Origin of the sequence: Desulfatiglans sp. (genome assembly GCA_012513605.1) — a bacterium.
GTDB lineage: Bacteria > Desulfobacterota > DSM-4660 > Desulfatiglandales > HGW-15 > JAAZBV01.
Genome location: JAAZBV010000116.1, coordinates 1 through 48,555 on the forward strand (window position 1 = coordinate 1; position 48,555 = coordinate 48,555).

General features: G+C 43.4%; 45 protein-coding genes and 1 tRNA gene. 20 read left to right on the forward strand and 26 right to left on the reverse strand.

Translation table 11 applies throughout. The features are described from left to right. Window positions 1-280 precede the first annotated feature (280 nt). From GX654_15575 to GX654_15590, 4 genes are all read left to right on the forward strand, one after another. A complete protein-coding gene (locus tag GX654_15575) occupies window positions 281-487 on the forward strand; it encodes a hypothetical protein (GenBank protein NLD38282.1) in 207 nt (68 codons plus the stop codon). A gap of 88 nt (window positions 488-575) precedes the next feature. Then, window positions 576-1,172: an AAA family ATPase gene (locus tag GX654_15580; protein ID NLD38283.1), complete on the forward strand. Its 597-nt coding sequence runs from the start codon at window positions 576-578 to the stop codon at window positions 1,170-1,172. A 117-nt stretch (window positions 1,173-1,289) separates the two neighbouring features. Next, complete coding sequence (locus GX654_15585; protein NLD38284.1) at window positions 1,290-2,132, forward strand: MoxR family ATPase; 843 nt, start codon at window positions 1,290-1,292, stop codon at window positions 2,130-2,132. Between the two features lie 141 nt (window positions 2,133-2,273). Next, window positions 2,274-3,467, forward strand: a complete 1,194-nt coding sequence (locus GX654_15590) for a hypothetical protein (protein NLD38285.1) — start codon at window positions 2,274-2,276, stop codon at window positions 3,465-3,467. Window positions 3,468-3,474: 7 nt separating this feature from the next. Here GX654_15590 and GX654_15595 read toward each other — a convergent pair whose 3' ends face one another. Then, on the reverse strand, window positions 3,475-3,894 hold the full coding sequence (locus GX654_15595) for an HIT family protein (GenBank protein ID NLD38286.1): 420 nt from the start codon (window positions 3,892-3,894) through the stop codon (window positions 3,475-3,477). 93 nt (window positions 3,895-3,987) lie between these two features. Here GX654_15595 and GX654_15600 point away from each other — a divergent pair, with 93 nt between their 5' ends. The 3 genes from GX654_15600 (at window position 3,988) to GX654_15610 (ending at window position 5,333) form a co-directional block, all read left to right on the forward strand. Beyond that, window positions 3,988-4,167, forward strand: coding sequence for a hypothetical protein (locus GX654_15600; protein NLD38287.1), 180 nt, complete (start codon window positions 3,988-3,990; stop codon window positions 4,165-4,167). A gap of 203 nt (window positions 4,168-4,370) precedes the next feature. Then, complete coding sequence (locus GX654_15605) at window positions 4,371-4,658, forward strand: hypothetical protein (GenBank protein NLD38288.1); 288 nt, start codon at window positions 4,371-4,373, stop codon at window positions 4,656-4,658. Between the two features lie 99 nt (window positions 4,659-4,757). Then, window positions 4,758-5,333: a hypothetical protein gene (locus GX654_15610; protein ID NLD38289.1), complete on the forward strand. Its 576-nt coding sequence runs from the start codon at window positions 4,758-4,760 to the stop codon at window positions 5,331-5,333. Between the two features lie 28 nt (window positions 5,334-5,361). On the opposite strand, the gene GX654_15615 is transcribed toward GX654_15610, so the two are convergent. Further along, the gene (locus tag GX654_15615) at window positions 5,362-6,393 is read right to left on the reverse strand and encodes a phosphotransferase (GenBank protein NLD38290.1); all 1,032 of its coding nucleotides are present in this window, start codon (window positions 6,391-6,393) and stop codon (window positions 5,362-5,364) included. A gap of 300 nt (window positions 6,394-6,693) precedes the next feature. Here GX654_15615 and GX654_15620 point away from each other — a divergent pair, with 300 nt between their 5' ends. Continuing rightward, window positions 6,694-7,905, forward strand: coding sequence for an HDOD domain-containing protein (locus tag GX654_15620; GenBank protein NLD38291.1), 1,212 nt, complete (start codon window positions 6,694-6,696; stop codon window positions 7,903-7,905). Window positions 7,906-7,911: 6 nt separating this feature from the next. On the opposite strand, the gene GX654_15625 is transcribed toward GX654_15620, so the two are convergent. The 4 genes from GX654_15625 to tadA form a co-directional block, all read right to left on the reverse strand. Further along, the gene (locus GX654_15625; protein NLD38292.1) at window positions 7,912-9,387 is read right to left on the reverse strand and encodes a hypothetical protein; all 1,476 of its coding nucleotides are present in this window, start codon (window positions 9,385-9,387) and stop codon (window positions 7,912-7,914) included. A 191-nt stretch (window positions 9,388-9,578) separates the two neighbouring features. Next, the gene (locus GX654_15630) at window positions 9,579-10,427 is read right to left on the reverse strand and encodes an outer membrane lipoprotein-sorting protein (protein ID NLD38293.1); all 849 of its coding nucleotides are present in this window, start codon (window positions 10,425-10,427) and stop codon (window positions 9,579-9,581) included. After that, window positions 10,420-13,293 carry an MMPL family transporter gene (locus GX654_15635; GenBank protein NLD38294.1) on the reverse strand — a complete coding sequence of 958 codons (2,874 nt, stop codon included), beginning with the start codon at window positions 13,291-13,293 and terminating at the stop codon, window positions 10,420-10,422. The genes GX654_15630 and GX654_15635 overlap by 8 nt, the downstream gene beginning before the upstream one ends. A 115-nt stretch (window positions 13,294-13,408) precedes the next feature. Next, window positions 13,409-15,706: a Flp pilus assembly complex ATPase component TadA gene (gene tadA, locus GX654_15640; protein NLD38295.1), complete on the reverse strand. Its 2,298-nt coding sequence runs from the start codon at window positions 15,704-15,706 to the stop codon at window positions 13,409-13,411. A 355-nt stretch (window positions 15,707-16,061) separates the two neighbouring features. On the opposite strand from tadA, the gene GX654_15645 reads away from it, so the two are divergent. Together GX654_15645 and GX654_15650 are read left to right on the forward strand one after the other, a co-directional pair. After that, entirely contained in the window at window positions 16,062-16,700 is a 639-nt protein-coding gene (locus tag GX654_15645; protein ID NLD38296.1) for a four helix bundle protein, read from the forward strand. Between the two features lie 17 nt (window positions 16,701-16,717). Beyond that, window positions 16,718-17,260: a hypothetical protein gene (locus tag GX654_15650; GenBank protein ID NLD38297.1), complete on the forward strand. Its 543-nt coding sequence runs from the start codon at window positions 16,718-16,720 to the stop codon at window positions 17,258-17,260. A 70-nt stretch (window positions 17,261-17,330) separates the two neighbouring features. Here the strand turns inward: GX654_15650 and GX654_15655 are convergent, their stop codons facing one another. After that, window positions 17,331-17,546 (reverse strand): hypothetical protein, encoded by a 216-nt coding sequence (locus GX654_15655; GenBank protein ID NLD38298.1) that lies wholly within the window; start codon window positions 17,544-17,546, stop codon window positions 17,331-17,333. A 198-nt stretch (window positions 17,547-17,744) separates the two neighbouring features. Between GX654_15655 and GX654_15660 the strand changes: the two genes are divergently transcribed. Continuing rightward, window positions 17,745-18,596, forward strand: a complete 852-nt coding sequence (locus GX654_15660) for an OmpA family protein (protein NLD38299.1) — start codon at window positions 17,745-17,747, stop codon at window positions 18,594-18,596. A 56-nt stretch (window positions 18,597-18,652) separates the two neighbouring features. On the opposite strand, the gene GX654_15665 is transcribed toward GX654_15660, so the two are convergent. The 6 genes from GX654_15665 to GX654_15690 all read right to left on the reverse strand — a co-directional run bounded on the left by GX654_15665 (window position 18,653) and on the right by GX654_15690 (window position 23,863). Then, complete coding sequence (locus GX654_15665; protein ID NLD38300.1) at window positions 18,653-20,749, reverse strand: tetratricopeptide repeat protein; 2,097 nt, start codon at window positions 20,747-20,749, stop codon at window positions 18,653-18,655. Between the two features lie 35 nt (window positions 20,750-20,784). Continuing rightward, the gene (locus tag GX654_15670) at window positions 20,785-21,033 is read right to left on the reverse strand and encodes a hypothetical protein (GenBank protein NLD38301.1); all 249 of its coding nucleotides are present in this window, start codon (window positions 21,031-21,033) and stop codon (window positions 20,785-20,787) included. Between the two features lie 15 nt (window positions 21,034-21,048). Continuing rightward, window positions 21,049-21,567 (reverse strand): hypothetical protein, encoded by a 519-nt coding sequence (locus GX654_15675; protein NLD38302.1) that lies wholly within the window; start codon window positions 21,565-21,567, stop codon window positions 21,049-21,051. A gap of 12 nt (window positions 21,568-21,579) precedes the next feature. Further along, window positions 21,580-21,768, reverse strand: coding sequence for a hypothetical protein (locus GX654_15680; GenBank protein NLD38303.1), 189 nt, complete (start codon window positions 21,766-21,768; stop codon window positions 21,580-21,582). A gap of 3 nt (window positions 21,769-21,771) precedes the next feature. Next, window positions 21,772-22,470 (reverse strand): 7-cyano-7-deazaguanine synthase QueC, encoded by a 699-nt coding sequence (gene queC / locus GX654_15685; GenBank protein ID NLD38304.1) that lies wholly within the window; start codon window positions 22,468-22,470, stop codon window positions 21,772-21,774. A 79-nt stretch (window positions 22,471-22,549) separates the two neighbouring features. Continuing rightward, a complete protein-coding gene (locus tag GX654_15690) occupies window positions 22,550-23,863 on the reverse strand; it encodes an MFS transporter (GenBank protein NLD38305.1) in 1,314 nt (437 codons plus the stop codon). Between the two features lie 743 nt (window positions 23,864-24,606). Here GX654_15690 and GX654_15695 point away from each other — a divergent pair. Both GX654_15695 and GX654_15700 read left to right on the forward strand, forming a co-directional pair. Further along, window positions 24,607-26,112: a pyruvate carboxylase subunit B gene (locus GX654_15695; GenBank protein ID NLD38306.1), complete on the forward strand. Its 1,506-nt coding sequence runs from the start codon at window positions 24,607-24,609 to the stop codon at window positions 26,110-26,112. A 15-nt stretch (window positions 26,113-26,127) separates the two neighbouring features. Next, window positions 26,128-27,738, forward strand: a complete 1,611-nt coding sequence (locus GX654_15700) for a fumarate hydratase (protein ID NLD38307.1) — start codon at window positions 26,128-26,130, stop codon at window positions 27,736-27,738. On the opposite strand, the gene GX654_15705 is transcribed toward GX654_15700, so the two are convergent. Continuing rightward, window positions 27,739-27,813: transfer RNA gene (locus GX654_15705), tRNA-Val, on the reverse strand. It abuts the gene before it with no gap. 168 nt (window positions 27,814-27,981) lie between these two features. Further along, on the reverse strand, window positions 27,982-29,829 hold the full coding sequence (locus tag GX654_15710; GenBank protein NLD38308.1) for an acyl-CoA dehydrogenase: 1,848 nt from the start codon (window positions 29,827-29,829) through the stop codon (window positions 27,982-27,984). A 155-nt stretch (window positions 29,830-29,984) separates the two neighbouring features. Between GX654_15710 and GX654_15715 the strand changes: the two genes are divergently transcribed. After that, a complete protein-coding gene (locus tag GX654_15715; protein ID NLD38309.1) occupies window positions 29,985-30,794 on the forward strand; it encodes an SAM-dependent chlorinase/fluorinase in 810 nt (269 codons plus the stop codon). Here GX654_15715 and GX654_15720 read toward each other — a convergent pair. After that, the gene (locus GX654_15720; protein NLD38310.1) at window positions 30,791-31,096 is read right to left on the reverse strand and encodes an HNH endonuclease; all 306 of its coding nucleotides are present in this window, start codon (window positions 31,094-31,096) and stop codon (window positions 30,791-30,793) included. The genes GX654_15715 and GX654_15720 overlap by 4 nt on opposite strands. 571 nt (window positions 31,097-31,667) lie before the next feature. On the opposite strand from GX654_15720, the gene GX654_15725 reads away from it, so the two are divergent. The 3 genes from GX654_15725 to dksA all read left to right on the forward strand — a co-directional run bounded on the left by GX654_15725 (window position 31,668) and on the right by dksA (window position 34,195). Continuing rightward, window positions 31,668-31,958, forward strand: coding sequence for a co-chaperone GroES (locus GX654_15725; protein ID NLD38311.1), 291 nt, complete (start codon window positions 31,668-31,670; stop codon window positions 31,956-31,958). Window positions 31,959-31,975: 17 nt separating this feature from the next. Continuing rightward, window positions 31,976-33,595 (forward strand): chaperonin GroEL, encoded by a 1,620-nt coding sequence (gene groL / locus GX654_15730; GenBank protein NLD38312.1) that lies wholly within the window; start codon window positions 31,976-31,978, stop codon window positions 33,593-33,595. 237 nt (window positions 33,596-33,832) lie between these two features. Next, complete coding sequence (gene dksA / locus GX654_15735; GenBank protein NLD38313.1) at window positions 33,833-34,195, forward strand: RNA polymerase-binding protein DksA; 363 nt, start codon at window positions 33,833-33,835, stop codon at window positions 34,193-34,195. 367 nt (window positions 34,196-34,562) lie between these two features. Here the strand turns inward: dksA and GX654_15740 are convergent, their stop codons facing one another. Continuing rightward, window positions 34,563-35,201 (reverse strand): C_GCAxxG_C_C family protein, encoded by a 639-nt coding sequence (locus tag GX654_15740; protein NLD38314.1) that lies wholly within the window; start codon window positions 35,199-35,201, stop codon window positions 34,563-34,565. Between the two features lie 393 nt (window positions 35,202-35,594). On the opposite strand from GX654_15740, the gene GX654_15745 reads away from it, so the two are divergent. Beyond that, window positions 35,595-37,490 carry a hypothetical protein gene (locus tag GX654_15745; protein ID NLD38315.1) on the forward strand — a complete coding sequence of 632 codons (1,896 nt, stop codon included), beginning with the start codon at window positions 35,595-35,597 and terminating at the stop codon, window positions 37,488-37,490. 76 nt (window positions 37,491-37,566) lie between these two features. Here the strand turns inward: GX654_15745 and GX654_15750 are convergent, their stop codons facing one another. The 6 genes from GX654_15750 to GX654_15775 all read right to left on the reverse strand — a co-directional run bounded on the left by GX654_15750 (window position 37,567) and on the right by GX654_15775 (window position 42,738). Then, window positions 37,567-38,814: a tetratricopeptide repeat protein gene (locus tag GX654_15750; GenBank protein ID NLD38316.1), complete on the reverse strand. Its 1,248-nt coding sequence runs from the start codon at window positions 38,812-38,814 to the stop codon at window positions 37,567-37,569. Window positions 38,815-38,841: 27 nt separating this feature from the next. After that, on the reverse strand, window positions 38,842-39,507 hold the full coding sequence (locus GX654_15755) for a TonB family protein (GenBank protein ID NLD38317.1): 666 nt from the start codon (window positions 39,505-39,507) through the stop codon (window positions 38,842-38,844). Between the two features lie 5 nt (window positions 39,508-39,512). Beyond that, the gene (locus tag GX654_15760) at window positions 39,513-39,923 is read right to left on the reverse strand and encodes a biopolymer transporter ExbD (GenBank protein NLD38318.1); all 411 of its coding nucleotides are present in this window, start codon (window positions 39,921-39,923) and stop codon (window positions 39,513-39,515) included. 21 nt (window positions 39,924-39,944) lie between these two features. Beyond that, on the reverse strand, window positions 39,945-40,490 hold the full coding sequence (locus GX654_15765) for a MotA/TolQ/ExbB proton channel family protein (protein ID NLD38319.1): 546 nt from the start codon (window positions 40,488-40,490) through the stop codon (window positions 39,945-39,947). A gap of 69 nt (window positions 40,491-40,559) precedes the next feature. Next, window positions 40,560-41,975, reverse strand: a complete 1,416-nt coding sequence (locus GX654_15770) for a flagellar motor protein MotA (protein ID NLD38320.1) — start codon at window positions 41,973-41,975, stop codon at window positions 40,560-40,562. Between the two features lies 1 nt (window position 41,976). After that, on the reverse strand, window positions 41,977-42,738 hold the full coding sequence (locus tag GX654_15775) for a DUF3450 domain-containing protein (protein NLD38321.1): 762 nt from the start codon (window positions 42,736-42,738) through the stop codon (window positions 41,977-41,979). Between the two features lie 755 nt (window positions 42,739-43,493). On the opposite strand from GX654_15775, the gene GX654_15780 reads away from it, so the two are divergent. Both GX654_15780 and GX654_15785 read left to right on the forward strand, forming a co-directional pair. Continuing rightward, on the forward strand, window positions 43,494-43,997 hold the full coding sequence (locus GX654_15780) for a hypothetical protein (GenBank protein NLD38322.1): 504 nt from the start codon (window positions 43,494-43,496) through the stop codon (window positions 43,995-43,997). Between the two features lie 78 nt (window positions 43,998-44,075). Continuing rightward, window positions 44,076-44,654 (forward strand): sel1 repeat family protein, encoded by a 579-nt coding sequence (locus GX654_15785; protein ID NLD38323.1) that lies wholly within the window; start codon window positions 44,076-44,078, stop codon window positions 44,652-44,654. A 130-nt stretch (window positions 44,655-44,784) separates the two neighbouring features. Here the strand turns inward: GX654_15785 and GX654_15790 are convergent, their stop codons facing one another. The 3 genes from GX654_15790 to GX654_15800 all read right to left on the reverse strand — a co-directional run. After that, complete coding sequence (locus tag GX654_15790; GenBank protein ID NLD38324.1) at window positions 44,785-45,270, reverse strand: hypothetical protein; 486 nt, start codon at window positions 45,268-45,270, stop codon at window positions 44,785-44,787. 119 nt (window positions 45,271-45,389) lie between these two features. Continuing rightward, complete coding sequence (locus GX654_15795; protein NLD38325.1) at window positions 45,390-48,239, reverse strand: TonB-dependent receptor; 2,850 nt, start codon at window positions 48,237-48,239, stop codon at window positions 45,390-45,392. A 99-nt stretch (window positions 48,240-48,338) separates the two neighbouring features. Then, window positions 48,339-48,555: hypothetical protein (locus GX654_15800; protein ID NLD38326.1), on the reverse strand; the 217-nt coding region annotated here is incomplete at its 5' end.

Sequence of the window (48,555 nt, forward strand, 5' to 3'; positions counted from 1 at the left end):
CAAGTAGTTACAAATTTGCGACCCCCTAACCATTTGATTTGTCAAGCAAATTCTACATCAACCTCTTTTTTTTATTTTATTTTTATTACCTTTTCTACCTGCAATTCCCTAACCGGAATTTATTGATCTGAAATTATTTTTTATATCAAGACTTTCTCCTCAAGTCAGTTTCTTCTATTAATTTCATATAGTTATAGATTTTTTATTTTTCAATCAGCCAATTATACTTCTGGCCCTGTTTTTGCTTTATAAATCACTAAAAACAAAACAGGGGGGAAATATGACAGGAATGAACTCTGAACATATATACAGGAAAGAAGATGTAGAAAAGGCCTATGACATGGGTCTTGAAAATGCCATTATGGTTCTTGAAAAATCCATCGGGCTATCGGTAAAGGGCCAGAGGGAGATGCTGAACTTGCTTAAAAGGATGCGCAATGAGAACAGGCTCAAACCATTTTTCCAAAAGGATTTTGTAACAGGATAATTGCCCATAATTTTTATCAGTTGAAAAATGGCCATAAAGTGAATAATAAGACCTCTAATTCCTATTAAAAATGAGGTCAGGGATTCAGGTGCGGAAGAGCAGAAAATTTATAATCACAGGCGGCCCCCATTCAGGAAAATCAAGCGTCATATCCTTGATTGAATCAAGAGGCATACAGGTGTTGCATGAAACAGCAAGGCTTATCATCATGGAGGATCAGATGGAAAGGGATGCTGACCCCTTATTCAAACAGCTATACCCCTGGGAAGACCAGCAGATATTCTGCCGCCGCTGCCATGAAAGACAAAAGGAGAGGGAAAAGGGGTTAAAAGAGGGGCTTGCTGTGCTGGATCGATCAATCATAGATAACCTCGCTTATGCAGTTGTAGCAGGGATAGAGCTTGATAAAATCATATACGCTGATATTGCTGCTGCCCATTATGAGAGGAAGGTATTCTATTTTGAGCTTCTCGATCAATATACTATGGATGACCAGAGAAAGGATACCCCCGAACAGGTTAATTCGGTTCACAGGGAGATATACAAGGCATACAGTGGCCTGGGTTTTGAGATGATAACCGTGCCCATCTTTTCCACGGATATGGATATAAATATCCAAAAACGCTCAGACATGGTGCTTGACCATATCATAAAAACACCTCAATCAAGTCCAGTCGCCATTTGACATTTTTAAAACCGATCTATATAAATACGCCCTGCCATTTTGCTGGCATTAGAAAAATATTAATTAGATCCGCTACTCTTCATAAAAAGGAAGGGGTGGAGGAATAAGGAGTAAGAAATGTCCTGTGAAAAGAGCCCGAACCAATTTTCGGGGGCTGAAAGATATGTGCTGGATGATGAACTTGCAGAGATCATAAATATCACAATGGCCCTAGAGATGCCACTCCTGTTAAAGGGTGAACCGGGCACAGGCAAGACAATGCTTGCCCATGCCATTTCTGAATCACTCAATATGAGGCTTATTGTCCTCAATGTGAAGTCAAGCATGAAGCTGGTTGATGCACTGTACCAGTATGACACACTCACCCGCCTTAATGACAGCAGGTTTGGCGATTCAAAGAGGGATGTGAGTAACATCGAGGAGTATATCAGGATGGGCAGGATCGGCCAGGCGTTTACAGCGGGTGAAAAGGTCGTTCTCCTGATAGACGAGATAGACAAGGCCGATACAGATTTTCAGGATGACATGCTGGATGTGCTTGACCAGATGGAATTTGATATCATGGAGATAGATAAAACCATTAAGGCAAAACACCGCCCTGTTATTATAATTACATCGAACGCTAAAAAGGACCTCTCTGACCCGTTCCTTGGACGCTGCAATTTTCATCATATCGCCTTTCCTGAACCGGATATGATGGAGAAAATAGTAAGGGTGCATTTCCCTGACATAGATAAGGAGCTGCTCCAGAACGCGGTAGAATCATTCTACAGGCTAAGGGAGATTAATGGCATAGAAAAGAGGCCTGCCACAAGGGAGCTTATCAACTGGATAAGGGCCCTGCGCTCTGACCCTGATTTCAGGGCAAAAGACCTTGTGAAGGGCAAGGCCCCATACCTGGGAATTCTTTTTAAAAAGAGCCCGGATTATGCAGTGGCAAGGAATGTGAGGATGAGATAAGGCACAAGGTACAAGGCGCAAGGCACAAGGAAAGACATTCCCTGCGCCCTGCACCCTGAGCCTTGAGCCGGTTGATCGAAGCTACAAGGTTATAAATTTTGACATAGCCAATTAATAAGAATTTAAATCGGAGTACCACCCTTGTTCACCACCTTCTTCTATACCCTTAAAAATGCCGGCATACCGGTTTCGCCCACATCCTTTCTCAGGCTGCAAAAGGCGTTAACTATGGGTCTTGTCAGTTCTCTTAATGACTTTTATACGGCAGCACGCACAATACTGGTAAAGAGCGAGAGATACTTTGATCTTTATGATCAGGTCTTTGCCCACCACTTTGAAGGTGCGGAACTGAAAGACCCGGATGAGGCCATAATATCTGATATGGCAAGGGCGTTACTTAATGAATGGTTAAAAAACCCGAAAGAGGTGGCAAATGCCCTTGGCATTGATGAATCAAAACTCAAAAACATGACACCTGAAGAGCTTATAAAATATTTTATGGAGAGGTTGAAGGATCAGACAGAGGAACATCACGGCGGGAATAAATGGATAGGCACTGGCGGTACATCCCCTGTTGGCCATTCAGGTTATCATCCGGGTGGCATGAGGGTGGGTGGCATATCAAAGAACCGGTCTGCTGTAAAGGTTGCAATGGACAGGCGCTATCGTGATTATTCTCAGGAGGGCCCCATTACTCAAGCCCAGATGGGTGAGGCCCTTAAACGACTCAGGAACATGGTACCTGAAGGGCCAAAAGACCAGATAAATATTGATGAAAGCATATACCGCACCATGAAAAATGCAGGGGAGATCGAGATCGTATTTGATAAAAGCCTGAGGGACAGACTCAAGATCATACTTGCAATAGATAATGGCGGCTGGTCAATGGAGCCCTACATTGATATTGTGCGAACCCTTTTCTATTATTCAAGGGCGCAGTTCAAGGATATAAAGACCTTCTTTTTTCACAATACGATCTATGACCGTCTGTGGGAAGACCCTTCAAGGATGAGAAAACCCTTTCCGGTTAATGACCTTGTAAAGCTTGACCCGGAAACAAGGTTTATCATTGTTGGTGATGCCAGCATGGCCCCATATGAACTCATGGCCCAGGACGGCTCCATATACTTTGAAGAATATTCCGGCATGCCGAGTTACAGGAGATTAGAGTTTATAGCAGACACATTCCCCCACAGTGTATGGCTCAACCCCAGACTTGAAGCCCACTGGTCATATACCCATACCATAGGCATGATAAGGGAGATATTTCCAATGTTTGAACTCACCCTTGACGGCCTTGAAAAGGCTGTGACCTACATGATGCATAAGAGCTGATCCCTTTTTAACGCAGCGCAGCCTTGATCTTTTCAGTGGTCTCCTTGATCTTATCCATATTTCCTGGCGTTATCTCCCAGCGTGCAACAGGTAGCGGAGGGGTATTCTCATATCTGGGCATAAGATGAAGATGGTAATGGAATACAGCCTGCCCCACGCTTTTGCCATTAAGCTGCATTGCCACAACACCTGTGGGTTTGAGCGCCTTTTTAATGGCATCCATTATCTTTTTTGATGCAAGATGAACAGCGACGAGGGATTCAGCATCTATCTCCCACAGATCCTGTGCATGCCTTTTGGGGATAACAAGGGTATGCCCTTCTGAAATAGGGTTTATATCCTCAAAGGCATATACATTCTCATCCTCATATACCTTGAAGCTCGGTATTTCACCTTTTATTATTTTACAGAAAATACAATTTTCCATTTTTATCCTCCTTTTACAAAGGGTGTTACAGGGTCACATCCCCTGTATTTTTATGATACCGAGGATATAAAAAGTTTATGATAATTACAAGAGGTGAATAGTATTGTTGAGATGTGGTATGACGATCTTGATTCATTCAAAAGGGCAATGGATTTTATACATTCGGATGCAGGTAAAGAGCTTGTAATAGATGGTGAAAAATTTATCGAAATGAGGCACGGGGGATTCTGGATCGTAAAAGAGCATGTTATCCTTGATAAGATAAAGAAATGAGAGATAAGCATGTAACTTCGTCTCAAAAATAACGACTATCCCATAGAAAGGGCGCAAGGCTTCAGGCGCAGGGCGCAAGGAAAACATAATTATTTTGTATGGGCACCTGCCTGGCTCGCCGTAGCTTTAGCGAAGGAGGCTGCATGCAGTGAAAGGTTCCAGAGGGCATTAATCCGGTATTCAACTTTTCACAGAGGATCAATATGGCTCAAAACAATAAAGTAAAGGTTATCTCATTTTTATTTATGATTATCCTTGTTGTGCTTTTAAATGGCTGCAAAGAACCTGTGGAGTTACAGAGCAAATGGCTTGATAGAAGGATTGTAATTGATGGGGATGATATAGACTGGGCCAACTATCCATATTTTTACGACAAAAAGACTCAAAGCTGTCTGGGTCTTTATAATGACAGCGAAAATATCTATATCCATTTCCAGACAATGGACAGGGACATACAGAAGCAGATTGAACGCATGGGGCTGACTATCTGATTTAATAAAGAGGGCAACAAGGAAAAGGAGGTCGGGCTCTGCTTTCCTGCAGGTGGCGGCCCTGGCAGATTCGGTGCGTCTCCCAAAAGAGATAACAATATGCCCGGGCCATCTCCAGAGATGCCTGAAGAGATCTCGGCTCATCCGGCCGAAGAAATGGAAGTTAAGGAAATGTCCGCTTCAAAGATAACGCCCCGTGGCCCCATAATGGATGCTATGTTAAAGATCATGACAGGCGAAGAGGATGAAGGTTATGCATGTAATCTTGAAAAGGCAGCAAAAATGGGTATAGAGGTAAAGAGCAAAATAGATGATAAGAACAGGTTTATCTATGAACTTAAAATGCCTTTTGTTGAAAAAGAGAACACCGCCTTTTTTATCACACCCTCTGCCTTAAACCAGATAGGCATGGGTATAATGACCGAAGGGATGAAACGGGGTGGCCCGCCTCAGGGAATGGGTGGAGGAGGTATGGATAGAGGCGGAAGAGGAGGCGGTGATATGCCTGGTGGCGGTGATATGGGTGGTCGAGGGCCTATGGGAGGTGGCATGGGCGGAATGGGTGGCGGTAAAGGCGGAGGGCTTGGTGGCCCGATGGGCGGTTCAGATAAGGGTTCTCTGGAGATATGGTTCAAGATTACCCTTGCGCCAAAACCAATAGGCGATATGAATTAGCTGACCGCTGATCGCTGACTGCTGAAAGCTATACCTCCAGGTCATTAACAATATCTAACAGTGGCGTAATATGTTTGTGGGATATCTCTCCAAGTAGTGTCCTAAGAGACTTTAATGCAACCGGGATATATTTTTCAAAATAGGTTTTTCCCTGCCTTATGGATAAGAAGGAGTAGGCTCCCAGTGCCTGAAGGAGCCGCATGACTGCAATATATAAAAAATACCTTTCAAATGTTTCATAGGCGCTGGGGTTTGTTTTCTTCAGCAATGATGAGTATACGCTCTTGAGATAGCTTCTTTCATCTGTGGCTAGATCAACATAGGGGTCATAAAGAAGGGATGCAAGGTCATAGACAAGTGGGCCAAGCCTTGCACCCTGCCAGTCAAGTAGGGCAATCCCCTCATCCCGGCACATGATATTACGCGACTGAAAATCCCTGTAAAGCAGGAAGCCTTTATCCGCTTTGTCCGCCTCCGCTATTATATATTCAAATGATTCATCCAGCACGGAAAGATCAATATTCGTTTTAATATAATCTCTTAAAAATGCATCCCTGAAATACCATGCCTCCTTTTCTCTCATGAGCGCTGCATCATAACAGGGGGTCTGACAGCACCATGATGTATCAAAACCTTCTCTCCCTTTTACCTGTAGTTTCAGGAGGGTTTCAATTACATCCTCATATAAAGCTATCCTGTTATGGCTGCTGCCTTTAAGTGCCTCCTCCTGAAGGGTAATATCTCCCATGTCTTCCAGAATAAAAAACCCCTTATCAAGGTCATGCCTTATGATCTGAGGGAGAGGCAGGCCCTTTGAGCGTATGTGGTTTCCTATCTTAAGATATGCATAGTTCTCTTTTTTGAGAAACTCATCATTGGGCGTGTTCTGCATAAGGATAAAGGTTTGTTTTGCCTCCGCAGGTTTAAGCCTATGGAAGAGCCTTTTTGAACCGTCACCTGCAATGGGTGATATTATATAGTTTTCTACCGGGAGACCGGATTCCTTTAAAAAGGATTTTATAAAATTTGTTCTTTCAGTAATATTTTTCATATCTACCATAATTATCTTTTTTTACCCTGAGCCCTGAGCCTTGTACCTTTAATAATATACCGGTTTTAAAATCAACATAAATTTGACGCCCCATATTCAAAAAAAATGACGTTTCCTGCCAAATATTTCTCCTTTGCTGTCAGCTCTTTTCCTCTGCATGGTCTTAAAGTTAATATTTCTATTAATAATCAATGAGATACAGTAATTTCCCTTTGCTTCAAAACTGGCCATAAAATTTAGCCTTCAAGGGTATGCTTTTTGCAGAATCATAGCCGGGCAAACCATGTTTTAACCTTTTATGAGATTAGTATGGATATATATGTAGCCAGGCAACCCATATTTGATCAGAAGAAAAAGATATTCGGTTATGAGCTGCTCTTTAGAGACAGCATGGAAAACCTGTTTTCAGGTATTGATGGAAATGCTGCAACATCAAAGGTGCTTTCAAACAGCTTCTTTAATATAGGTATGGATAAACTTATTGGCAAAGGGGTGGCCTTTATCAACTTTACAGAAGAACTTCTCGTTAACCAGGTACCGAAACTCTTTTCCAGCAAGCAGCTTGTTATTGAGGTTCTTGAGGATGTAAAGGCGGAGAAAGCAGTGGTTGAATCATGCATTGAGCTGTCAAAGCTGGGTTACACAATCGCCCTTGATGATTTTTCCTATAGCGAAGCCCTCATACCCCTTATTGAGGTTGCAGATATCATCAAGTTTGATTTCAGGGCAACACCTCCTGATGAAATTTCGAAATCCATGGATAAACTGAGCAAATATGACCTCATGCTTCTTGCTGAAAAGGTTGAGACGCATGAAGAGTTTAATCAGGCGCTTGAAATGGGTTTTAAATACTTCCAGGGCTATTTTTTCAGCAAGCCCGAGGTGATTGAGGGGAGGGATATCTCACCTGCAAAGATAAACCTGCTCCAGATCATGGCAGAGGTAAACCAGCCTGATTTTGAATTTTCAAAGGTGGAGGAGATCATATCAAAGGATGTCTCCCTTTCATATAAACTGATGCGATATATCAACTCGGCATATTACAGGCGGGTTAATGAGATATCATCTATTAAACAGGCCATATTAATGCTCGGTGAAAGAGGGATAAGAAGCTTTCTATCCCTTATTGCAATGGCAAAACTCTCAGACAACAAGCCTGATGAGCTGATACGCACATCGGTAATAAGGGCTAAATTCTGTGAATTGATGGCAAGATATTTAGAGTCATACAAGAATGCATCAGAGCTTTTTACCCTTGGGATATTTTCATCCATTGATGCCATCCTTGATGACACAATGGAAAATGTCATGGCAAAACTGCCCCTCTCTGAAAACATCAAGGATGCCCTTATAAAGAATACTGGTGAATTATCCTACTGCCTTGAAATGGCAAAGAGCTATGAAAGGGGCGACTGGGAACAGCTTAACGAACTTGCAAAGGATCATAAGGTTAATCAGGAAAAACTCCCCCAGTCTTTTCTTGAGGCAATAACCTGGGCCGATGCTATAACCGAAACTTGATTTTTATCAATAATTGTACCTTACAGCAATGAAAACATTTGTATTTTCTTGAAACTGTCCAAAAAAGGTATGCGGATTTTCTCCCCCAAATATATTTGCCCCCACTTCGCCTTTCAGGTCGTCTGTAAATTTATAGCTGATATTGGGCCTTATGTAAAAATCCTGATCAGATGGAGAGTAGTATGTGAACAGTGAGCATGTAAGATTCTGATTCAACAATAATCTGGTAATTCTTAATGTAAAAAGATGGCGATCCTCATCAGCCACTGGAGCGCCTGGAGCAAGTGTATTCAGATATGCATCATGATCCATCATATGCTCAAGATAATACTGAAGCCCCGCAGTAAGGTCTGATGCAACCATTGGGAGATCCTGCTCATAGCCCAGTAAAAAGCGAAACTGGCTGTTGTTGATAAATGGATTATTTCCATTGCTGTCATCCCGCGAATCATAATAGCCTGCCTCAATGTTTCCTATGCCTTTGCCTGCCTGCCCTCTTATGCTTGCGCCATATACATTAAGCCCAGGGAATATGTGTCTTAATGTGGATGGGTCCATTCCACCAGGGCTTTTCCAGTAACCATGATAGCCATAGAGTGCGACCTCATTGCCATTTATATTTTTTGAAAACCTCACTGCCACTTCATAATCATTAAGCCAGTTATCAGGTCTTTCTGGATTAATTATGCTGTCTCTCCCTGCTGTGCGGTAACCGTTCCAGTATGAGAGTCTTTCGCCAGTGATATACCTGTCAGGATCAAACCTTGGTGAAAATACAATATCCATATTGATTATTCCGGTATAGATACCGGCCTTGACTGCATCTGACGGCGCCTTGAGGTACTCAGTGTCCCTGCCCAGAAGAAATGACTGCCAGTCCTTTGGAAACATGTCATTTATAAAAAGCAGATCACCGGTTCCCCATGTGAGTATCTGGCGGCCTGCCTTTATGTCCATAATATCAAAAAGAGAAAATGAGGCGGACAGCTCCCTCAGATCAATGAACCCTTTGCCCTTTTCAAGGTGAACTGAATGATCCTCAGCCACAGCATCATAGTAAAAATCAGTGCTGTTCCTGATCAAGAACCTGCCAAGCTGCTTTTCTGTCTTGATCTGGAGCCGCATTTCACCAAGTGATGTATCCTTTTGATAGGGATCATTGTAAAGCCTGATGCCGCCCCGCACCTCAATAAATCCTGTCACTGAAGGGAGCAGGCCTTTGCTTGCATCTTTTCGGGGAGCGGTTATGTCAGATGAGGCACCGGACAACAATCCCCTTGGAAGGGCAGGGGCTGAGTTATTGCTTTCAGATGAGCTTTTTGATCCAAGCCCTGCGGGGAGGCCCGGCTGCGCTTTATTATCCGACTGTTGAGATGCTCTTCCCAGCCCCATTGGCAGAAGAGGGGCTTCGTCTGCGTATAGATGCTGAACCAATAGCATCAATATTAAAATTGAAAGAATAAAAGGCAATTTAATTTTCATTTTTCCATACCTGATAAAGATGATAAACTCATCGTGCCTGTACAAACGGGAGCCCATGGTGCTTTACAAAAAATAGATTCCCGCCTCCGAGGGGATGATGTGCTATGAATCTTAATTCAATAACATTAGGCACCCCTCCCCCTAAAGAAAAGACTGAATATTTAAAACCTGTTCACATATTTCATATTTAATCATTTTAAAAATTCCCTTGGCGGCCTTTTCAGATATCTCTCTGTGAAGATATCCTCAGTAAGCCCGATGTTATATCTGACATCCGAATATTCAAGTATTGTATATCCATTTGATTTAAGGTCTGTCATCTTTGACTTTGTAACAGTGGGGTATCCCTGAATATTGTCCACTGCAAGCACTTCATAAACACGATATTTATTATTCTCCCTGTCATAGTAATCAATCTTGACAACAGTGAAGCTCTCTTTGTGTATCCACATCTCAAAATAGGCAAATTCAACCATATCAGGATTTTTTGGAGTATTCTTCAACACATAGTAATCATTTGTGGTATTTGTGAGTTCATGCGTATCATCATTGATATTTCTGCCCGACACATCCTCATAGTAAAAGTGTGAACCCACAAAACTTGTCCTCTTGTCGGTCGAGGATATCCTTTTAACAAGGTCAAGCGCAGGGAGATACATCCACCGGTCATCATCCTTATCAAGATTTTTCCAGACCAGAAATACCGTCTTGTTAACGTCGGCAGGCCTGTCAAAATATGCATATATCTTCTGCCCGCCGCAATATTCATCTCCTTCTGTGCCTTTAGGATCAGGCTGATCCCATCTTAAGATGGTGAGCCTTCTTTCACGGGTCCTGCCCTGGCTGTCATATATGGTCATATTTACTTTGGCCTTCCCGTCTGTGCCCTGGTAATAGGCCACCCTGTTTGTATTATCAACAATCTTTGCAACATCTTTAAGATCAGCCCCTGCCCCGTAAAGCACGGTACCGGAAACAAGAAATAGGAGCGTGGACAATAGTATGATAGTTAGTGGAAATTTAGTTTTGTTATCAGCCATTTTTAATATCCTCCTGTGTATTAATCATTTTGCATTTTTCACGTCTTGACATTAAACCGCATCCAAGGGCCATAATCGGAATGATTATAAGACCCAGCCATGTGTATAAGGACCATGATTCAGGGGCAAAGGAATAAAGCGTAAGGGTTATAAGCGCCACGAGTGCTATTGATGACACAAGACAGGCGGCAAGGTTACAGCATTGTCCTGCAACCGGTTTTGCTTTAAAAAGCCTCTTTTCAAACACCTTCATAAGGGCAGGTAAAAGCAGAAGTGTGCCAACCCCTGATACAAGAAGTATTGATGCCAGCAATACCCCAACGGTTTTATAGGGTGTAAGAGGGGCAAGGAGCAGCGGCAGGAAGCCCACAGCTATAACTACTATGTTTTTAGTTATTGCCCTTGCAGGCTCAGAAAACACTGCAGAGACTGTCTGTGCCCATGACATAAATGATGTATACATCTGTCTGCTTCTTTCAAGAAAATGTATTGCAAAGTCTACTGCAAGCCCCAGTGTCATGGAACTTAACACAGCCACAGGCATGTCATAGTCTTTTCCGATTATGCCGATTGCGCCGTAGATTGCGCCTATTGTAATGGTAAGGGGTATCATGGAGAGCAGGCCCCACAGCGCTGACCTGAAGAGCACGGTCATCATCAGGAATACAACCAGGAAGCTTCCTGCAAAGGCCTCAAGCATACCCTTAACCATCTTCTGCTGCCACACCACATTTATATATGTGAGTCCGAACCACTCTATATTCATTGGAACAGGAGGCGGATTATTCTCCAGAAAACCATTTATCTCCTCCACAACCGCTGTCATGTCTTTGTTGTCACCGCTCTTAAGCTGTATCCATATGCTGCTTTTTCTGTAGTCAGGGGTGACAAAGTGCCACAGGTCATCGGGCCTGTGGCTTGACTGATAACTCATCATGCACTGTGCTACTGAATTTGAACTGTCCGGAATACGGTAGTAATCATGGCTACCCTCAAAGAGTTCCCTGTGCACCGTCTTTACTATATCGCTGAGAGAATTGGACTTCCCGACAATATTTGTTTTGAGCAGGGCACCCTGAATATTTGAGATATAATCCAGCACCTTTGGGTCTTTAAATATCTCACCCCTCTGTTTTTCCTCCTCTATAAAAAGGGCTGCATCCTCCCATGTATATACCTCTTCATCACCCGCGCCGCCGAGCTTATCATCAATGAACTCGGCTAACCTATCATACACAGTATCGGGATTATCTGCCCTCTTTACCGCCTCAGCAGCAGTGTTTATAAGCTGCGCAAAAATATTGTCTGCATCAGCGTGGCCCAGTTCCTGAACCCTTTTTTCGGCCCTCGCCTTGAAACCATTAATGAAATCTGCTGCATCATATTCTTCATCTCCAGCAGTCAGGGCAAGGTAGGCCATGTATGTGCCGCCAAAATGTTTGTTCAATACCCTGTCTGCCACACGTATGGGGTGAGAGCTGGAGAACCATTTTACCGGGTTGTCATTTATATTAATCAGGCTCATTCCATATATGGAGATGATGATCAGCAGGACAATAATGGTAAGTATGGTTTTTGCCCGCCTGTAGGTAAATTTGCTCAGACTGATCAGGAACCTGCCGGTTAATGTTGATGCCTCGTGTTCGTCGGGTGCGTGGATTGCACCGAACTTTTCAAGTGTTTCAGGTTTAAGGAACATTACATATGCAGGAATAAAAATAATGGTCAGGACCCAGGCGACCATGATACCAAGGGCAACATATATACCGAATATCTGCACAGGAGGTATTGGCGTAAGAGCAAGCGATAAAAAGCCTGCGGCAGATGTGAGCGAAGTGTATAGCATGGGTGTGAACAGATCATCCATGACCCTTATCATGGTCTGTCTCCGGCTCTTTGTCTGCTGGTAGAGTTCAAAGAACTCACTTATAATGTGTATTGAGTCAAGCACTGCAATGGGCATAATAAAGATAGGGATCATGCTGCTCATTATGTGTACCGGAAACCCGGATATGATGAGGGCACCCATGGTAATTATTACCGACACCATGGCGACGATCATAGGAGATATTATAAGGACAAGTTTGCGGAAAAAGAGCAGCATGAGTATGAAAATGACAATCATGGCAGCGGGCGCAGAAACCGCCATCTGTATAAACATCTCCACTCCAAAAGTATCTTCTGCTACAGGAAGGCCTGTTATGTGGTACTGGTCATCACCATGAAATTCCGCCACCTTTTTCTGGATGGCTGAAGAGACCCTGTAGCTCAGCTCTTTATGTGTAAGAGGTATATAAATGGCCAGTGCTTTGCCATCCTCCGATACCAGGGTGCCGTTTAAAAAAGGTATGTTCTGGGCCTTTTCACGGACAGCTATGGCCTCTTCCCTTGTTTGAGGGGGTTTGGGCATGAGCCATTCAAACTTTACTACGCCAGGCCCTCCCTGTTCGATATTGTCCACTGTTGAAGGGGCAATAAGGTCTACCTCAACCACTCCCCTTTCTTCGCCATCTTCTGTCCAGGTAAGTGTCTTAATAAAATTTGTAAGTTCATAGATATTGGATAGTGTTTCAAGATTAAATACGCCATCAGGGTGCTTATCATTGACAACGCCTACAACAACCATGTCATAGAGCTGCAGATCCTTTTTCATACTGTCATTGAGCACCCTTACCGGCTCATCCGAAGGAAGCATGTTCTGGGGATCAGTGTCAACCCTTAATGGATTCAGGAAGGGGAATGTCTTCGGAAAAACAGATGGAAGGGCCGCCAGCAGGATAACAATTAGCGTTATGAGCACCATGATTGTTGTTATCAACCTATATTTTCTTATGGAATAACCTGTTATTTTGTCCTTTATTTCCATTTTGGTCCCCCTCCTCCGGTATTTAAGATTTGAAATTTCAGATTTCAAATCTTAAATGATAATTTTTGAATCTTGAATTTTGAATCTTACATCCCTTAACCTTGTGCCTTGCACCCTATTTTACACACACCTTTCTAACCTGCTGAATATCTGTGAGGCCAAGGAACACCTTTCTTATACCATCCTGCATAAGGGTTGTCATACCATCCTTGATGGCCTGCTCCCTTAATGCCTCCATCTTTGCCTTCTCCTGAATGAGATTACGCATGCGATCTGTACCATCGAGGAGCTCAATAATACCTGTCCTGCCCTTATAACCTGTATTATTGCATTTTTCGCATCCCTTTGCCCTGTATAGTTTAAGGTCATCTGTATAGGCAGTGCCGAGCGCATCAAAATCACCCGCATATGCCCTTACAAGGTCATCGTATTCCTTTTTATCAGGGTGATAGGGCTCCTTGCACGCCTTGCAGAGTGTCCTTACAAGCCTCTGTGCAAGTATTCCCAGGATGGCATCGGCGAAATTAAAGGAGTCCATCCCCATATCGAGGAGCCTTGTGATGGTCTCGGGCGCACTGTTTGTGTGGAGTGTGCTGAAGACCAGGTGGCCTGTAAGAGATGCCTCTATACCGGTCGAAACAGTCTCATGATCACGCATCTCACCAACCATGATCACATCAGGGTCTGCCCTCAAAAATGAACGCATGGCAGCAGCAAAATCAAACCCGATTTTTGGCAGCACCTGCACCTGTCTTAACCCCTTCTGGGTGATCTCAACAGGATCTTCTGCTGTCCATATCTTTGTATCCGGTTTGTTTATATAATGTAATGCAGCATGGAGAGTTGTGGTTTTACCGCTCCCGGTAGGTCCAACAACAAGGACTATCCCGTATGGTTGTGAAATAAGATGGGTGAACAGCTTATAATTTCTTTCACTAAAACCCATTGCATCAAGCGGGATAGGTTCGCCCGCAGCGAGGATACGCATTACAACATCCTCTTCACCGCCAACAGTTGGGATTGTTGCAACCCTGAGTTCTATATCAAGCGAGGCGAATTTTTTGAATTTGATCTTGCCGTCCTGGGGTTTTCTTCTTTCAGAAATATCAAGCTCAGACATGATCTTTATCCTGGATACGATCGCCCTTTTATAATGATACGGTATGGTCTGATATTTAGCGCAAGACCCGTCTACCCTGAATCGTATCTCAGCCCCTGACTTTCCAGGGTATGGCTCAACATGGATATCCGATGCATTCTTTTTGTATCCGTCTGTTATGATCTTATTTACAAGCTGGACAATAGCGCTGTCATCCTCTGTCATCATCTCGGTTGAGTCATCATCAGCATCAACTGCATCAGTATCAAGTTTTGCCATGATATCATGTATAGAGTCGCTCTCCACAACCTGGGGGGTGCCGTAAAAGTAATCAAGAAACCGGATTATATCATCCCTTAAACCCACACAGAACTCATAGGTCGCTGCCTGTATAAGGCTCTTTATGCTGTCAACCTTGTCAAGGCGCTGTGGGTTATCTATGAGTATCTTCACCCTGCCCCCTTCCCTTGATAGCGGCACCCATAAATTGTTTTTAAGGTAAACATGTTTGAGCCTTGCAAGAAGATCACCGGGGATCGGAAAATTGCTGTCATAGGGCACATAGTCACAGCCATAGAATTCACCCAGGGATTTCCCAATATCATTTTTCTTCACCTTGAAGTCATTAATAAACACGGTTTCAATTGAAACCTTCTGTTCCCTTGCCATTATAATGGCCTGTTCAAGCTCCTTTTCTGTTATCAGGCTGTTATTTATCAAATAGTCAAACCGCGTCTTTTTCCGGGTTTTCTGGACGAGTTTTATCTGGTTATAAAAGGCAATACCCAGCACCTTGGCCATTTCAATCGCAGAATTCTGGTCTTCAAGGGTAAACCTGTCGCCATTGTTTTTGTTTATAAGCTGGAGCACACCGATAATTGTATTCTTGAAAAATATGGGCACAGTGAGTACCTGCTTTGTCCTGAAGCTGTTTTTTTCGTCCCAGCTCCTGTCAAAGGTGAGCGCCCTGTTGATCATGGATAGTTCATGGCCGTCATAGGCGTTTAATATGTTTGTCACCTGCGCATTATTGGCGGTGTAGCCGGCTATGCTCTCATTGTTTATGGGCACTCGGATCTCTTTTGGTGTGGCGCCTCCTGCCTTAAGACGCTGGTAAAGCTCCTTTCTTTTATGATCAATCACATATATGCTGATCCTCTCTGTATTAAAGAGGCTCAGGATCTGGCTGTTAAGGTTGAGAAATATCTCATCCATGTCCCTTGCGGAGTGGATCTGGTTGGCAATGTCGTTTAGCGCCTTGTAGTAAGATAACTTTTCTTTTTGAGCTGTAGTGTCCTTTGTTTCGTCTGACATGGCAGTTCCCCTCACCGTGTTAGAAAACCTGTTGAAAAACTACACTAAAAATACTTTAGAATTGCTGCTAACAATCAATAATATTTTTTTCATGAACCAGTGATTTTCACCCTGTAAACTGCCAGAAATAATAGTTTATTTAAGCCAAAAATAAAAGGTAAAAAGAAAAGCTCCTTACCTCGCTTCTGATTCTCCTTGCTGGCTAAGTTCCATGTCAGGAAATAACCCAAAACCTGTTGACAATACATAAACCATTTCTGATAATGCTCAGGTCTTTTCAGTTTAAGCCTTGTTGGATTGCTTCGCTTAATCCAACCAACGATTCAAATTTTTATGCGCTCGAAGTGGGTTCCTGATGCCTGACCTAATACCAAAACATGGCGGTTACCGGAAGCTTAAAAGCTTTCAGATCGCACAACTGGTATATGATGTGACAGTGCGGTTCTGTGATAAGTATATTGATAAGCGCAGTCGCACCCATGATCAGATGGTACAGGCAGCGCGTTCCGGGGTTCAGAACATAGCGGAGGGCTCACAGGCATCCGCGACCTCTAAAAAGACCGAGCTAAAACTTACTCAGGTGGCAAGGGCCAGCCTTGAAGAGCTCAGACTGGACTATGAGGATTATTTAAGACAGCATGGGCTAAAACTGTGGGAGAGAGAAAACCCTTTAAGACAGGAGCTTATTGATAAGAGGTGTCAGACTGCAGATGAACTTGCCTCATGGGTTGTGGAAGTAGCTAAGAGGGGTGGACAGGATGGACAGAAAGTACCAGATGGACAAAGTCCAATAATGTCCACAAAGTCCACAGGGTCCAAACTGTTCAGGATTTTTCAGGAGCTTTCAGCAAACGCTGCCCTTATCCTGATAGTTGTGGCAAATTCTCTTCTGGATCGCCAGGTTGAGAGGCTTGCCCAGGATTTTGAAAAAGAGGGTGGTTTTACAGAGAGGCTTTACAGGGTTCGGAGTGAAAAGCGGAGAAAAACATTTTAAACATTGAAAGGAAATATATGAAACATTTAATCTTAAGTATCTTATTATTTTCTTTGCCATTATTTGCATCTGTAACAGGTACAGACCAGAATAAGGAACCAACTGTAAAACCCAAAATTGACCAGCAGGGGCCTTCACTACATGACCGCATCTATTTTTTCCAGCACAGGTTGTTACCAGGCTGGACTTTTAATTCCGATGGCGCCTTTTATAAAGATCTAATGAGTGGCAATGTTACAAGGGTAAAGGCCGCTGCTACTGAGATGATTTCACCTGAATTTGCAGAAGGTATTTCAGTAAAACCAATGAGCGAATCTAATGGTGTTTTAATAACCTTTCCGAAACCAGATAATATGCCTGAGTGCTATTTTGTTTTAATTCGACAGGTAGATAAAAAATTTATGTATATAACATACGAAAAAACTATGGATATTTCTAATGAGGGCTTGATAGGGGCCGTGTGTGGCTGGTCTTCTGAAGGCACACATAATAATTATGGTTTTCAGAAATACACTGACCCTGACAGTTTTGTATCTGATGCTTTAAAGATACAACAGTAAGACCTGGGGATGCCTCTACTGATTTTTCCCTTGCGCCTTGAGCCTAAAGCAACTATAGGCATTAGTCTAATCACCTTATACTCTTTATCTCAAAATAGCGCTGAAGCGGTTTCAACCCATTTTTCCCCCTGGCGATCTCCCTCTTCAAATAGGCGACTATCTCACACTGCCCCTCAAATGAAAGCCCGTTGATCCTCTCCATGATATCTATGAGGGTATCAGGATCTATCTCAAAGGTTTTATTAATGCTGCTGCCGGTTGAATCAGCCCGGAGATCACGCTTCATAGCCTGCTCCATTTCTTGAATCTGGCCTATACTATGTTAAAACAGGAGAGTTATCAACCAAAGCCTGTTAAATAATTTCAGATAAGGGTTAGTTTTTTTCACTCTATTTACAATAACAAATGTCAGGCATAGTATCGCCACGATTAACCAATAGGGGTCAATAAAAATAGCAAATAAATAATTTCATGAAGGAGAGTCATGAAGCGCATAATAAATATCATCTCTATATTAACTATGATTTTTCTTATTCCCTGCATTACCCTGGCAGCGAGCGACCCCAATGATAGACCCGGCAACAAGGACCCTGACCTTTTTTCCCGCATGCCCGGGTTCCATATTTATCTTTCTGAAATATTAGATTTTGACCGGTATGAATTTGCAACAGGGGCAGGTAAAACCGAGGTAGTTGAGGGCCGAAGCACACTTATAAACTATTATGCAAATGATGGGATTACCCCGCCCAGCGGACTTCAGGTTGTTCGTAATTATGTTAATGCGGCCAAGGCTATAGGCGGGAAAGAGGTTTATGGCTTTGAAGACGGCGGCACCCAGTATTCGATCATCCAAGTGGTTAAGGATGAGATGGAGGTGTGGGTAGAGGTCTCCGGGGCTGATAATGGAATGTATAATTTCAGGATGATTGAAAAAAAGCTTATGAAGCAGGATGTGGTGGCAAACGCAGAGGCCATGTCCGGCAGTATCAAGGAGACAGGCAGGGTGGCGGTGTATGGGATCTACTTTGATACAGGCAAGGCAGAGCTTAAACCCGAATCAGAACCGGCCCTAAAAGAGATAGTAAAGATGCTCAATATGGACACAAACCTTAAGGTTTATGTTGTGGGCCACACAGATAATGTCGGGCAGTTTAATTACAATGTAAAACTCTCACAGGAGAGGGCAGCCTCAGTGGTAAATGCCCTTACCACTAAACACAGTATTGCCTCTGCAAGGCTTACTCCATTTGGGTGCGGCCCTGTATCGCCTGTGGCATCCAACAAGACAGATGAGGGCAAGGCCAAGAATCGCCGTGTAGAGCTTGTTGCGCAGTAATCCAATCAGCTTTCAGTAAAAATATCTTTCTTTACCTTTTGCTGAAGGCTGATTGGCTATTTAGTAAACTTCCCTGACCATGCCAATTTCTTTTTGTATATATCCTCAACAGAATAATAGCCTCCAAGTCTTTCGCCATACTCCTGTTTCTTTGCCTCTTTTATGGATTTTACTGCCTCATCAATGCTTTGTTCCACTGCACCCGAATACTTACAGCCCTGTTTTGTTGATGCCTCAATTGAGACACTTGCAGTACCTCCAAAACCATTCTTAAAATCCTGTTTCACACCTGCTGAAAAATTGGAGTCCCTGACCTCTCCACCTGGGCCAAAGGTGAGTTGACCTCCTACTGATAATGAGGTGTTATTTGCCGATACCCTTAACCCGGTTGCAGCAGTAACAGAATAGTCCTGCACAACCCCCTGTCCGTCCATGGTAACTGACGAGCTCAGGTCAAAATATGCGCCCGCCTGTATCCCGCCCTGCTTGGCCCCAAGCGTAAGCTTTATGCCCTGACCATAGGTGCCTGTGCCTGTAAACTCGCTTACTGGCTGTGATAAAAAGATCTCCGGTGAACCGGGTATGGGGAGTTTCATATTGAACTTTACTGTAGTTCGCGCTGGCGACATGCGGCACTTGAAAAAGAAATAATTAAAATCAAAACCATATCCGTCTATCTTTTTAAATAGCGGGGTTGATTCGGGTATCTCTCCTGAGTCAAATACCTTTTTAGCTGCCTTGTTGGCCTGTAACAGATCATTTTCCTCTTTCCTCCGCTCCTCTGCCTCCATCTCCCTCTGTTGAAGCAGGGATGCTATGTCACAATTACAGTCCCACTCATCATGGTACTCAAATGAGCTGTGCGCTGCGCCCACTATGCTCAGTGAATAGACCATGGCAGAATATATGGACTGGCGCACCTCAGGGTCGCTTATAAGGGCAACATGCCTGATAACATCATAATAGTATGCCTCTATGGTAGGCTTTATCTTCTGCGTGTAGTTAATAGCAGTGAGGTTTGCCGCTGACCCGAATGCGACCTCTGCTGCATTGTTGCAGGAGTTGAAATAGGCAACATGGATATTATGCTCCCTCAGCTTCCACTCCGCACTGTTCCCTTTTTCCCCTGCCGCCTTTTTCTGCGCATTAAACTGTTCATACTGTTTATCCCTGATCGCCTTTGCCTCTGTGATCTTTTTCCGGTATTGTTCCAGTATCTCATTAAGGACGCGGTGGAGACGCCGGTTTACCGAATGGAGATATCCCCTATAGAGATTGCTCTTTCTGTTATGCACCGCAAAGTTATGCTTCTGGATGATCACATTCATAGGGTCAGCATAATCATATGGATCAATCTGAAGGATCGCTATAGATGGGTCATACTGAGAAACCAGATCTGCAAGGCCGCTCGCATCGCCCTTTTTCATATCAGCCTTTGCTGCCAGTGCCTCTTTTTTCCAGTCACCCATCTTTTCCTTTATTTGTGACTTATCCACCTTTACATTTGGTTTCTTCTTCATATTCTTATATTTTTCAGGGTGTCTTGCCACATCGTTAAGATCAACATTCATGTCAACATCAATCCCAAGCCGTTCAAGCATCTTCATCTGATCCTGACCCAGCGAGGCAAATGAGGAGATGGAGTAACGCTGGAGCATATCTGCGAAATCCTTAACAGCGCTCTCTCCCTGGGGGCTGTTTATGGCCTTTAGCGATGCATACTGTGTAAGCTTCTTGATAGATGGGGCTTTGAAGCTCCCCTGCGGGGGCAGGCGTTCTACAAACCGGCGCATTTCAATAGCCTTTTCCTCATCTATCTGTGCCATAAAATCAGCGGCAGTGGCGATCGGCTCTGCGGTAATGGTCTTAATATTCTCTTTGTATAACTCTTCAGGAGAATCAATTGGCAGGTCCTTTGTCTTTTCAAGGGCCTTTGATGCCTTTTTTGCCACCATAAGGGTCTGAGGCCTGTCCAGATTTTCATCATCCAGTATGGCCCTCGCCTTGTCAGGTTTATTTATGGAATGAAAATAGGCAGCCATGCCAATAGCCGCATCCCAGGAAAATGGACTCTGCTTGCGCGCTGCCTGCATTAAAGAGCGCGCCTCATCCGGCCTGTTCATATCTATATAGAGGTTTCCAAGGTTGATCATGGAAACAAGGCTCGCATCAGTATATGCATTTTTGTCTATTGAGATGGAAAGGGGTAGAGATAAATGGCCTCTGCATCCTTCTGATATGAGTTGATCCCGGTTGAATTGGTTTTACCCTGCGACAGACTCTTCCCCGCGGTATATATGGCAGCAGCCATATTGTTTGCGTTTGCAGGGGCTTTGGGATCAAGTGCAAATACCGCTGTTGCATAGGCAATAACAAAATTTGGCCGGTTAAAATGGTTTGTGGCAGAGCTTACTGAAAATGAATAATCCCTTGCCATTAATGGGTTTAAATCCTAGCTGTCAAAGCTGGGGTTGAATGTGACAGCCCCCGTATATGCAGAAAGCTCATCCGGCCTGAAATTTTTGCGGGATGATGCGTTGTATGAGGCGGCAAGCTTTAATATGGCTGTCTGATCAGGGGCATCCTCCTTTTTAGGGAGTTTTACAGGAAGGGATTCCAGCTCTGCATTTACTGCCCTCAAGGCGCGGGCCTTTTCTTCAGGAGTGCGGAACTCTACATCAGAGAGAGAGCCTCCCCCTATAACAGGGGCCTCTTTATACTCAGGCTCCTGTGACATGAGCATGGGAAAGAGGTTAGAGGCAGGGTTTAATCCATCAGCGCCGCTGCCGGTACCAGCCTGAGCAGCCATATTTTCAAGCCCAAGCTCTTTTGTCAGGGCCTCAAACTGCCTTAAGCCCTCCTTTTCAGCGGCCTTGCTATCCGCCTCTATCTTCTGTGATGCAGCTTCTGTGGTGGGCATACCGACACACTCCATCCATCTTTTTCGTGCATCCTCTGACTTATCGGACAATGCCTTCATCCTCTACCCGAAAGCCTGCGCCTCAGCCTCGGACATCATGCTCTTACCTTCAAGCTCCATTCCCATATCCTGCATCTTTTGCAGTGCCTCGGCCATTTCCTCCCCGAACTTCTCACAATCCTGTGCGCTAAGGTCATAGGAAGGCAATAACCCGATAAGCAATAACAACATTAGAACCAGCGATTTTATCATTTTTTAAATCTCCATGTATCTCGTAGGATCAGGTATGCCTGCCTCTTTAAAACCCCTTTTTCTTATGATGCAACTGTCGCATGAGCCGCATGCAAGCCCCTTTTTTGAGGGGTCATAGCAACTGTGGGTAATAGAGTAATCCACCCCCAGCTCATTTCCACGCTTTATAATTTCCGCCTTTGTCATGCTAATAAGGGGTGTGTGTATTTTAAGTATTGTTTTCTTTTCCACCCCTGCCTTTGTGGCAAGGTTGGCCATCTTTTCAAATGCCTCTATATACTCTGGCCGGCAGTCAGGGTACCCGCTGTAGTCAACAGAATTAACGCCGATAAATATATCAGCGCATTCAATGACCTCTGCCACTGCAAGGGCATAGGATAAAAAGATGGTGTTTCTGGCAGGGACATAGGTGATGGGAATATCCTTTGCTATATCCGTCTCTGCCCTGCCCTTGGGCACATCAATATCAGCGGTGAGGGATGAGCCTCCTATTGTGCGCAGATCAATATTGATTACCTTGTGATCTTTCACCCTGAAAAACTCGGAAACCCTGCGTGCGGATTCCAGCTCAAATATATGGCGCTGCCCATAATTAAAGGAGAGGCTGTATATGGAATACCCCTCGCTCATGGCAATCGCCATTACAGTTGTTGAATCAAGACCGCCGCTTGATAAAACAACGGCCTTTTTCATGTTTGTCATGCCTGTGATCCCCTTATTCTATTTATGAGGATCATATATGCTATATAAAGATGAAAATCAAATGGACAAATCCCCAGAGCTACACATACTGCGTAACCTTTCTCTTTAGCGCCACCTCTTCCTTTAATATGGACGGGTGGACAGGTGGTTTTGCAAGGAGTATAAAGCCAAAGGCAATCGCCATTATCAATACAGAGACCTGGAACGCCGGGACATAACTGCCCATGATATCCCTCACATGACCCGCTATGGGCGCTGAAACGCCCCCTATAATGGTGTTAAACGGGGTTATATAGCCCATTATCTTTGGGTATTCGGATGTGCCATAATATTTTGGTATCATGTTTACCAGTACAAGGCAGTTTACCCCGAAGCCTACCCCGAAAAGTATTGAATAAACCAGCACGATTGTAAATGATGAGGCATACGGCGCAATAATCAGCCCGGCTATAAGTGTCGTGATCGAGCCAAGTGTAATATACTGCATATTTATCCTTACAGCCAGCATGCCTGCTGTGATCTGGGCTATTGTCATGGCGGTTGACATTACCCCTATTGATATCCCTGACAGGCCGGATGAGATTCCTATATCAAACATGTAGGTCACCTGGTGGGTCACAAACCAATTCATTATCATGTACTGAAATGTGTAAAAACCGATCAAAAGCCACAGGGTCTTTGTCCTGAATGCCTCCTTTACAGTAAAATCCACAGGGGTTGTATAGCTTTTTTTCCCTATGCTTGTATCATGCTTTATAACCTGGCCATTATTACGCGATCCGTCCGGTACCTGTCCAAGATCATGTGGCCTGTTTTTTACGAAAAGGGCGGGCAGGATTACACAGAACAACATTACAATGGCAGCCATGAACAGGAGGGTATGCCTCCAACCGATGCTGTTAATAAGATAAAGCACAAGGGGTGCGATGATCATCCCTGTAACCCCTGTAGCTGCAGTTGCTATACCCACTGCAATGGAGAGCTTTTTTTTGAACCAGTTATTGATGATGGTATTCATGGCTAGCACACCACCCAGGCTGAAGCCTGTCCCGACCATGAGCCCATACCCCACATAGAGCTGCCACTCCTCATTATAAAAGGCAAGCAACAGGAGGCCGCAAACATTTATGAGGTTACCTATGATTATCGCCTTTTTGCCTCCGAACCTCATGATAAAAAGGCCTGCAAGCGGGGCAACAACCCCAATGATAATCATATTGGCGGACTGCGCCCCTGAGACAATACCCCTGCTCCATGCGAAATCATTGACCCAGAAGGGCAGATAGATGCCAAAGGTAATCAGGAGCGAACCTGAAACCATGTTAAATAGAAAGAGCACACAGAGGTTTATCCAGCCATAAAAACCCTCGCTGCTCATCGCTTTTATTTTCATTTTTTTTGATCTCCCTTGTAAAATCCCCGGGCGATCTTGTACATCAATGCGAATCATCATTTATATTTAGATGGATGCGTTACTTTTTTCAGGATCGATCTTCTCCTGAGCCTTGTACAATTTTAAGGTTTCAGGGTATGATCATACCAATCTTCAAATGGATAAATCAGCTCACCCTGTTGAATATGGTTTTATTTGGCGGGATTATCTTTTCGGGCCGGTAAACCGGTCTTGATCCTGAAAAACAGATGTACGGATAGATAGTAAAATATATAAACGATTAAATCTAATCTGTTATGTTAATAGGTATCCGGAATTTTTCCGGGACTTACACCAATTTTAAATACCTGCTACCCACAAGATCACCTGGATTGCATAAAACTTAAGTTATAAATAATTCATTTTAAAATGATTAAAAATATAAAAACTAAATAAATAAAATAATTAACAAAAATAAATTATAAACAATCTTTAAGACAATTTAAAATGCTTCAATAATATTTTAGACAGCATTTGATAACAATCAAATCTGCATCTTTTCCGAATTAAAATCCCACTATACTGCTGCGGTTTTATAGGTTAACGAAGAGATATTGTCAACCCTTCATTGAACCAAAAATCGGCATACCCAATATGCAAGTTAATTGACTCAAACTCATTATCCATGTATAAAACCACCTCGGTTGCAGTATATAAAGCCATGGCTTATGCCGGGTAATTTAATTGAAAGAGAGAAATATAATATGGATAATTTTCTGGAAAAAGGGCCTAAAAACCCGATAAAGATACAGGACAACACATTTAGAGACGGACACCAGTCCCTTCTTGCCACCAGGATGAGGACAGAAGACATGCTCCCTATAGCCGAAAGGATGGATCAGGTAGGTTTCTGGGCAATGGAGGTATGGGGTGGAGCTACATTTGACACCATGCACCGCTTCCTTGGTGAAGACCCATTTGAACGGCTGAAGACACTCAAGAAATATATAAAAAAGACCCCCTTCTCAATGCTCCTAAGGGGCCAGAACCTGGTCGGCTATAAAAACTATGCCGATGATGTTGCAAGGCTTTTTGTGGACAAGGCAAGCGAGGCAGGCATGGATGTCTTCAGGGTCTTTGATGCACTGAACGATTTCAGGAATTTTGAGACTGTTGTGGAAAGGATCAAGGCAAATGGAAAGCACTTTCAGGGCACCATCTGCTACAGCCTTACAGAAAGACGCATGGGAGGTGAGGTTTTCACCCTTGACTACTATCTTGCCAAAGCAAAGGAGCTACAGGCAATGGGCGCTGATACCCTCTGCTTCAAGGACATGGCAGGCATCATGTCCCCGTTTGATATAGCAAAGCTGGTTACAGAGCTTAAAAAGGTGATAACCATCCCGATCCATCTCCATACCCATTACACAAGCGGTATGGGCTCAATGGTTTATCTTGAGGCGATAAAGGCGGGTGTTGATATTATAGATACATGTCTTGCACCCTTTGCATTGAGGACATCCCAGCCTGCTGTGGAGCCGATAGTTGCATCTCTGACCGGCACAACAAGGGACCCCGGGTTTGACCTTGATCTCCTGCTTGATATGGGTGAACATTTGGAGCAGGTTGCGCCCAAATACAGGGATTACCTCGCAAAACACAGGATGTCTGTGATCGACTCAGGTGTTCTCCAGCACCAGGTGCCGGGCGGAATGATCTCAAACCTGGTAAGCCAGCTCAAGGATGCAAACGCACTTGACAGGCTAGCGGAGGTGTATAAAGAGGTTGCTGAGGCGCGAAAAGAGCTCGGCATGCCGCCCCTTGTCACACCAACAAGCCAGATTGTAGGCACGCAGGCGGTCTTGAATGTGCTTCAGGGGCGCTGGAAGGTGATGAATTATGAATCAATGGATCTTGCAATGGGTTATTATGGGAAGACACCAATCCCTGTTAATCCAAAGATCATTGAGGTAGCCACAAAAAGGAATAAAAACCGCAGGCCTGATGGTGTTATTGAGGACAGGGTGGCAAATCACCTTGAGCCTGAACTTATTAAGGCTAAAGAGAAGCTGGGTGACCTGGCAAAGGATGATTTTGATCTGCTGATATATTGTCTCTATCCTGCAACAGGTGAAAAATACCTGAAGTGGAAATACGGGATTGAGAAGATGCCCGACTCTGTAAAACCCAAGACCCTTGATGATATCAGAAAGGAAGATGAGGCAATGGCAGCAGCAATTGAACAGGTGTGCAAGATATCATTTAAATAACATCAGGGGTCATTAATGCAAACCGGGTTTTCCTATGATGATATGTTTCAGTTAGGAGATGATACAACTGAGTATCGTCTCCTCACAACTGATTATGTATCAACCGGCAGCTTTGAAGGTAAGCATATCATAAAAGTGGAATCCGAAGGTCTTACTTTGCTAGCACAAGAGGCATTCCGGAGTGTCTCACATTTATTAAGAAAATCCCACCTTGAACAGGTCGCAAGTATTCTGAATGATCCTGATGCATCGAATAATGATAAATATGTGGCCCTTGAGTTGATTAAAAATGCGGTGATCTCTGCTGAAGGTATATTCCCCATGTGCCAGGATACAGGCACTGCATTGATAATCGGTAAAAAGGGTCAGCATATCTGGACAGGTTATTCAGATGAAGAGGCTTTGTCACTGGGTGTTTATAATGCCTACACCAAAAACAACCTGCGTTATTCACAAAATACGCCCCTTACCATGTATGAAGAAAAAAACACAGGATGCAACCTGCCGGCCCAGATAGATATTTCCGCTACACAGGGTGATGCCTATGAATTCCTGTTAATTGCCAAGGGTGGCGGCTCTTCAAACAAGACATTTCTGTTCCAGGAGACAAAGGCAATATTAAAGAGGGATACCCTCGTAGAGTATTTAACAGAGAAGTTAAAAAACATTGGCACCTCTGCATGCCCGCCCTATCATGCTGCCTTTGTAATAGGCGGGACATCACCGGAACAGACACTCAAGACAGTAAAACTAGCATCTGCCGGATATCTGGATAATCTTCCTATAACCGGAAGCCCTGGCGGCAGGGCATTCAGGGACACTGATCTGGAAAAAAAGATACTTGAGTGTTCCAGAACAATCGGCCTTGGGGCACAGTTTGGAGGTAAATATTTCTGCCTTGATGTAAGGGTTATAAGGCTTCCAAGACACGGGGCATCATGCCCTGTTGGTTTAGGAGTAAGCTGTTCAGCTCACAGGAACATAAAGGCAAAGATCACAAAGGATGGCATCTTCCTTGAAAGGCTGGTTACAGACCCCAGCGTATACCTCCCGGTACCAGCAAGTACTGTTGACGATACGGTACACATTGATCTTGAAAGACCAATGGCAGAGATACGTGCGACCCTCTCAAAATACCCTGTTTCAACCCGCTTGCTTCTAAGCGGCAGGATGATTGTTGCAAGGGACATTGCCCATGCAAAACTCAAGGAAAGGCTTGATAAGGGTGAAGGGCTGTTGCAATACATGAAAGAGCATATCATCTATTATGCAGGCCCTGCAAAGACTCCAGAAGGTTATGCATCGGGTTCATTCGGACCCACAACCGCAGGCCGCATGGATCAATATGTGCCCCTGTTTCAGTCTCATGGCGCATCAATGATAATGCTTGCCAAGGGCAACCGTTCGAAAACCGTGACAGACTCATGTAAAAAATATGGCGGTTTTTACCTCGGTTCCATTGGCGGTGCAGCAGCAAGGCTCGGAAGAGACTGCATTACTAAGGTTGAGGTGATCGAATACCCTGAGCTTGGCATGGAGGCCATATACATGATTACAGTAAAAGACTTCCCTGCCTTTATATTAATCGATGACAAGGGAAATGATTTTTTTGAACAGCTTAAATAGTGGTGGGCGGTACAGGATTTGAACCTGCGACTTCCACCGTGTGAGGATGGCACTCTCCCGCTGAGTTAACCGCCCGTATCTGGCCTGATAGTTGGGTGAGTCAGACAGATGAGGATATTTGATATACCTAAAATTCCGGTTTGTAAATAAAAAAAGGGTTCAAGGGGTCGAGTGCAGGCTATAACGCAGGTTAAAGGAAATGCCTTTCCTAAAAGCCTACAGCCTATAGTCTAACAGCCTTCTTTAAAACTCCTCCTCTGCCATTTCTATGGCTGCTGTATCCCCATCAATTATCGCCCTGGCCTTTGATGTAGAAAGGCTCACTATATTGCTGCTGAAATAGCGCGCTGATGAGACCTTCCCGCTGTAAAAGGCAGCTTCACTATTTTCTGCTGTAAACCTTCTCACCTCTGCCTCTCCATTTAACCCGCTATCCTGAATCATTATTTGAAGTTTTTCATGGGCAATCATCGCCTGCCATAAAAGGAGCCAGCCGGTTATAACATCACCAAATAGCTCCATGTACTGTGTGGCAAAAAGGGCCATTATCTTAAAATCCTGTTTTGCCTTTTCAGTTAAAAAGAGGGTAACCTCCCTGAGTGAGCAAAGGCCATTCGAAAGAAGAGCGATATGTTTTGCAAGCTCTTTATGCTGCCTGTTTATTTCACAAAAGGTTTCAATATCATTGAAGAGCCCCTTATCAAGGCCGGGAAAACCCTTTACAACCTTTCTTGCAAGAAGGTCAAGAGACTGGATACCGTTAGTACCTTCAAAGATGGAATGCACCTTTTCGTCCCTTAAAAACTGCTCGACAGGATAGTCCTTCATGTACCCGTATCCCCCATACACCTGCATGGCAGCCTCTGTTACCCTGAAGCTCATATCAGATCCATATGCCTTTGCAACAGGGGTTAAAAAGGCGGTGAGTTCCGCCCATTTTAGCTTTTCATCTTTATCCTCTGTAACAAGCTCCATGTCCATGCAATAGGTGGTATAGAGTATAAGCGCCCTTATGCCCTCAGTATATGCCTTCATCATGAGGAGCATGCGTCTCACATCCGGGTGCCTTATAATGGGGGCCTGTGGTGAATCAGGCGATGCGCCCATCTCCCTGCCCTGAAGCCTCTCCTTTGAGTAGTTAAGCGCATGGAGGTATGCAGTGGCAGCGATTGATGCACCGTGACGCGCTGCTATGAGCCTTGATTCATTCATCATGGTAAAAAAGATCGCCATGCCCTTATTGATTTCACCAACAAGTTCACCAGTGCAATTACCCTCCTCGCCGAATACCATCTGACAGGTGGGAGAGCCTTTAAGACCCATCTTTTTTTCTATTGATATAACCTTTGTATCATTCAGTTCTCCAATTGATCCGTCCCGGTTAACCCTGTACTTGGGCACCAGAAAAAGAGAGAGCCCCCTCGTACCCGGGGGCGAACCCTTTACCCTGGCGAGTGTCAGGTGAATAATGTTTTCAACCAGATTATTATCCCCGCCAGTTATGAATGTCTTATTTCCGGTAATGTTGTATGTGCCGTCATCATTCGGTACAGCCACTGTTTTTGTTGCCCCCACATCGCTTCCTGCCTCTGATTCGGTCAGCACCATTGTCCCTGTCCACTGCCCGGAGAGGATTTTCTCAACATATTTTTCCTTCTGTTCCTTTGTGCCATGCCTTGCAATCAGAAACGCCGCACCTCTTGCCATGGCAGCAAGCGTCTGGAAGGCAAGGTTTCCCGCCTCAAAATATTCATTTGCCGCCATGCCTATTATAAGGGGTAGCCCCTGCCCCCCTATCTCACGGGGCAGGTCAATCCTGCGCCATCCACCCTCATTCCAAGTCCGCCATAATTCTTTAAATACTTCAGGGACAAAAACCTTACCATCCTTCAAGGTACAGCCCGCAGTATCTGTTTCACGGTAGGTCGGCATCATCACATTTGCGGCCAGTCTTTCCGCCTCCCTCAGGATCATTCTGCAGGTCTCTTCATCAAAATCAGAATAAAGTTCATTTTTAAACAGCCCCTGCATCCTGAGCTGCTCAAACAAGACAAATACCTGATCCCTGTCATCAATTAAAAGTTTTTTCATCGCTGAATTCCCCTGTAAACCAATAAATTATGGCGGTACTAAAAAAACGCTTATATCAGTTATGCCTGAAAAATTCCACTTTACAAATGATTTTTTGGATGTACTATAAAAATGCCTTGCATCAAGAGATATACCCATTTGTAACAGGAACACCCATGAATAGATCAGGCATCATTACCCTTTTAACCGATTTCGGCCTCTCTGATGCATATGTAGCCATGATGAAAGGGGTAATCCTTTCTATCAACAGAGATGCTGAACTGATTGACATTACCCACAGTATCAGGACCGGCTCTGTTTTTCAGGGGGCATATATTCTAAAAGAGGTCTTTTCCTGTTTTCCTTCAGGCACTGTCCATGTAGCGGTTGTTGACCCTGGTGTAGGCAGCAACAGGAGATCCATAGCGGTAAATGCTGCCGGACATTTTTTCACAGGCCCTGATAATGGTATCTTCTGGCCTGTGATAGAAAAGTATAAAGATGCAACGATTTATGAACTTACTGAAAATAAATTTTTCCTCCCTCAAATAACCAGCACCTTTCATGGCAGGGATATATTTGCCCCTGTGGCAGCCCATATCTCCCTCGGATTGGATATACAAAAGTTCGGAAGGGTTGTATCTGACCCCGAAAAACTGGAGATACCTCTCCCCTTTAAACATGAAAACGTCCTCTCCGGGCAAATAATACGTATTGATAATTTTGGGAACCTCATTACCAATATTACAGCAGATGCCCTTGCCGGTTTTCTGGGTAATAACGAGCCGGTAATACACACAGGTAAAATTAAGATATACGGGTTAAACAAAATCTATTCTGACAGGGAAAACGGCGAGCTTCTTGCCATTATAAACAGCTCCAATCAACTTGAGATCGCAGTAAATATGGGTAAGGCTTCAGACTACATCGGCAAGGAGCCGGATGATATCATCGGTACAGGTGTCAAGGTGGAAAAAACCGGTTAGATCACTGTTTCATCTTTATTAAGAGAAGAGAGGTATTCGTCCCATTCAACAGGGAGAAGGTATTTTTTTTTATTGTTGCACTCCTTGCATGCGGCCACAACATTTCCCTTTTTACTTTTACCGCCCCGGCTTAAAGGCACAATATGGTCCATTGTAAGCCCTTTTGACCCCACATTCATACCGCAGTAATGGCATTTGCCTTCATTAACACGCCTGAGCCACCAGGAGGTGCGCCTGAGTTCCCTGGCCTTTTGTTTTTCTCTTTTTATCTCAGCCTCATCAACCCACTCATCTTCATACATAACTTTAACCAGTAACCGGCCTTTAACATTTATATAAATTAAAAGGCTTCCCAGAATGCCGTTTTTATCCCCGAGGCGAATCTCCTGCATAATTTATACATGGCGAGATTCCCGGCAGAAAAGATGCACGCACACCAGAGAAGCCTTTTTAAAACTATCATGACGACTTCTATTTTTTTAAATACAACCTTTGGATGCCCTTTCCATCAAATGGTTTTCTGCTAAGTGTTGAAGTCGGATATCATTAACTTTAAATAAAATATAAACACTGGAATATCTCAAGTCAACCCGGAAGGATTTATTTTACAGACTTAATAAAAGCAGTAAAAATACATGCATACTGCCTTTAATTTATAAATATCTATTGATTTTTACTGGCTTTTTTGCCTGCTCTGGTATATATAAAAAAAGTCTTTTAAAACCTTGACAATTTTTTTGAAGTGATTACGTTTTTGCGTCTTTAATTGTGTAAAATATCATTAAAATCAGCATACCTTGCCTGACATGATATTTCTTTCATATTCAGGTAATTATAACTATTTTATGTTTTATCTTAAGGAGGATAGAGATTATGAAGATTAAACCTTTAAGCGACAGAATTCTTGTCTTGAGAACAGAAGGGGAACAGAAGACATCTGGAGGGATTTTTATCCCTGACACTGCAAAGGAAAAACCCCTTGAAGGAAAGGTGGTGGCAGCAGGCCCCGGAAAGGTAGATGACCAGGGAGTTCGTGTACCTCTGGCTGTTAAGGAGAATGACAGGATTCTATTCAGCAAATATGCTGGCACTGAGATTAAATTAAACGGTATAGAACATCTAATCATGAGAGAAGATGATATATTAGGAATTATAGAGGGATAACAGGGAGGAAAACAGAGATGGCTAAAAAAGAGATCAAATACAGCGCAATTGCGAGAGAAAAAACAATGACAGGCGTAGACACCCTGGCCAATGCAGTAAAGATAACATTCGGACCAAAGGGCAGGAACGTACTTATTGAAAAATCATGGGGCTCACCGATTGCCACAAAAGATGGTGTAACAGTAGCAAAAGAGATAGAACTGGAAGACAAGTTTGAAAATATGGGCGCCCAGATGGTTAAAGAGGTTGCCTCAAAGACATCAGATGTGGCTGGCGACGGGACAACCACAGCAACTATTCTTGCCCAGTCCATTGTGAGAGAAGGCTTAAAGCTCGTTACCTCCGGTATAAACCCGATGTCCATCAAAAGGGGCATAGATAAATCAGTAGCAATGGTAGTTGATGAACTCAAGAAGATATCCAAGCCAACCAAGGATAAAAGTGAGATAGCACAGGTCGGGACAATCTCTGCCAATAACGACCGCACTATCGGTGATATCATTGCCGAGGCTATGGAAAAGGTAGGTAAAGAGGGTGTTATCACCGTTGAAGAGGCCAAGTCAATGGAGACATCACTTGAAATAGTAGAAGGTATGCAGTTTGATCGCGGCTACCTCTCCCCCTACTTTGTAACAAACGCTGAGAAGATGGTTGTAAGCCTTGATGACCCCTATATTCTTCTTAACGAAAAAAAAATCAGTAATATGCGCGAAATGATCCCGATCCTTGAAAAGATCGCCCAGTCAGGACGCCCGTTTGTTATCATAGCAGAGGATGTTGAGGGTGAGGCACTTGCAACGCTCGTTGTAAACAGGCTCAGGGGCACTCTCAAGTGTGCGGCAGTAAAGGCGCCCGGTTTTGGCGATAGAAGAAAGGCCATGCTTGAAGACATCGCAATACTTACCGGCGGTAAGGTTATCAGCGAAGACATGGGGCATAAGCTTGAGAACATAACCATCGATGACCTTGGCACAGCCAAGAAGATTACCATTGACAAGGATAACACCACTATAGTTGATGGCGGTGGCGCCAAAAAAGAGCTTGAAGGAAGGGTAAAACAGATAAGGGCACAGATTGAAGAGACCACAAGCGATTATGACCGTGAAAAACTCCAGGAACGTCTTGCAAAGCTTATAGGCGGTGTTGCAGTTATAAGTGTTGGTGCGGCAACAGAGGCAGAGATGAAGGAGAAAAAGGCAAGAGTTGAGGATGCCCTTAACGCCACAAGGGCTGCCGTAGAAGAGGGCATTGTCCCTGGCGGCGGTGTTGCGCTTATACGCGCACAGAAGGTCCTTGATAATACGACCTTTGAAGGCGAGGAACAGTCTGGTCTCAACATCATTAAAAAGGCTATAGAAGAGCCCATTAAACAGATTGCAAACAATGCAGGTTTTGAAGGTTCTGTTGTTGTAAAAAATGTGCAGGCTCTTACAGGCAATAAAGGATTTAATGCAGAGACAGGCGAATATGAAGATGTGGTCAAGGCAGGGATTATTGACCCGACAAAGGTCACCAGGTTTGCCCTTCAGAATGCCGCATCTGTAGCCGGTTTGCTTTTAACCACAGAAGCAATGGTGGCTGAAAAACCTGAGAAGAAAAAGACTGCTACACCCGCAATGCCTGAAGATATGTATTAAAACAGGGTGCAAGGTGCAAGGCACAAGGCTCAGGGGAATTTAAAAACCAGTGAAGCAGGGTGCAAGGCGCACGGATCAAGACCCGGGGTTAAAGGTTCCCGGGTTCAGGGTTAAGCAAAAAGAAATATTTGGCGCTGTACTTTTAAAAGGTCAGCGCCAGATAATATAGAACCTGATTTATTAAAAATATGTTTCCAATTAATGCACAGTTACATTAATTGAACAGGGTTATGACCTATGAATAAAAAAACACTCCAGCACTTCAGAAAAAGACTCACTGATCAGCTTGATGAACTTCATGATAAAAACAGCCAGAAAAGGGTCACCACGCTTGCCGAATCTGAGCAGGCTCCTGACTTTACTGATCAGGCAACTCTGGAATCAGACATAGAGATGAATTTACATATCAAAGAACGGGACAGCAAACTGATACTTAAGATAAAACAGGCACTGGAACGGATTGAAAACGGAACCTATGGCATATGCGAGACATGTGGAGAGGAGATCTCCGAGGCAAGGCTTGAAGCGCGCCCTGTAACCACAGAGTGTATAGACTGTAAAAGGGAACAGGAAAACCAGGAAAAGCTGAGAGGGGTTTAATTCTTTTCAATTAAGAGCAGGTAATCAGACTTAAATAAACCTTCAGGTATATTTTCATTTTCTATCCGGCCTTTCACATTAAAGGTGAACAGATCTAAAACCTGTTTTAACACCACCGGAATATAATCCATCATGGGTACATACACGGTATGCACCCATTATTTCAGAAAAGATATCTGATCGGGAGATATGGTACATAGGTATCACCATCCGGTCATCAATCCCTGCGAAAGCCAGTGCCTGCCCTCCCTCTTGCTTTAGCCAATAACAAGGATGCGTTTACCATCCTATACAGGCTTAGGAGAGGAAATTAATCACCCTGATCATGCGCGGATAATTGGCCCTGAAATATTCTCATAGAATCTATTTATAGATACCCGGGAAATCGATCTATCATAAACTCGGCAGCAAGGCGCGCACCTGAGCCCGGAGGAAGCCCGCACTTTTCAAAACCCTTTGCCGATGCAAATGCACCCATGTTTGCAGCGCTGGCGCCAGGGTCCATATTTTTCCCGAAGATGACTCTCTCCTGAATATCTGAACATAAAAGATACCCGATTTCATCCTCAAAGTAGGCCATGAATCTCTGTGCAATTTCCATTGCAGGCCCTACCTTTTCCAGTTCAAAAGGGTCATCTCCCCCATAAAAAAGACCAAAAGCAATAATGCTACCCGTTACTCCACCGCACATCTCACCTGACCCGCCAATACCAGGAAAAAGGGTAAGCGCCTTAATGACCTGCATGTCTCCCAGTCCAAACTCCTCCATGAGCGCCATAGCAGTGCCCTGGGCACAGTTTTTAAAGATATAATTATACTCCTCAGCCCTTAACTGAACCCTGTCCAGTATCTCCTCTTTATGGGCCAGCAGCTCTTTTTTATTAAGCCTCTTTTTGGGGATACCCCCTGACAAAAATCCATTTATCCTCGCCTTTATGGCATTATCATCCCATTTCCTGTTGCCCAGCTCCTCTATCTTTTCCATGTTTTTATCTGTATACCCCATTTTTTCTCCTTTTATTGAGTATTGCTGCAAGATTGCATGAATAAGCATCAAGCAGGGTAAACCCAGCTTTGCCTTTTCATAAACACTTATCAAATGCCCCCTGAGCTATTCAGTAAGCAGCACAAGCTCTTCTGCATACCATAATTTATCTGACCAGGGAGTATAAAAACTGTGGATTTTTCTGTCAAATAGATTCAGTAAATAGTTTGACACCTGGCCTGCTGTTTTTTATACTCCGCTTAAAAAATATTACAGCCATTAACCTGATAAAAGGGTCTGCCGTGAATACCAAAAAATCTGAGAAATATTATAAAGACAGGCGTACATTGAATCCAACCCCCTTCAGGCCAAAGGATTGACAGGGTATATTTAGACTGGATCGGAATAACTTAAATGACAACAGATGGTTATGCAGGACAAATCCTTAAAGTTGATCTATCCGGTAATATAATCACAAAAGAGCACTCATCCTGGTACACAGAAAGGTTTATTGGCGGCAGAGGGGTTGCAGCAGGGTTATACTGGAATAATGTATCTCCCTACATTGACTCAATAGATCCTGCGAACTGCCTCATATGCACAAACGGCCCTTTAACAGGGTTTTCAGGCATTGCCAGTTCAAGATGTGCAATAGTCGGCAAGACAAGGTTAACGGGCATAAATAGATACTGCTATGGCAGCCTCGGGGGTAAATGGGGAGTTTTACTTAAATTCGCAGGTTACGACGGGCTTATCGTAACAGGCAGATCAGAGAAACCTGTTATAATTTCCATAGAAGATGATAAAGTCACTGTTTTGGATGCCTCAGAAATCTGGGGGTTATCTGTATTTGATACCTTCAGGCTTTTTAAAAAAAAGTACAATCAAAAAACAGGTGTGCTGGCCATTGGCCCAGCTGGAGAAAACCTTGTTAATTTTTCATGTCTGGTTGCTGATGATGGATCCACTGTTTCTGGAGGTCTTGGGATTATCATGGGATCAAAAAATCTTAAGGCCATACTGGTATCAGGAAATAAAAGACCAAATGCCTATCACAACATCAGATTGCAGGAGCTTTTAAGGCCTGTCAGGGCCTCCTCAAAGGCTACTCCATGTGAAAAGCTTCCCTGGGTTATTAAAGAGGTTAACAAAAAGGATATCTGTTTTTCCTGCGGGCTTGGCTGCGACCGAAGGACCTATTCGGAAGAAAGTGGCGAGCGATATAAATTCCTCTGTCAATCTGCGGTCTTTTATAAAAACATGGCCATGAGATATTACAATGATGAAAATAGAGCCCACAAGTCACAGCTCTGCGCAACCAGATTATGTGATAATTACGGACTTGATACCGCTGTTATCCAGCCTGTAATTGAATTTTTATCTATCTGTCATGATCGGCAGATCCTGGATGATAATATAACGGGGTTAGAGCTTTCAAAGATTGGAAGTCTTGAGTTTATAGGCGACCTTATTCATAAGATATCTATGAAAATCGGATATTGCGAAACCCTTGCCAATGGTCTTTTTTATGCATCAGAACAGTTGGGCCCTAATGCAGTGGATGTTTTGAGTGAATGTGTTGCAACAACAGGGGGTGAAACAAAGGATTATGACCCTCGTATGATAATCACTACATCCATTATCTATGCAACTGAACCGAGAAGACCTATACAGGAACTGCATGAGATCAGCAGGGTCTTAAGGCTATGGCTCAACTGGGTTAAAGGAAAGGAGGATTTGCAATTATCAGGGGGTGATTTTGAAAATATCGCTGAAATTTCATGGGGTGGCAGGGATGCCTCAGACTTCAGCACAAATAAAGGAAAGGCCCTTGCAGCAAAAAAGATACAGGACTGGTCTTATCTGAAGGAGAGTCTCATCCTATGTGACCGTTCCTGGTCCAATTTTTCACGCTCTTTTGTAACTGACAGGAGTCTGATAGCATCTATCTATCATGCGGTAACAGGGAAAATCCTGGAAGCCCCTGATCTTGAGCACTATGGAGAAAAGGTCTTCAACCTTCAGAGGACGATTTTACTCAGAGAGGGATGGAAGGGCCGTTATGATGACAGACTGCTCAATTATTTATATAATAAGCCATTAAAGGAGGGGGAACTCCCCTTTAATATGGAGGCTCTTGTGCCAGGGAAAGGGGCAATAATATCAAAGAAAAATTCAATTGTTAGTGTACATGAATTTGAAAGACTCAAAGATGAATACTATGCCCTCAGAGGCTGGCATATAGACACAGGGATACCAGAAGAGGATCTTCTTAAAAGGCTTGGCCTTAAGGAGCTTTTATCTGTCTGATTTGGTAAATACAAGAATTGCGCATATAAAAAGCCCCTGTTTATTTCATAAACAGGGGCTTTTAATAAATAATTACCTACTGCATCGAGCTTTTCATTGCCTCATCAAGGCTCTTAATGTAATCAAGCCCTTCCTCTGCCTCTCTACGATGCTCCTTAAAGGCCTGTGCCCTTGTAAAGGCAATCCTCATACCATTCCAGTCTTCAAGGTCCCATAAGGCCAAACCTTTAATTCTATATGCCCCGCCCTCATTCGGGTTAAAGGCAATAAGATCATCACATGCCTTTATAGCCTCATTATTTTTTCTGGCATTAAGAAGTATCTCTGCCTTTTTTAGCATAAGGCCTGAAGAGGGCTTTTTCTGTATCAGCGTGTCAAGATAAGAAACAGCCTTATTAATTTTCGCAGCCCTGGCATAAGCTTCCGCTATCTGGATATGCTCCTTTTCTTCCAGAGCCTTTTCCTTTGAAGAGATCTCTATGCTTTTTATTACCCTCAATGGGAGGTTCAAAGAGCTATATATGGTATATATATCTTTAAATTCTTGTGGCTTTTCTGGTGGTTTTATATTTGTACGTATCTCCATTGCGCCAGCCATACCGTACCAGTCCTCTTTTACCTGTCTTACCATCTGGAGCTGCTGCCAGTATGTAGCGTTCATGGGGAATAACTTTAATGCCTCAAAGATTGTTTTTTCCGCCTCGTCATACTTTTCTTCTTCAAAGCATATACCTAAAAGCATATTGAACCAGGTTTCCTTAGGCTCCTTTGTGGTACTCATCATCTTCCTGATAACCCGTTTTGCATCGGCATACTTCTCTATCTGATAATAGGCTCCTGCCGCGGCCTCAAGCAGGTTGATAGGCTTTTTAGGTGATGTCTCATAGCTCTTTTCCATCATCGGGCCGGCCTCAGCAAATTTGCCACCTTCATAAAGTGTCGCAGCATAGTAGGAAAGCAGGTCCAAGTTGTTAGGGAACTTTTCATACCCTTCCTTGAATACCTTTATGGCCTCATCAAACTTATCCTCATTATACCAGTAATAACCGAGCATGAGGTAAACCTCGGCAGGCACATCTAAAGGTTTTGTGGCCAGATAATCGATAAGGAATTTCCTGGCAGTAGCAAAGTCCTTTTTTTCAAATGCCCTCTGAGCCTCTACCATAGCCGTCTGGGCCTCTTTTGACATTCTGTCTTTTTCTTCATCTGCAGATTGAGTACCCTGCTCAGTCCCTTTTTTCTCCTGTCCAACCACAGGGAAAGTGAACGCAAGCAAACCTGCTACAACAACTGATAACAATATCGCATATTTTTTATTTGCCATAATTATATCATTCTGTTTAAAAGGTTATTATTCGCTTAGGTCAAAAACAATAGGCAATAAAGCAATACAGTCCACTGCCTTCCCGCCCTTTTTAGCAGGCCTAAATTTATACTTTACCACTGCCTCAAGAGCTGCCTCTTCAAACACTCCCTTTGGTTCTGCGCTTACGACCTGGGGTTCCCGTGCAACCCCATTCGAGTCAACAACAAACCTCAAGGTAACCTTTCCTGAGATGCCCTTCTGTTTTGCCTCAAATGGGTATTTTGGAGGCAATGCCCTTAACACCTTTGGAGCCTCATCAACCTCACTCAGCTTAAAGGCAGAGACAAAAAGAGAGTCGGAAACCTTAAAATCTTTTTTAAGGACATCCCCTATTTCTATGGTTCCTCCAAGACCACTAGTCAAACCAGACATGGCCATATCAATCTTTGGCCTCTGCATTCTTTGAACCTGCTGTTCCTTGGGGGTCTGAGTAGTCTTTTTCTTTTCCTCTATTCTCTCTTCCTCTTGAAGTTCAGGGGGCGGTGGCGGCTTATATTGCTGGATAACTACAGAATGCCCCCTCTCTTTTGTTTTACTTAGATTAGCAAACTTAGTCAAAAGCGGCTGGAAGACAAAAAGTAACACAGTAATTGCTATACCAGCCAAAAGACTAAAAGAAAAATTAGCCATTGCTTTCTGATAACTAGCCATAATCATTACTCTTTCGTTGCAGCTACTACAACATTTTTTATACCTGCCAGTCTTACCTGATCAAGGACCTCTATTGCAACCCCAAAAAGGCTGTCCTTGTCAGCGGTTATTACCACATTTCCCTCAGGCATTTCACTCTTGAAACGCTCCATCCTGGACCTTACAGACCTGACATCAATGATCTGATTTTCTATATAGATCATGCCCTCCTTTGTAACACCAATAACAATATTGGTATTCTCTTTGGATTCAGCCGTTGAGGCTACAGGGCGGTTGACATCAACGCCTGACTCCTTTACAAAGGTGGTTGTAACCAGGAAAAATATTAACAATAAAAATGTCATATCAACCATAGGCGACATATTTATATTTACTGAATCTTCACCTTTTTTATGCCCTAATGATAATCTTCCCATAGGGTGACCCTCCTGCTATAATCAATTGTTAATCAGCGTGGACTGCGAGATCATAAGGCAAAACCGCTGCATTCTCTGTAACAGATCAGTTGCCCTGCGGGCAATAAATGTACAGATAAAAAGCCCAGGGACTGCAATAACAAGTCCTGTCTGTGTTGTCAATAATGCCTCTGAAATACCCCCTGCCAACGCCTTTGCATTTCCAGTTCCGAATTCTGCAATAACTGAAAAGGTTGTTATCATACCGCTAACCGTACCAAGTAACCCAAGTAGGGGCGCTATTGTGGCTAGTAAAGATATAAGGCCGATATTCTGCTGAACAAACGTAAGCTGACCTGTCCTGATACTGTCCAGTATTTCAGTATTCAGATCTTTGCTATCGGTTTTTTCCTTTATGAAACCATCCATTATATTTTTCTGCCAAACAGCGCACTTAAAATCTGCCTTGCCTGCGTTATTGATACACTCCTGTACAGGTCGCCATCCCCTGGTATAGACATACATATCAATCGCCTTTTTAACGATCAGATACCACATCCATAAACAGGTTATTATCAGGGGGTACATAACCCACCCCCCGACCCTGATCTGGTCTAGGGAATCATATATCAAATCGCTGAACACGTGGGCCTCCTATTATTTAGAACCCTGTTTAAGAAGGGTGATTATAAAGGCAGTCCCTTTTTCTTCCATATCAACAAGGATCTTTTCAACCTTGGCCTTCAGTAAATGGTGCACAAACATAATCGGTATAGCCAGGCTAAGGCCAAAATATGTTGTGAGAAGGGCTACAGATATACCGCCTGCAAGCATTGCCGGATCGCCTGAACCCACCTCTGTGAGTACTTCAAAGGTCTGGATCATACCTGACACAGTACCTAACAGACCAAGCAGAGGAGCTATTGTAGCGAGCAGCGCCAGGGTTGGCAGGAACCTTTCCAGTTTGGGGGACTGCTTCAGGATTGATTCCTGCAAAGCATTCTCAAGTACATCCTGGCTGTATCCTACATGCTCTAACGCGCTGTCAAGCATCTGGCATGTGGGTATGCGGCTTTTAGATGAACAGAAGTCCTTCGCCTCTTTCCAGTTGCCCTGCTCTGCCATGCTCTTTATATGATCCATTGTCTTTTCCGATGCCTTTGATTTTGTACCAAGGACAATCAGACGCTCAATGGCTATAAGGGCTGCAAATATGCCCAAAGCGAGCAGCACATACATGATGGCGCCACCCTGCTCAAGCCAGTCTGCGAATGACTTCTCATCACGGAAGGTGATAAAAGCACCGCCGCTCGATATATCTATAGATGTAATATCAGATGACTTGTCAAAGAAATTCTTGATGTTTGAAATCATACTTCCAGGCGTCTTGCCCGTTACGGCTTTGAGGATCGTACCGTCAGCTTCTGGCTGCAGGAAACCGACAGAGCCGTCACTTAATCTGTAATATGTAGTGGACTTGCCAATCCTGATGATCTCACCTGATGTCTCTTTTCCATCAGGGCCGATAAATTTCCCTTCACGCCTTACAATCCTGCCCGATTCCTCTATTTCAGAGAAATAGAACTCAATGAGGGCCTGTATCCAGTTCATACCGGGGAACTTGTTGGACTGTGTAATGCTTTCAAGCACCTCTTTTCTTTCAGGAAATTCTGCTGTTATGGGGTTATCGCGGGAGATGCTTATTGCATCCTTTCCAATCGCCCTTACCGCATCTTCTATTGCCTGGATCTCTTCCCTTTCATTTTCAAGATCCTTTTTGAGCTGGGCCTCCTGGGCACGGAGTGCATCATACTCTTTTTCAAGCTTGACATATTCTGCCTGCTCTTTTGCATCCTGAGCCTTGAGATTGGCAAGCTCTTTTTCAAGGGCTGCCTTATCCATTTTAACATACTGCTCCATCTCGGCAGTATCCAGAAGCGCCTGATCCTGATCCTTGTTTACGTTATCAGCTATCTTTTTCCACCCTTCTGACTGGGCCAAAAGCTGACCTGCTGTAAAAAACAGGATAATTACTGATAATAATATTGTGTATTTTATATTATTTTTAGCCATTCTATATTGCTCCTAAAGGAAGTTCGACGATTTCAGCAGCCCTTTTTCCCAGGGCCATATCAAAGGCCCTCTTGAATTCTTTTAACTGGCTCTCGGGGACAGGCTCCCATTTTGCTGTCGCACGATTATACATGCCGATCTGTTTACGATCGATTGTCATGTAATACATGGATATCCTGCCTATCCTCATAATATTAACCTTGGTATCAACACCATCAAGATTCAGCTTAACATCCTCCTGATGCTCAATCATCTTGCCATAATCAGCCTCTATTTTAAGACCATTGGAGACAATGTAGTTGAGTTTTTCACTTGGCTGCATATTGTAGTTGTTCAGCACTTTTCTAAGGGCATCTATGCGCCTCTGTCTCTCTTCAGGTTGAAACGGGAGATCATTTTTGATAAAGGCCTCAAGACGATCAACCACCTCTTCAAGGTAGGGATCAATCTGTTCACGAAGCTTATTTATCTCATCTTTACTGAATTGAAGATTTTTTATCGCCTCTTTTACGCCCTCATTATAGACCTTGTATTTTTTCTGGCGATATTGTTTCCATGTGACCCTGTATTTGAGATCTCTTATCTCGATCATCATGCCTTGCTTGTCATAACCCCAATCATCTGCCTTTTCCTGCGCCTTTGATTCGGTAGCGATGGTTTTTGATACCTTACCATGGACTTCACTTGGGTTATCCTGTGCTAAGGCTGATCCACTGCCTACAAATGCAATAAGCGCCGTTGCCCATAAAATACGTTTAATCATATTAGCTCTCCTATTCCTGCCTGTTTCCTTTAAGTTTGTATTGCCTGTAAAAAGTTAACGAAACGTTATAATAATCAAAAAATTAAAAAACACAAACCTTTTTTTCTTTTTTTTATCTAATTATTTAGATGGATGAAAAAAGTAAACAAAAGGCCGGGCCTCTTATATCCGGATATTTTGTTGGCCCGGCATATGATGCCGTAAATTATACTAAATTAATATCCCTGTAATTTACTCTTTAGTATTTTTCAATACGCTTTATTACCAATTTTGTGCTCTCTTCTGAGACGCCGCCAAGGCCCCTGCCAAAACCCGGGAGATCTCGTTTCCCCTTTCTGTTTAAATGTTGATTGGTTTGAGGGCACTGGCTGTTTTGGTCAATCTCGGTTTTATGGATAAATTGTCTGACCGCAGCCCTTCTTTGAAAAAAACAATGGGATGAAACAATCTTTAACTATACCAAAAAGCAAGTGCCAGCTAAATACTTCCCATATCTTTATTTTTTTCCGCAAAGTTTAGACTATTCGGCTTTCCCTGTCGAAATAAAATCTTTAAAAGGATGTAAGGCAGCTTGACATACAACGCCAAACCCCATATACTCTTTTGCACAAAAAGGGGAAGTCTTATCAAAATCAAATATAAAAGCTACGCGATGTTTTTCCTGTTTCAATAATAGGGATTTATGACATCGCTTTTATACCCGCCACACATGGACGGGACATTATAAAATCATAATGCATAAAAGGAGCGGGTAAATGAAAATTTATTTTGGCAGGATGAGTCTTTTTATATGTTTCTTACTGGTTTCAGCTTGTGCTTCAATGCAAGTAGAACTCCCGGTAAAATATGATTTAGGTGATAAACTTGAACAAGTATCAAAGATACAGGACCTGCGAATAGGGGGCGGGAAGTCACCGAGTTTCTTAATAATTGATGATCGCAATGAGTCTTTAGGTGAATCTATTGCCCGACGTGATACATTTACATTGAGTGAAAATGAAAACCACTGGATCAAAGTAGATATACAATCATTGATACTCAGGAACGGGCCGGATGAATTCTACCTGCTGGTACTGCAAAGACCTGTTTACGATTTAATGACTGTGGACACCATTTCTTTTATAAGTGCCCTTAACATCATAAGAGCTAAAAAGGACCTTGTTCATATTGGGGGACACACATATGTTATTGAACGGATATATAAAATTGATGGCAAGGACAAGATGCTTAACATTAAGAGTCGGATATTAGGCGGATAATATAAAAGAGAGAGTTGACAATCGCAGGAGATTAAATATAGGTTTATAAAAATATTTTTTAATATTCAGGAGGAAAAAATGAAAATCTCTAAGTTTATTTTAACGTCTTTACTTGTTTGTGTTATGTTTCAGTTTTCTGTATATACGGAAAGCGCTGAAAAAGCGGCTCCACTTGATGATGCCCTTGGCGATGCACAGGTTGCCCTGGTTGCAAAAGATTATGAAAAGGCCGTTGCGCTTCTCACACCCCTTGTTGAAGAGAATAATGTCAGGGCTAAAGCTCTTCTTGCCCCTTTGATTTTCAGGGGGAATGGCATTGATAAGGACACAAATAAAGGCATAGCGATGATAATGGATGCCGCAAAACAGGGCGATGAGGATGCCAAGAAGATTGCTATAGACCTTAACCATGAACTGGCCTCGGATGGTGATGAAAAGGCAATGTATAATATGGGATATATGTGCCTTAATTGGGGCGGAGATACCGAAACCGCCCAATGCCTGAGATGGCTTGAAAAAGCGGCCGAAATGGGGCACACCAACTCTGCAAAATTTCTTGCCCATATATATAAAAATGGCAAATACGGCATAACCGCAGATCAGACTAAAGCAGACGAGTGGGACCAAATCTCACAACAGTTACAGCAGCCAAAATAATAGAATACTGTTCATTAGGGACTCACACCATACTCTATTCACGGTCTGTGCAAGCGTCCCTATTTTTTGTTGTAAAAAAAAAGGCGTTCGTTATAAACCCGAACGCCTTTTTAGATAAAAAAATTAATATTTAGAAGCTTTCTACTCGCTTTATTACAAATTTTGTCTCACGGCTGCCAGTGCCGCCAAAGCCTGAATTGAATCCGCCCACGCCACCACCGCCGCCTCCGCCAAAGCCATCATTAAAGCCGTCAAATCCCGGCTGTCTTGCCCCTCTTGCCTTTGTTTTAAAGGTAAGCTCAATCGTATTTTCGTCTATTACCTCGCCAGTATATACTATACTCATCTTTATTCCGCCAGTGCTAACAGGCACTTCAAAACTTATCTCCGTGCCCTTTTTTTTACTTGTTTTTACCTTGCCTTTTACTATATCTATTCTTGAATCCCCTTCGCCTATTGTTGTTCCATAAAGCTTATTACCATCCACCAGAAACTCATAGGTCATAGTCCCCATTGTACCATATACTCCAGCCCATTTTCCGCTTACATCTATATCTGAAGCAAACGTGGCTGTTGATATTACCAATATCGTCAATGTTAATAATAGTGATTTCATCTTTTCCTCCTTTTTAATTTTTTTTAATCTTAACAGAAAACAAAAAATAAGGCCAACGCTTTTTTTAAAGCGTCGGCCTTACATCACTTCATTTGAGGTTATGACAATAAAACCTTTTTTTAGAAATTCAAGGTAAATGTGAGCCCAAATGTTCTTGGCTCCGCATATGAGTAAATAACCAGATATGAGTCAGGGTTAAAGACATCATACGTACCCATATAGGAACCTACGGTTCCAACATAATCCTGAAAACGTCTGCCAATAATCTTTTTATCAAGAAGATTATTGACATATAAACGCAGGTCCCACCGTTTACCCTCACCAACCCATTTCGTTGAGGTATAAGTAACAGAGGCGTCAAACATCCAATAATCAGGATTGCCCGGCATGCTATATTCCAAATCTCCCCATTCGCCACCGGAGGATGTCTGTGAAGGTCTCATTACCTGATCAATGCCTTTGCCAGTATAAAAACCAGTGGTATTCATTATAAGAAGGTCTGTTCCAACGAACCATGTGTGGTTATAAGACACATTAGCGTTTATACCACCACCAAACCTTGAACCACTCCAGTCTTCATATACACGAGAGTATATATTATGACCGGAGTCAGCATAAGTTTCTACCACTTGCTCTTCACCATCAATAATGATTGTCTGACCATCATATTGTGACCAGGCTTTACGGGCATAATCTTGTTGTGCCCTGTTCATACTGTAGTTTACATATTTGTTAGAGGATTTTGACCCTGAAACAGTAAGGGTGTCAGCAGGCGTAATAAGCCATGTGGCATTGACATTAACACCTGTTTGTTCTGTCCCACCGATATTTACCGCTGCGCCGGATATATACCTGTAACCTTTGCTAAGATCATTCGGGTCAACAGGCATATGAAGATTTGGATTTACACCAAAAGCGAATCCGACGTTTCCTTCAGCATTTAAACAGCTATCACTCTCTCCTCTGTCATCAGGTCTCAGACACTGAAAAATAGTAGCGCTTGCCATGCTGTTTTTATACTCATAATAATATCCTGTGGTATTAATCTGCAGCCTTCCATTAAACAACCTGGTTCTCATACCTGCTTCCCATGAACCAAGAGTTTCAGGGTCAACGGAATTGCCTTGTCCGTCAATATTACCGGTTTTTACACCTTTTGAATATTGAACATACGGCATAATATTTTCAGTTGCCTGCCATGAAAGATTCAGCTTATAGGTCTGATGCTCCCATTTATATGAGGAGTTTATGGCATCATCAAGATCAAGCGGCAGTGCAAATCTCTCATTGTTGCTTCTGGCAGAACTGGCGGTGCCTTCACCTCCTGAATTCGTCAGGCCATAGAATTGTTTATGATCCCATGTGAACCTGTAACCACCTGTTAAATTTAATCCCCAAAAAGGCGCATATGATGCCTGCCCAAACAGAGCTGTTTCAGTAAGGGTATTCCGTCTGTATGCACTATTTGTTATTGATGCCTCTTCAAGAACATAATCATGCATATGAAGAACACCACCTATCCACTCATACGTATCACCACCGGCCACTGTTTCCTTTGACGCAAGACGAGCCTCAGCGCTGTACATTTTGGAAAGAGTCTCACTATAATTACTCAGGAAAGGAGGGTTTGTCGAAGGCACAAGCATTAACTCTGTTACAGGCGTATTGCCGGGAATTGAATAACTATAAGTTTGAGTACGGCTGATTGTATATCCTTGAATAGGTTCAAGCGCTGGAGTAAGCGGAACATTTGTTTCACTCATATCCTCTACATCATCATCATTGACGTCAACAGCCTCAGTAAATAAGCCAGTTTCAGGATCATAGGTTCTGGCAGGATATCTTGACTGGGTAATTATTGTCCCAACCGGCATTATAGTGGGCCTGGTCCCGGACACATCAATATAACTTCTCACATTGCGTGATGACCTGTAACCGTACTGTATGGTAAGATACGCAAAGTCAAGCTCATTATCATATGTCGTGTTAAGCCCCCATGACTTGTTGTCAGTATATTGCTGATCAGCCATCTCAGGAGTCAGATCACCCAGCCACCATTTAACCTTATAGGCTGAATCTATTATTCCGCCTTTATTATAGGGTGCATATGATTCCGGCAACCCCGGATCAGGGTTAGGTACTATTTTCAAATCACCAACAGTACCATACAGAAAACCGGTACTGTCACCGTTTCTGTTCTTTGTTTTGTCTGTATCAAGCGCCACAACCAGAGATTGGTCATCAGTAGGCTCCCATCTCAGTGACCCTCGAACACCCCACATATTCTGATTACTTACACCCGCATCATCATAACCTTCTCGAGATATGATGTTACCGGACAAACGAAACGCCAGCTTGTCAGTAGCTGGAATGTTAAGGCCGGCTGCAAAACGGCGACGGTCATAACTTCCATATTCCAGGGTTATATTCCCTCCAAAGTTACCTATATCGGGCCTTTTGCTTACCATGTTAATGCTGCCTGAAATAGAACCTCTTCCATAAAGAGTACCCTGAGGACCCTTAAGGGTTTCAACACGCTCAAGGTCATAGAGCTTTCCTTCAAGACCATCGCTTCTTGTAAGCTGAACACCGTCTATATGCACAGCAACCGTTGTTTCCTGAGTAGGATTATCGTAATCAGTGGTAACACCGCCTCTGCCTTCTGTATTCCCGCCAACATCACGCATCTGAATTTTAAGTATGCCACCTTGTGACCTGGTAATTTTCAAATCAGGCAGGAGCTTGTCAAGGTCTTCAATCTGATGAACATTAAGACGTTCCAACTCATCGGGCCTTACAACCGAGATATCCATTGGAATCTTCTGCAGTTGAGCCTCCCTCTTTTCCGCTGTTACAACAATTTCCTCAAGTGTAAATTCGTCCTCCTGAGCAAAAACCTGACCGGACATGCCGACAGCCAAGGCCATGCAGAGGGTTAAGAAGCTCTTGGTTAAACTTTTTCCTCTCATAAAATTTCCTCCTTATATTAGAGTAATAGATTCAGTATTAAAAAGTTTAAAATGTTGCTATGCCATCAGCCACAAAGCTGATGGCATAGATTGTTTTACCTACGGAGCAGCAGGAAGACTTATACTAAGTGTTTCCATCACACCTGCACCAGGGGTTTCCACGTCAACAAGGATGTCGGCAAAACCTGCCCGTATTTCGTAATAAGCAACTGTGGGATCAAGAACTACAAAGCCTTCATGCAACACAGTACCCATATAACCTGTCAGTTGACTCAATTCGCCATCGTCACCAACTGTACACGCTATGGAAGTTGGA

Excerpts from the sequence above, each read along its gene's own strand:
- dksA (NLD38313.1), top strand. The coding sequence starts at position 33,833 with ATGAATAAAAAAACACTCCAGCACTTCAGAAAAAGACTCACTGATCAG.
- GX654_15680 (NLD38303.1), bottom strand. The coding sequence starts at position 21,768 with ATGATAAAATCGCTGGTTCTAATGTTGTTATTGCTTATCGGGTTATTG.
- GX654_15625 (NLD38292.1), bottom strand. The coding sequence starts at position 9,387 with ATGAAAATTAAATTGCCTTTTATTCTTTCAATTTTAATATTGATGCTA.
- GX654_15765 (NLD38319.1), bottom strand. The coding sequence starts at position 40,490 with ATGTACCCCCTGATAATAACCTGTTTATGGATGTGGTATCTGATCGTT.
- GX654_15700 (NLD38307.1), top strand. The coding sequence starts at position 26,128 with ATGCAAACCGGGTTTTCCTATGATGATATGTTTCAGTTAGGAGATGAT.
- GX654_15740 (NLD38314.1), bottom strand. The coding sequence starts at position 35,201 with ATGGGGTATACAGATAAAAACATGGAAAAGATAGAGGAGCTGGGCAAC.
- GX654_15725 (NLD38311.1), top strand. The coding sequence starts at position 31,668 with ATGAAGATTAAACCTTTAAGCGACAGAATTCTTGTCTTGAGAACAGAA.
- GX654_15655 (NLD38298.1), bottom strand. The coding sequence starts at position 17,546 with ATGAAGCGTGATCTCCGGGCTGATTCAACCGGCAGCAGCATTAATAAA.
- GX654_15660 (NLD38299.1), top strand. The coding sequence starts at position 17,745 with ATGAAGCGCATAATAAATATCATCTCTATATTAACTATGATTTTTCTT.
- groL (NLD38312.1), top strand. The coding sequence starts at position 31,976 with ATGGCTAAAAAAGAGATCAAATACAGCGCAATTGCGAGAGAAAAAACA.
- GX654_15585 (NLD38284.1), top strand. The coding sequence starts at position 1,290 with ATGTCCTGTGAAAAGAGCCCGAACCAATTTTCGGGGGCTGAAAGATAT.
- GX654_15635 (NLD38294.1), bottom strand. The coding sequence starts at position 13,293 with ATGGAAATAAAGGACAAAATAACAGGTTATTCCATAAGAAAATATAGG.
- GX654_15755 (NLD38317.1), bottom strand. The coding sequence starts at position 39,507 with ATGGCTAGTTATCAGAAAGCAATGGCTAATTTTTCTTTTAGTCTTTTG.
- GX654_15790 (NLD38324.1), bottom strand. The coding sequence starts at position 45,270 with ATGAAATCACTATTATTAACATTGACGATATTGGTAATATCAACAGCC.
- GX654_15610 (NLD38289.1), top strand. The coding sequence starts at position 4,758 with ATGCCCGGGCCATCTCCAGAGATGCCTGAAGAGATCTCGGCTCATCCG.
- GX654_15695 (NLD38306.1), top strand. The coding sequence starts at position 24,607 with ATGGATAATTTTCTGGAAAAAGGGCCTAAAAACCCGATAAAGATACAG.
- GX654_15670 (NLD38301.1), bottom strand. The coding sequence starts at position 21,033 with ATGGCAAGGGATTATTCATTTTCAGTAAGCTCTGCCACAAACCATTTT.
- GX654_15775 (NLD38321.1), bottom strand. The coding sequence starts at position 42,738 with ATGATTAAACGTATTTTATGGGCAACGGCGCTTATTGCATTTGTAGGC.
- GX654_15770 (NLD38320.1), bottom strand. The coding sequence starts at position 41,975 with ATGGCTAAAAATAATATAAAATACACAATATTATTATCAGTAATTATC.
- GX654_15780 (NLD38322.1), top strand. The coding sequence starts at position 43,494 with ATGAAAATTTATTTTGGCAGGATGAGTCTTTTTATATGTTTCTTACTG.
- GX654_15795 (NLD38325.1), bottom strand. The coding sequence starts at position 48,239 with ATGAGAGGAAAAAGTTTAACCAAGAGCTTCTTAACCCTCTGCATGGCC.
- GX654_15665 (NLD38300.1), bottom strand. The coding sequence starts at position 20,749 with ATGATCAACCTTGGAAACCTCTATATAGATATGAACAGGCCGGATGAG.
- GX654_15750 (NLD38316.1), bottom strand. The coding sequence starts at position 38,814 with ATGGCAAATAAAAAATATGCGATATTGTTATCAGTTGTTGTAGCAGGT.
- GX654_15760 (NLD38318.1), bottom strand. The coding sequence starts at position 39,923 with ATGGGAAGATTATCATTAGGGCATAAAAAAGGTGAAGATTCAGTAAAT.
- GX654_15620 (NLD38291.1), top strand. The coding sequence starts at position 6,694 with ATGGATATATATGTAGCCAGGCAACCCATATTTGATCAGAAGAAAAAG.
- GX654_15650 (NLD38297.1), top strand. The coding sequence starts at position 16,718 with ATGAAACATTTAATCTTAAGTATCTTATTATTTTCTTTGCCATTATTT.
- GX654_15645 (NLD38296.1), top strand. The coding sequence starts at position 16,062 with ATGCCTGACCTAATACCAAAACATGGCGGTTACCGGAAGCTTAAAAGC.
- tadA (NLD38295.1), bottom strand. The coding sequence starts at position 15,706 with ATGTCAGACGAAACAAAGGACACTACAGCTCAAAAAGAAAAGTTATCT.
- queC (NLD38304.1), bottom strand. The coding sequence starts at position 22,470 with ATGACAAACATGAAAAAGGCCGTTGTTTTATCAAGCGGCGGTCTTGAT.
- GX654_15715 (NLD38309.1), top strand. The coding sequence starts at position 29,985 with ATGAATAGATCAGGCATCATTACCCTTTTAACCGATTTCGGCCTCTCT.
- GX654_15615 (NLD38290.1), bottom strand. The coding sequence starts at position 6,393 with ATGGTAGATATGAAAAATATTACTGAAAGAACAAATTTTATAAAATCC.
- GX654_15710 (NLD38308.1), bottom strand. The coding sequence starts at position 29,829 with ATGAAAAAACTTTTAATTGATGACAGGGATCAGGTATTTGTCTTGTTT.
- GX654_15745 (NLD38315.1), top strand. The coding sequence starts at position 35,595 with ATGACAACAGATGGTTATGCAGGACAAATCCTTAAAGTTGATCTATCC.
- GX654_15605 (NLD38288.1), top strand. The coding sequence starts at position 4,371 with ATGGCTCAAAACAATAAAGTAAAGGTTATCTCATTTTTATTTATGATT.
- GX654_15595 (NLD38286.1), bottom strand. The coding sequence starts at position 3,894 with ATGGAAAATTGTATTTTCTGTAAAATAATAAAAGGTGAAATACCGAGC.
- GX654_15630 (NLD38293.1), bottom strand. The coding sequence starts at position 10,427 with ATGGCTGATAACAAAACTAAATTTCCACTAACTATCATACTATTGTCC.
- GX654_15720 (NLD38310.1), bottom strand. The coding sequence starts at position 31,096 with ATGTATGAAGATGAGTGGGTTGATGAGGCTGAGATAAAAAGAGAAAAA.
- GX654_15785 (NLD38323.1), top strand. The coding sequence starts at position 44,076 with ATGAAAATCTCTAAGTTTATTTTAACGTCTTTACTTGTTTGTGTTATG.
- GX654_15690 (NLD38305.1), bottom strand. The coding sequence starts at position 23,863 with ATGAAAATAAAAGCGATGAGCAGCGAGGGTTTTTATGGCTGGATAAAC.
- GX654_15575 (NLD38282.1), top strand. The coding sequence starts at position 281 with ATGACAGGAATGAACTCTGAACATATATACAGGAAAGAAGATGTAGAA.